Origin of the sequence: Calidifontimicrobium sp. SYSU G02091, assembly GCF_022631395.1 — a bacterium.
Lineage (GTDB): Bacteria > Pseudomonadota > Gammaproteobacteria > Burkholderiales > Burkholderiaceae_C > Calidifontimicrobium > Calidifontimicrobium sediminis.
In genome coordinates, this window is sequence record NZ_JALBGB010000008.1 from 54,213 (window position 1) to 107,944 (window position 53,732).

At 73.4% G+C, this 53,732-nt stretch carries 54 protein-coding genes (1 of these 54 only partly in view); 25 read left to right on the top strand and 29 right to left on the bottom strand.

The genetic code is table 11. From position 1 onward, the window contains the following. Positions 1 to 24 precede the first annotated feature (24 nt). The 3 genes from MOJ79_RS07415 to queA all read right to left on the bottom strand — a co-directional run bounded on the left by MOJ79_RS07415 (position 25) and on the right by queA (position 4,744). Positions 25 to 1,965, bottom strand: a complete 1,941-nt coding sequence (locus MOJ79_RS07415) for a chorismate-binding protein (protein ID WP_241923564.1) — start codon at positions 1,963 to 1,965, stop codon at positions 25 to 27. Between the two features lie 65 nt (positions 1,966 to 2,030). Beyond that, on the bottom strand, positions 2,031 to 3,173 hold the full coding sequence (gene tgt, locus MOJ79_RS07420) for a tRNA guanosine(34) transglycosylase Tgt (RefSeq protein ID WP_241923565.1): 1,143 nt from the start codon (positions 3,171 to 3,173) through the stop codon (positions 2,031 to 2,033). A gap of 530 nt (positions 3,174 to 3,703) precedes the next feature. Continuing rightward, the gene (queA, locus tag MOJ79_RS07425; RefSeq protein WP_241923566.1) at positions 3,704 to 4,744 is read right to left on the bottom strand and encodes a tRNA preQ1(34) S-adenosylmethionine ribosyltransferase-isomerase QueA; all 1,041 of its coding nucleotides are present in this window, start codon (positions 4,742 to 4,744) and stop codon (positions 3,704 to 3,706) included. 50 nt (positions 4,745 to 4,794) lie between these two features. Between queA and recG the strand changes: the two genes are divergently transcribed. Next, positions 4,795 to 6,888: an ATP-dependent DNA helicase RecG gene (gene recG / locus MOJ79_RS07430; protein WP_241923567.1), complete on the top strand. Its 2,094-nt coding sequence runs from the start codon at positions 4,795 to 4,797 to the stop codon at positions 6,886 to 6,888. A gap of 24 nt (positions 6,889 to 6,912) precedes the next feature. On the opposite strand, the gene panC is transcribed toward recG, so the two are convergent. Both panC and panB read right to left on the bottom strand, forming a co-directional pair. After that, on the bottom strand, positions 6,913 to 7,755 hold the full coding sequence (panC, locus tag MOJ79_RS07435) for a pantoate--beta-alanine ligase (protein ID WP_241923568.1): 843 nt from the start codon (positions 7,753 to 7,755) through the stop codon (positions 6,913 to 6,915). Positions 7,756 to 7,760: 5 nt separating this feature from the next. Then, on the bottom strand, positions 7,761 to 8,567 hold the full coding sequence (gene panB / locus MOJ79_RS07440) for a 3-methyl-2-oxobutanoate hydroxymethyltransferase (protein WP_241923569.1): 807 nt from the start codon (positions 8,565 to 8,567) through the stop codon (positions 7,761 to 7,763). Between the two features lie 50 nt (positions 8,568 to 8,617). On the opposite strand from panB, the gene MOJ79_RS07445 reads away from it, so the two are divergent. Beyond that, positions 8,618 to 9,538, top strand: a complete 921-nt coding sequence (locus MOJ79_RS07445) for a LysR substrate-binding domain-containing protein (RefSeq protein WP_241923570.1) — start codon at positions 8,618 to 8,620, stop codon at positions 9,536 to 9,538. Positions 9,539 to 9,751: 213 nt separating this feature from the next. Here MOJ79_RS07445 and MOJ79_RS07450 read toward each other — a convergent pair whose 3' ends face one another. Then, complete coding sequence (locus tag MOJ79_RS07450; RefSeq protein ID WP_241923571.1) at positions 9,752 to 12,223, bottom strand: PAS domain-containing protein; 2,472 nt, start codon at positions 12,221 to 12,223, stop codon at positions 9,752 to 9,754. Positions 12,224 to 12,334: 111 nt separating this feature from the next. Between MOJ79_RS07450 and MOJ79_RS07455 the strand changes: the two genes are divergently transcribed. Both MOJ79_RS07455 and MOJ79_RS07460 read left to right on the top strand, forming a co-directional pair. Further along, positions 12,335 to 12,838, top strand: a complete 504-nt coding sequence (locus tag MOJ79_RS07455) for a Dps family protein (protein WP_241923572.1) — start codon at positions 12,335 to 12,337, stop codon at positions 12,836 to 12,838. A gap of 67 nt (positions 12,839 to 12,905) precedes the next feature. After that, the gene (locus MOJ79_RS07460; protein ID WP_241923573.1) at positions 12,906 to 14,519 is read left to right on the top strand and encodes a peptide chain release factor 3; all 1,614 of its coding nucleotides are present in this window, start codon (positions 12,906 to 12,908) and stop codon (positions 14,517 to 14,519) included. A gap of 141 nt (positions 14,520 to 14,660) precedes the next feature. Here MOJ79_RS07460 and MOJ79_RS07465 read toward each other — a convergent pair whose 3' ends face one another. Beyond that, entirely contained in the window at positions 14,661 to 15,089 is a 429-nt protein-coding gene (locus MOJ79_RS07465; RefSeq protein ID WP_241923574.1) for a hypothetical protein, read from the bottom strand. A gap of 117 nt (positions 15,090 to 15,206) precedes the next feature. On the opposite strand from MOJ79_RS07465, the gene ubiA reads away from it, so the two are divergent. Then, on the top strand, positions 15,207 to 16,118 hold the full coding sequence (gene ubiA / locus MOJ79_RS07470; protein ID WP_241923575.1) for a 4-hydroxybenzoate octaprenyltransferase: 912 nt from the start codon (positions 15,207 to 15,209) through the stop codon (positions 16,116 to 16,118). Between the two features lie 113 nt (positions 16,119 to 16,231). Here the strand turns inward: ubiA and proC are convergent, their stop codons facing one another. Next, positions 16,232 to 17,044 carry a pyrroline-5-carboxylate reductase gene (gene proC, locus MOJ79_RS07475; protein WP_241923576.1) on the bottom strand — a complete coding sequence of 271 codons (813 nt, stop codon included), beginning with the start codon at positions 17,042 to 17,044 and terminating at the stop codon, positions 16,232 to 16,234. A gap of 44 nt (positions 17,045 to 17,088) precedes the next feature. Here proC and MOJ79_RS07480 point away from each other — a divergent pair, with 44 nt between their 5' ends. Then, positions 17,089 to 18,363 carry a Glu/Leu/Phe/Val family dehydrogenase gene (locus tag MOJ79_RS07480; protein ID WP_241923577.1) on the top strand — a complete coding sequence of 425 codons (1,275 nt, stop codon included), beginning with the start codon at positions 17,089 to 17,091 and terminating at the stop codon, positions 18,361 to 18,363. 13 nt (positions 18,364 to 18,376) lie between these two features. Here the strand turns inward: MOJ79_RS07480 and MOJ79_RS07485 are convergent, their stop codons facing one another. Beyond that, complete coding sequence (locus tag MOJ79_RS07485) at positions 18,377 to 18,796, bottom strand: hypothetical protein (protein WP_241923578.1); 420 nt, start codon at positions 18,794 to 18,796, stop codon at positions 18,377 to 18,379. Positions 18,797 to 18,898: 102 nt separating this feature from the next. On the opposite strand from MOJ79_RS07485, the gene MOJ79_RS07490 reads away from it, so the two are divergent. Next, positions 18,899 to 19,867, top strand: coding sequence for a Bug family tripartite tricarboxylate transporter substrate binding protein (locus tag MOJ79_RS07490; RefSeq protein ID WP_241923579.1), 969 nt, complete (start codon positions 18,899 to 18,901; stop codon positions 19,865 to 19,867). Positions 19,868 to 19,945: 78 nt separating this feature from the next. Here the strand turns inward: MOJ79_RS07490 and MOJ79_RS07495 are convergent, their stop codons facing one another. Beyond that, positions 19,946 to 20,638 (bottom strand): YggS family pyridoxal phosphate-dependent enzyme, encoded by a 693-nt coding sequence (locus tag MOJ79_RS07495; protein ID WP_241923580.1) that lies wholly within the window; start codon positions 20,636 to 20,638, stop codon positions 19,946 to 19,948. Positions 20,639 to 20,663: 25 nt separating this feature from the next. Here MOJ79_RS07495 and MOJ79_RS07500 point away from each other — a divergent pair, with 25 nt between their 5' ends. Continuing rightward, positions 20,664 to 21,707: a type IV pilus twitching motility protein PilT gene (locus MOJ79_RS07500; protein WP_119289294.1), complete on the top strand. Its 1,044-nt coding sequence runs from the start codon at positions 20,664 to 20,666 to the stop codon at positions 21,705 to 21,707. A gap of 28 nt (positions 21,708 to 21,735) precedes the next feature. Beyond that, complete coding sequence (locus MOJ79_RS07505; RefSeq protein WP_119289296.1) at positions 21,736 to 22,872, top strand: PilT/PilU family type 4a pilus ATPase; 1,137 nt, start codon at positions 21,736 to 21,738, stop codon at positions 22,870 to 22,872. Positions 22,873 to 22,888: 16 nt separating this feature from the next. Here the strand turns inward: MOJ79_RS07505 and MOJ79_RS07510 are convergent, their stop codons facing one another. From MOJ79_RS07510 to MOJ79_RS07525, 4 genes are all read right to left on the bottom strand, one after another. Further along, a complete protein-coding gene (locus MOJ79_RS07510; protein WP_241923581.1) occupies positions 22,889 to 23,530 on the bottom strand; it encodes a BON domain-containing protein in 642 nt (213 codons plus the stop codon). Beyond that, positions 23,527 to 24,120, bottom strand: coding sequence for an SIS domain-containing protein (locus tag MOJ79_RS07515; RefSeq protein WP_241923582.1), 594 nt, complete (start codon positions 24,118 to 24,120; stop codon positions 23,527 to 23,529). Before MOJ79_RS07515 ends, MOJ79_RS07510 begins: the two co-directional genes overlap by 4 nt. Before the next feature lie 87 nt (positions 24,121 to 24,207). Continuing rightward, entirely contained in the window at positions 24,208 to 25,902 is a 1,695-nt protein-coding gene (locus tag MOJ79_RS07520; RefSeq protein ID WP_241923583.1) for an MBL fold metallo-hydrolase, read from the bottom strand. Positions 25,903 to 25,974: 72 nt separating this feature from the next. Then, the gene (locus MOJ79_RS07525) at positions 25,975 to 26,337 is read right to left on the bottom strand and encodes a putative quinol monooxygenase (protein ID WP_241923584.1); all 363 of its coding nucleotides are present in this window, start codon (positions 26,335 to 26,337) and stop codon (positions 25,975 to 25,977) included. Between the two features lie 114 nt (positions 26,338 to 26,451). Here MOJ79_RS07525 and MOJ79_RS07530 point away from each other — a divergent pair, with 114 nt between their 5' ends. Together MOJ79_RS07530 and MOJ79_RS07535 are read left to right on the top strand one after the other, a co-directional pair. Further along, positions 26,452 to 27,591, top strand: coding sequence for a CaiB/BaiF CoA transferase family protein (locus tag MOJ79_RS07530; protein WP_241923585.1), 1,140 nt, complete (start codon positions 26,452 to 26,454; stop codon positions 27,589 to 27,591). A gap of 126 nt (positions 27,592 to 27,717) precedes the next feature. Beyond that, positions 27,718 to 28,593, top strand: coding sequence for a c-type cytochrome (locus MOJ79_RS07535; RefSeq protein ID WP_241923586.1), 876 nt, complete (start codon positions 27,718 to 27,720; stop codon positions 28,591 to 28,593). 57 nt (positions 28,594 to 28,650) lie between these two features. Here the strand turns inward: MOJ79_RS07535 and MOJ79_RS07540 are convergent, their stop codons facing one another. The 12 genes from MOJ79_RS07540 to alr all read right to left on the bottom strand — a co-directional run bounded on the left by MOJ79_RS07540 (position 28,651) and on the right by alr (position 37,452). After that, positions 28,651 to 29,190, bottom strand: coding sequence for a DUF2946 family protein (locus MOJ79_RS07540; RefSeq protein WP_241923587.1), 540 nt, complete (start codon positions 29,188 to 29,190; stop codon positions 28,651 to 28,653). A gap of 15 nt (positions 29,191 to 29,205) precedes the next feature. After that, a complete protein-coding gene (locus MOJ79_RS07545; protein WP_241923588.1) occupies positions 29,206 to 30,171 on the bottom strand; it encodes a YheT family hydrolase in 966 nt (321 codons plus the stop codon). A gap of 8 nt (positions 30,172 to 30,179) precedes the next feature. Further along, positions 30,180 to 30,629, bottom strand: a complete 450-nt coding sequence (locus MOJ79_RS07550; protein ID WP_241923589.1) for a YybH family protein — start codon at positions 30,627 to 30,629, stop codon at positions 30,180 to 30,182. Positions 30,630 to 30,642: 13 nt separating this feature from the next. Beyond that, entirely contained in the window at positions 30,643 to 31,527 is an 885-nt protein-coding gene (gene purU, locus MOJ79_RS07555; protein ID WP_241923590.1) for a formyltetrahydrofolate deformylase, read from the bottom strand. 28 nt (positions 31,528 to 31,555) lie between these two features. Continuing rightward, positions 31,556 to 31,762, bottom strand: a complete 207-nt coding sequence (locus tag MOJ79_RS07560) for a zinc-finger domain-containing protein (protein WP_119289317.1) — start codon at positions 31,760 to 31,762, stop codon at positions 31,556 to 31,558. Positions 31,763 to 31,772: 10 nt separating this feature from the next. After that, positions 31,773 to 32,696 (bottom strand): branched-chain amino acid transaminase, encoded by a 924-nt coding sequence (locus MOJ79_RS07565; RefSeq protein ID WP_241923591.1) that lies wholly within the window; start codon positions 32,694 to 32,696, stop codon positions 31,773 to 31,775. Positions 32,697 to 32,781: 85 nt separating this feature from the next. Beyond that, positions 32,782 to 33,222, bottom strand: a complete 441-nt coding sequence (locus tag MOJ79_RS07570; protein WP_241923592.1) for a hypothetical protein — start codon at positions 33,220 to 33,222, stop codon at positions 32,782 to 32,784. Next, positions 33,219 to 34,037, bottom strand: coding sequence for a metallophosphoesterase family protein (locus MOJ79_RS07575; RefSeq protein WP_241923628.1), 819 nt, complete (start codon positions 34,035 to 34,037; stop codon positions 33,219 to 33,221). Before MOJ79_RS07575 ends, MOJ79_RS07570 begins: the two co-directional genes overlap by 4 nt. A gap of 20 nt (positions 34,038 to 34,057) precedes the next feature. Next, positions 34,058 to 34,438 carry an antibiotic biosynthesis monooxygenase family protein gene (locus MOJ79_RS07580; RefSeq protein ID WP_241923593.1) on the bottom strand — a complete coding sequence of 127 codons (381 nt, stop codon included), beginning with the start codon at positions 34,436 to 34,438 and terminating at the stop codon, positions 34,058 to 34,060. Then, positions 34,438 to 35,799, bottom strand: coding sequence for a DNA repair protein RadA (gene radA, locus MOJ79_RS07585; RefSeq protein WP_241923594.1), 1,362 nt, complete (start codon positions 35,797 to 35,799; stop codon positions 34,438 to 34,440). Before radA ends, MOJ79_RS07580 begins: the two co-directional genes overlap by 1 nt. Positions 35,800 to 35,939: 140 nt before the next feature. Next, positions 35,940 to 36,344, bottom strand: coding sequence for an alternative ribosome rescue aminoacyl-tRNA hydrolase ArfB (arfB, locus tag MOJ79_RS07590; protein ID WP_241923595.1), 405 nt, complete (start codon positions 36,342 to 36,344; stop codon positions 35,940 to 35,942). Between the two features lie 10 nt (positions 36,345 to 36,354). Then, a complete protein-coding gene (gene alr, locus MOJ79_RS07595) occupies positions 36,355 to 37,452 on the bottom strand; it encodes an alanine racemase (protein ID WP_241923596.1) in 1,098 nt (365 codons plus the stop codon). A gap of 140 nt (positions 37,453 to 37,592) precedes the next feature. Here alr and lplT point away from each other — a divergent pair, with 140 nt between their 5' ends. Continuing rightward, positions 37,593 to 38,858: a lysophospholipid transporter LplT gene (lplT, locus tag MOJ79_RS07600; protein WP_241923597.1), complete on the top strand. Its 1,266-nt coding sequence runs from the start codon at positions 37,593 to 37,595 to the stop codon at positions 38,856 to 38,858. A 189-nt stretch (positions 38,859 to 39,047) separates the two neighbouring features. Then, a complete protein-coding gene (locus MOJ79_RS07605; protein ID WP_241923598.1) occupies positions 39,048 to 39,932 on the top strand; it encodes a DMT family transporter in 885 nt (294 codons plus the stop codon). An 11-nt stretch (positions 39,933 to 39,943) separates the two neighbouring features. Here the strand turns inward: MOJ79_RS07605 and MOJ79_RS07610 are convergent, their stop codons facing one another. Further along, the gene (locus MOJ79_RS07610; RefSeq protein ID WP_241923599.1) at positions 39,944 to 40,843 is read right to left on the bottom strand and encodes a response regulator; all 900 of its coding nucleotides are present in this window, start codon (positions 40,841 to 40,843) and stop codon (positions 39,944 to 39,946) included. 134 nt (positions 40,844 to 40,977) lie between these two features. Between MOJ79_RS07610 and MOJ79_RS07615 the strand changes: the two genes are divergently transcribed. Together MOJ79_RS07615 and MOJ79_RS07620 are read left to right on the top strand one after the other, a co-directional pair. Further along, on the top strand, positions 40,978 to 41,469 hold the full coding sequence (locus MOJ79_RS07615; protein ID WP_241923629.1) for a glutathione peroxidase: 492 nt from the start codon (positions 40,978 to 40,980) through the stop codon (positions 41,467 to 41,469). Positions 41,470 to 41,486: 17 nt separating this feature from the next. Beyond that, complete coding sequence (locus tag MOJ79_RS07620; RefSeq protein WP_241923600.1) at positions 41,487 to 42,683, top strand: amino acid aminotransferase; 1,197 nt, start codon at positions 41,487 to 41,489, stop codon at positions 42,681 to 42,683. Between the two features lie 13 nt (positions 42,684 to 42,696). Here the strand turns inward: MOJ79_RS07620 and MOJ79_RS07625 are convergent, their stop codons facing one another. Continuing rightward, positions 42,697 to 43,263, bottom strand: a complete 567-nt coding sequence (locus tag MOJ79_RS07625; RefSeq protein ID WP_241923601.1) for a YSC84-related protein — start codon at positions 43,261 to 43,263, stop codon at positions 42,697 to 42,699. A 123-nt stretch (positions 43,264 to 43,386) separates the two neighbouring features. Here MOJ79_RS07625 and MOJ79_RS07630 point away from each other — a divergent pair, with 123 nt between their 5' ends. The 9 genes from MOJ79_RS07630 (at position 43,387) to MOJ79_RS07670 (ending at position 52,297) form a co-directional block, all read left to right on the top strand. Beyond that, positions 43,387 to 44,796: an amidase gene (locus MOJ79_RS07630; RefSeq protein WP_241923602.1), complete on the top strand. Its 1,410-nt coding sequence runs from the start codon at positions 43,387 to 43,389 to the stop codon at positions 44,794 to 44,796. Between the two features lie 21 nt (positions 44,797 to 44,817). Further along, positions 44,818 to 46,206, top strand: coding sequence for a tetratricopeptide repeat protein (locus MOJ79_RS07635; RefSeq protein WP_241923603.1), 1,389 nt, complete (start codon positions 44,818 to 44,820; stop codon positions 46,204 to 46,206). A gap of 14 nt (positions 46,207 to 46,220) precedes the next feature. Then, positions 46,221 to 46,649 (top strand): J-domain-containing protein, encoded by a 429-nt coding sequence (locus MOJ79_RS07640; RefSeq protein ID WP_241923604.1) that lies wholly within the window; start codon positions 46,221 to 46,223, stop codon positions 46,647 to 46,649. A gap of 96 nt (positions 46,650 to 46,745) precedes the next feature. Continuing rightward, complete coding sequence (locus MOJ79_RS07645; RefSeq protein ID WP_241923605.1) at positions 46,746 to 48,314, top strand: cryptochrome/deoxyribodipyrimidine photo-lyase family protein; 1,569 nt, start codon at positions 46,746 to 46,748, stop codon at positions 48,312 to 48,314. Continuing rightward, a complete protein-coding gene (locus MOJ79_RS07650; RefSeq protein WP_241923606.1) occupies positions 48,311 to 48,502 on the top strand; it encodes a DUF2256 domain-containing protein in 192 nt (63 codons plus the stop codon). The genes MOJ79_RS07645 and MOJ79_RS07650 overlap by 4 nt, the downstream gene beginning before the upstream one ends. Further along, positions 48,495 to 50,048 (top strand): cryptochrome/photolyase family protein, encoded by a 1,554-nt coding sequence (locus tag MOJ79_RS07655; RefSeq protein ID WP_241923607.1) that lies wholly within the window; start codon positions 48,495 to 48,497, stop codon positions 50,046 to 50,048. The genes MOJ79_RS07650 and MOJ79_RS07655 overlap by 8 nt, the downstream gene beginning before the upstream one ends. A gap of 3 nt (positions 50,049 to 50,051) precedes the next feature. Beyond that, positions 50,052 to 51,242, top strand: coding sequence for an FAD-binding domain-containing protein (locus MOJ79_RS07660; RefSeq protein WP_241923608.1), 1,191 nt, complete (start codon positions 50,052 to 50,054; stop codon positions 51,240 to 51,242). 108 nt (positions 51,243 to 51,350) lie between these two features. Then, positions 51,351 to 51,563, top strand: a complete 213-nt coding sequence (locus MOJ79_RS07665) for a hypothetical protein (protein WP_241923609.1) — start codon at positions 51,351 to 51,353, stop codon at positions 51,561 to 51,563. Next, entirely contained in the window at positions 51,560 to 52,297 is a 738-nt protein-coding gene (locus MOJ79_RS07670) for an SDR family NAD(P)-dependent oxidoreductase (protein ID WP_241923610.1), read from the top strand. Before MOJ79_RS07665 ends, MOJ79_RS07670 begins: the two co-directional genes overlap by 4 nt. A 10-nt stretch (positions 52,298 to 52,307) precedes the next feature. Here MOJ79_RS07670 and MOJ79_RS07675 read toward each other — a convergent pair whose 3' ends face one another. Beyond that, positions 52,308 to 53,057, bottom strand: a complete 750-nt coding sequence (locus tag MOJ79_RS07675; RefSeq protein WP_241923611.1) for a ProQ/FINO family protein — start codon at positions 53,055 to 53,057, stop codon at positions 52,308 to 52,310. Positions 53,058 to 53,174: 117 nt separating this feature from the next. Between MOJ79_RS07675 and MOJ79_RS07680 the strand changes: the two genes are divergently transcribed. After that, positions 53,175 to 53,732, top strand: the start of a protein-coding gene (locus tag MOJ79_RS07680) for a M16 family metallopeptidase (protein ID WP_241923612.1). It continues 789 nt past the right edge of the window; 558 of the gene's 1,347 nt are visible here — the first part of the coding sequence; it begins with the start codon at positions 53,175 to 53,177; its stop codon lies beyond the right edge, outside the window.

Below are 53,732 nucleotides of genomic sequence, written 5' to 3' on the forward strand. Positions count from 1 at the left end.
CGCCGGCGTGCGCGGCGCGCCCGATCAGCGCCGATCGAAGGCCTGACGGACTGCGGGAAGTCCGTGCGCCGTCACCTGCGCGGGCACCACGCCGCGCAGCGCATTGCCCACCGCCCAGTCCTGGGCGTGCAGCACCTCGTCGACGGTCAGCGGGCGCTGCACCACCGGCGCACCGGCCAGGCCCTGCGCGAGCACGCGCGCGCGGCAGGTGCCGGGCAAGGCGCCATCGGCCAGCGGCGGCGTGAACCAGTGCCCGTCCCGCCGCACGAACAGCGTCGAGCGACCGCCCTCGACGACGCGGCCGGCCGCGTTGACGAACAGCAGGTCGAACAGGCCCTGCGCCTCGGCGTCTCGGACCGCGGCGTCGTAGACGGCACGGTGCGTGGTCTTGTGCGCGGCCAGCGCATTCGCGGCCGGCAGCACCGTTTCGGCCCAGCCCAGCCGCACGCGTCCCTGCGCATCGACCGCCAGCGGTGGCAGGGGCGCGCCGCGCAGCGTGAGCCGGCCATCGTGCGCCAGGTCCAGCCGCAGCCGCCAGGGGCCGGCGCTGCCGCTGGCCGCCAGCGTGGCGAGTTCGCGGTCGATCAGCGCGCGCGCGGCCGCCGCGTCGAAGGCAAAGCCCAGCGCGCGCGCGCTGTGCGCCATGCGCGCCAGATGCTGCTCGACGTGCAGCGCGACGGCCCGCCCGCCCGGGGCCGGCCCCGCCTCGGCGCGCAGCGTTTCGAACAGGCCCAGACCGGGGTCGATCCCGGTCAGGAAGCGCGCCTTGATCCGGCATTCCTCGGCCTCGTCGTCGGCCACGCTGTCGAGCACGATGCCCGCGCCGACGCCGGCGACCAGCGCGCGCGTGCCGTCGGCGGCCTCGGCCGCGAGCGTGAGCGTGCGGATCGCCACCGACAGCGCAAAGTCGCCCAGCGCCGGCCCCGGCGTCGGCGCGATCCACCCGATGGCGCCGCAGTACAGGCCGCGGGGCTGGGCTTCGAGGCGGCGGATGCGGTCCATCGCCGCCAGCTTCGGCGCGCCGGTGATCGAGCCGCACGGGAACGTCGCGCGCAGCAGGGCCGGGAAGTCGATCTGCGGCTGCAGGCGGGCGCGCACGGTCGAGGTCATCTGCCACACCGTGGCATAGCGCTCGAGGCTGAACAGTGCCGGCACCTGCACACCGCCGGTCACCGCGATGCGGCCGAGGTCGTTGCGCAGCAGGTCGACGATCATCACGTTCTCGGCGCGGTTTTTCGCGTCGCGCTGCAGCGCCTGCGCAGCGGCGGCATCGTCGGCGGGATCGGTCCGCCGCGCGGCGGTGCCCTTCATCGGCCGCGCCGTCACCTCGCCGCAGCCGCCGGCGAGGAACAGTTCGGGCGAACAGCTCAGCACGTGCGTGACGGCGCCGTGCCCCGCCGCGGGCGGCAGCGCGATGAAGGCGCCGTAGCCGACGCGCTGGCGCGCGCGCAGACGCCGGTACAGCGCCGCCGGGCTCCCGAACGCGCGTCCGTTCAGGCGGTAGGTGTAGTTGACCTGGTAGACCTCGCCGCGGCGGATCGACTCGTGGATGGCTGCGATCGCCGCGTGGAAGCCGGCGTCGTCGACGTCGGCGTGCAGGTCGAGCACGCCGGCCGGGTTCGGTGTCGGCGCGCCGCCGTCGAGCTGCTGCAGGAAGGCCTGCACGCCGGCCTCGTCGAGCCAGCGCAGCTCGCGAAACATCAGCAGCCGCAGCGCGCCGGGCGCAGCCACCGGCAGCCCGGCGCGCTGCAGCTGCGCGCCCCACTCGTAATCGGCCAGCACGACGGCATGCAGGCCGGCCGCCAGATCGCGCTGCGCGGCCGCCCAGCAATCGGCCAGCGTCGCCGGGCCGTCGCAGGTGTGGGTGCGCTCGTGGCCGAGGTACAGGCGCGAAGCCGCCACGCCGCCGTCGGCCGTGGCCTGGGCGTCGTCGAGCAGCGCGAAGACCTCCGGCGGCGCCGGCATCGCGTTCATGTCAGCGCGGGCCGCAGAGCGGGGCGGGGTGAGGCCATGGCCGACGTCGTTTTTCGTCAGTCGACGCCGCGCGTGCGCTCGGCCGCAAAGCGCGCGCGGAACGCGGCGAAGGTGCCGGCATCGAGCGCGGCGCGCACTTCGCGCATCAGGTTCAGGTAGTAGTGCAGGTTGTGGATGCTGGCCAGCATCGGCCCCAGCATCTCACCGCAGCGGTCGAGGTGGTGCAGGTACGCGCGGCTGAAGTGCGTGCAGGTGTAGCAGCGGCAGCTCTCGTCGAGCGGACGCGGGTCGGCCTTGTGCTTGGCGTTGCGGATCTTCAGGTCGCCGAAGCGCGTGAACAGGTGGCCGTTGCGGGCGTTGCGCGTGGGCATCACGCAGTCGAACAGGTCCACCCCGTTCGCGACGCCGTCGACGAGGTCTTCCGGCGTGCCCACGCCCATCAGGTAGCGCGGCTTGTGCGCCGGCAGCCGCTGCGGCGTGTGCGCGACGATGCGGCGCATGTCCTCTTTCGGCTCGCCGACGCTGACGCCACCGATCGCGTAGCCGGGCAGGTCGAGCTCGGCGAGCGCCGCGGCCGACGCTTCGCGCAGCGGCTCGTACATGCCGCCCTGCACGATGCCGAACAGGGCATTCGGGTTGCCCAGGCGCTCGAACTCGGCCTTCGATCGCTTTGCCCAGCGCAGGCTCAGCTCCATCGACGCGCGCGCCTCGCGCTCGGTGGTCACGTGGCCGGCGGTCTCGTACGGCGTGCACTCGTCGAACTGCATCACGATGTCGGAGTTCAGCACCGTCTGGATCCGCATGCTGACTTCGGGCGTCAGGAACAGCTTGTCGCCGTTGACGGGCGACGCGAAGTGCACGCCTTCCTCGCTGATCTTGCGGCCCTTGCCGTCGGCGCCGCCGAGGCTCCAGACCTGGAAGCCGCCGCTGTCGGTCAGGATCGGCCGGCTCCAGCCCTCGAAGCGGTGCAGGCCGCCGAAGGTGCGCAGCACGTCGAGCCCCGGGCGCATCCACAGGTGGAACGTGTTGCCGAGGATGATCTGCGCGCCCATCGCCTCGAGGTCGCGCGGCAGCACGCCCTTGACGGTGCCGTAGGTGCCCACCGGCATGAACTGCGGCGTCTCGACGACGCCGTGGTTGAGCGTGAGCCGCCCGCGGCGCGCGTGGCCGTCGGTGGCGAGGATCTCGAAGTGCAGCATGGGCGCCATTGTCGCCGTCGCCCCTCGTGGTGCCTTGAGCGCGGCTGGCTCATCACGTCCCTCGAACTGGCGTGTGGCGGTCGTGGCGGCAGGGCGATGGCGGCGCCTGCGTGCTTCGGCCCACGCTCGCGCTGCACCGTCACGCCGTGCGACGGTCGGCGCGGTGATTACCGCTGACGGCCTGACGAGGTTGGGGCGAGCGCGAATGGGGCCTGCGCCCGCAGGCACCGCCATCGCCCTGCGGTCACCCTGGTCGGCAGGCCTCGCGGTAGCAGGACTTGTTCATGGGCATGGCGCGTGGCCCGGGCGTGCGGGCGCAGGCCCCATTCGCGCGCGCCCCAACCGATGCAAGAGAAGACGGTGACGACGGCACGACGACAGCAGTCTGCAGCCGGTGAGGCGCGAGTCTGGGCCGGAGAACGCACGCCCGGGCCACGTGCCACGCGCAATCCGTCGCGCGCGGACGGTCGCGACCAGCCACAACGGCCCGAAACCCGAACCCGGCGGCAAGGCGCGCCACGATCAGCGCGTCAGCCGCGCGCGAGCAGCATCGCGTCGCCGTAGCTGAAGAAGCGGTAGCGCGCCTCGACGCCGTGGCGGTACAGCGCCATCACGTGCTCGTAGCCGGCGAACGCGGCCACGAGCATCAGCAGCGTGCTGCGGGGCAGGTGGAAGTTGGTGATCAGCAAGTCGACGACGCGGAACGTGAAGCCCGGCGTGATGAACAAGTCGGTCTCGCGCGCGCCGGCTTCGAGACGGCCCGACAGCGCGGCCGACTCGAGTGCGCGCAGCGTCGTCGTGCCGGCGGCGACGACGCGCCCGCCCGCAGCGCGCGTGGCCTCGACGGCAGCGACCGCCTCGGCGTCGACCTCGAACCACTCGCTGTGCATGCGGTGCTCGGCGATCGACTCGGCGCGCACCGGCTGGAACGTGCCCGCGCCCACGTGCAGCGTCACCGCGGTGCGCTTCACGCCGCGTGCGTCGAGTGCGGCGAGCACCTCGTCGTCGAAGTGCAGCGATGCGGTCGGCGCGGCGACCGCGCCGGGCCGGCGCGCGAACACGGTCTGGTAGCGCTGCGCGTCGTCGGCGGTGTCGGCGTGCGTGATGTACGGCGGCAGCGGCACGTGGCCGTGCGCCTCGAGCAGTGCGAGCGGCTCGTCGGGAAAGCGCAGGTGGAACAGCGAGCCGTCGGGCCCGCCGCGGCCGAGCACCTCGGCGTCGAACGCGCCGGCGAAGCGGATCGTCGAGCCGGGCTTGGGCGACTTGCTCGCGCGCAGCTGCGCGAGCACTTCGTGGCCCGGCAGCACCCGCTCGACGAGCGCCTCGACCGCGCCACCGGTGGGTTTCTCGCCGTACAGCCGCGCCTTGATCACGCGCGTGTCGTTGAACACGAGCAGGTCGCCGGGCGCGAGCAGTTGCGGCAGGTCGCGAAACACGCGGTCGACCGGCACGGGCCCGCGCCCGTCGAGCAGCCGCGACGCGCTGCGCTGCGGCGCCGGGTGCTGCGCGACGAGCTCGGCGGGCAGCGCGAAGTCGAAGTCGCTGAGGGTGAAGACGCGCGGCGTGCTCATGCTCGGTCGGTGTGCGGAACTCAAGACTACACCGGCGGCAGAATGGTTCCATGGCTGCTGCCGCCGGCATCCCGCCGTCTTCCGCCGTCAAGCCCGTGGCCAGGCCCGCCGCCAAGTCCGCGCCGCAGCGTGCGCTCGAGAAACTCGGCCTCGTCGGCGATGTCGAGCTCGCGCTGCACCTGCCGCTGCGCTACGAGGACGAGACGCGGCTCGCGCGCATCGCCGACCTGCGCGAGGGCGACACCGCGCAGGTCGAGGGCGTCGTGCGCGACGCGCGCGTCGAGACGCGCGCACGCCGCCAGCTCGTCGTACGCCTGGACGACGGCAGCGGCGAGCTGGTGCTGCGCTTCCTGCACTTCTACCCGTCGCACCGCAAGCTGCTCGCACCGGGCGCGCGCGTGCGCGCGATGGGCGAGGTGCGCGGTGGCTTCCTCGGCCGCGAGATGGTGCACCCCGCGTGCCGCGCCGTGGAGCCGGGCACGCCGCTGCCGGCGACGCTGACGCCGGTGTACCCGACGACGGCCGGGCTGCCGCAGGCGTACCTGCGCAAGGCCGTCGCGTCGGCGCTCGCGCGCGCGCCGCTCGACGATCCGTGGCCGCGCGAGGCGCGCGAGCGCTGGTGGCCGCCGGGGCTGCCGTCGCTGCGCGAGGCGCTCGAGTTCCTGCACCACCCGCCGCCGCGCACGCCGCTGGCCACGCTCGACGACCGCAGCCACCCGGCGTGGCAGCGGCTGAAGTTCGACGAGCTGCTCGCGCAGCAGCTGTCGCAGCGCCTCGCGCAGCGCGAACGTGCCGCGCTCGCGGCGCCGGCGCTGCGTGCCGCACCGGGCGGTCTGCCCGAGCGGCTGCTCGCGGCGCTGCCGTTCACGCTGACGGCGGCGCAGCGGCGCGTCGCGGGCGAGATCGCCGCCGACCTCGCGCGCGCGCAGCCGATGCACCGGCTGCTGCAAGGCGACGTCGGCTCGGGCAAGACGGTGGTCGCCGCACTCGCGGCGGCGGTCGCGATCGACGCCGGCTGGCAGTGCGCGCTGATGGCGCCCACCGAGATCCTCGCCGAGCAGCACTTCGCCAAGCTCGTGCAGTGGCTCGAGCCGCTGGGCGTCAGTGTCGCGTGGCTCGCCGGCAGCCGCAGGGGCAAAGTGCGCGCGCAGCAGCTCGAGCGCATCGCCGGCGGCGCCGCGCAGCTCGTGGTCGGCACGCACGCCGTGATCCAGCACGACGTCGCGTTCGCGCGGCTGGGGCTCGCGATCGTCGACGAGCAGCACCGCTTCGGCGTCGCGCAGCGGCTCGCGCTGCGCCGCAAGCTCGACGCGGCGGCGCTCGAGCCGCACCTGCTGATGATGAGCGCGACGCCGATCCCGCGCACGCTGGCGATGACGTACTACGCCGACCTCGCGGTCAGCACGATCGACGAGCTGCCGCCCGGGCGCACGCCGATCGTGACCAAGGTGTTCGCCGACACGCGGCGCGACGACGTGATCGCGCGCATCCGCGACGAGGTCGCGCACGGGCGGCAGGTCTACTGGGTGTGCCCGCTCGTCGACGAGTCGGAGCACGTCGACCTGCGCCACGCGACCGAGACGCACGCGCAGCTGTCGGCGGCGATGCCCGGTGTGGGCGTCGGCCTGCTGCACGGGCGCATGGCGCCCGCCGACAAGGCGGCCGTGATGTCGCAGTTCGCCAGCGGCCAGATGCCGGTGCTGGTGGCCACCACCGTGATCGAGGTCGGCGTCGACGTGCCCAACGCGAGCCTGATGGTCGTCGAGCACGCCGAGCGCTTCGGGCTCGCGCAGCTGCACCAGCTGCGCGGGCGCGTCGGACGCGGCGCCGCTGCCAGCGTGTGCGTGCTGCTGTACACGCCGCCGCTGTCCGAGACCGGCAAGCAGCGGCTGCGTGCGATGGCCGAGACCACCGACGGTTTCGAGATCGCGCGGCGTGATCTGGAGATCCGCGGGCCCGGCGAGTTCATGGGCGCGCGCCAGAGCGGCGACGCACTGCTGCGCTTCGCCGACCTCGCCAGCGACGAGCCGCTCGTGCAGCGTGCGCGCGCCGCGGCCGACGCGCTGCTCGACGCGCACCCGCAGGCCGCGCGCGCGCACGTGCGGCGCTGGCTCGGGCAGCGCACCGAGCTGCTCAAGGCCTGAGCCTGGCGACGGTGCGCGGCGCCGTCAGATCTCGAGGTTGTCGATCAGCCGCGTCGTGCCGAGCCTGGCCGCGGCGAGCACGACGAGCGGCTCGTCGGCTGCCGCCGGCGGCTGCAGGTCGGCGCGCCGGCGCACCGCGACGTAGTCGGGCGCCCAGCCGTGGCGCCGCAGCCCGTCGATCGCGGCGCGTTCGAGTGCATCGAAGTCGCGCTGCCCGCCGCGCACCGCCTGCGCCAGCGCCTGCAGCGTGCGGTGCAGGCGCGGCGCCTCGGCGCGTTCGGCCGGCGACAGGTAGCCGTTGCGCGACGAGCGCGCCAGCCCGTCGGCCTCGCGCGACGTCTCGCCGGCGAGGATGTCGATCGGCAGCGCGAGCTGGCGCACCATCGTGCGCACGACCATCAGCTGCTGGTAGTCCTTCTTGCCGAACACCGCCGCCTGCGGCTGCACGACGTTGAACAGCTTGAGCACGACGGTGCACACGCCGGTGAAGAAGCCGGGGCGGAACTGCCCTTCGAGCAGGCCGGCCAGCGCTGCCGGCGGCTGCACGACGACGCCCTGCGGCTCGGGGTACATCTCGCGCTCGTCGGGCGCGAAGACGAGGTCGCAGCGCTCGCGCTCGAGCAGCGCGCAGTCGGCGGCCAGCGTGCGCGGGTAGCGGTCGAAGTCCTCGTGCGGCGCGAACTGCAGCCGGTTGACGAAGATGCTCGCGACCACCGGCACGCCGCCGCTGGCCGCTGCATGCGCGCGCGCCTGGCGCACGAGCGCGAGGTGGCCCTCGTGCAGGTTGCCCATCGTCGGCACGAACACGGGCCGCGGCCCGGCGGCCAGGGCCTCGCGCAGCGCAGCGACGGTGTGGATGACGCGCATCGGGGTCAGAACGCGTGGGCCGTGTCGTCGGGGTAGCGCCCGGCCTTGACGTCGGCGACGTAGGCGGCGATCGCAGCATCGACGCTGCCGGCACCGGCGGCGAAGTCGCGCACGAAGCGCGGCTTCTTGCCGCGCGTGGCGCCGAGCATGTCGTGCAGCACGAGCACCTGGCCGCTGCAGCCGCTGCCGGCGCCGATGCCGATCGTCGGGATCGGCAGCTCGGCAGTGATCTCGCGCGCGAGTGCCGCCGGCACCAGCTCGAGAACGAGCATCGCGGCGCCGGCGTCGGCGAGTTCGCGCGCGTGGCGGCGCAGCGTCGCCGCGGCATCGGCGTCGCGCCCCTGCACGCGCCAGCCACCGAGCGCGTGCACCGACTGCGGCGTCAGCCCCAGGTGCGCACACACCGGCACGCCGCGCTCGACGAGGTGACGTACCAGCGGCGCGGTCCAGCCGCCGCCTTCGAGCTTGACCATCTGCGCGCCGGCGGCCACGAGCTTGGCCGCGCTGCGCATCGCCTGCTCGACGCCCTCGTGGTAGCTGCCGAACGGCAGGTCGCCGATCAGCCACGCGTGGCGGTTGCCGCGCGCGACGCACTGTACGTGGTAGGCCATCTCGTCGATCGTCGTCGGCAGCGGCGTCGCGTGGCCCTGCACGACCATGCCGAGCGAGTCGCCGACGAGCAGCGCGTCGACGCCGCAGTCGTCGAGCACGCGCGCCCACGTCGCGTCGTAGCACGTCAGCATCGCGATCTTCTCGCCGGCGGCGTGCATCTCGCGCAGGCGGGGCAGGGTGACGGGTCGCCGTTCTGACATCGGGCAAGCGCCTTTGGCCGACAGGCGCGAGATTTGAGCACAATCGGGCCATGACCCTGACCGAGCTGCGCTACATCGTTGCCGTCGCGCGCGAGAAGCACTTCGGGCGTGCCGCCGAGGCGTGCTTCGTCTCGCAGCCGACGCTGTCGGTGGCGATCAAGAAGCTCGAGGAGGAGCTCGACGTCAAGATCTTCGAGCGCGGCGCGAGCGAGGTCAGCGTCACGCCGCTCGGCGAGGAGATCGTGCGCCAGGCGCAGGCCGTCATCGAGCAGGCGGCGGCGATCAAGGAGATCGCCAAGCGCGGCAAGGACCCGCTGGCCGGGCCCCTCAGGCTGGGCATCATCTACACGATCGGTCCGTACCTGCTGCCCGAGCTGGTGCGCCACGCGATCGAGATGACGCCGCAGATGCCGCTGATGCTGCAGGAGAATTTCACCGTCAAGCTGCTCGAGATGCTGCGCACCGGCGAGCTCGACTGCGCGATCATGGCCGAGCCGTTTCCCGACACGGGGCTGGCGATCGCGCCGCTGTACGACGAGCCGTTCATGGTCGCGGTGCCGAAGAACCACCCGCTGGCGCAGCGCGAGGCGATCGCCAGCGAGGAGCTCAAGCGCGAGACGATGCTGCTGCTGGGTACCGGGCACTGCTTCCGCGACCATGTGCTCGAGGTGTGCCCCGAGTTCGCGCGCTTCTCGACCGATGCCGAGGGCATCCGCAAGAGCTTCGAGGGCTCGTCGCTCGAGACGATCAAGCACATGGTCGCCTCCGGGATGGGGGTGACGGTGGTGCCGCAGCTGAGCGTGCCGAAGGAGCCGCAGCCGCACGTCGCCTACGTGCCGTTCGCGCCGCCGGTGCCCACGCGCCGCGTCGTGCTCGCGTGGCGGCGCACGTTCACGCGCTACGAGGCGATCGCCGCGCTGCGCAACGCCGTCTACGCGTGCGAGCTGCCGGGCGTCAAGCGGCTGTCGTGAACGCGCCGCGCTATCGCGCCGTTCGACACATCCGATTGGACCGCGGCGGCGCGCGGCCCTAGATTGGCGCCGTGCCCGCGGGGTGCGGGCGGTGGGAGATCCGCATGCGCAGTTGGCGTACCGTCTTCGGCGCCGCGCTGTTCGGCGCCGGCGCACTGGCCGGCCTCGGCGAGGCCGCGCGTCTGATGGCCGCGGCCTGAGCCGCACGGCGCGTCATGCGCGCCCGGCGCGCGCGAGCAGGCGGCCGACGACGGCGTCGAACACCGACACGTCGATCGGCTTGGTCAGGTACTCGTCGAAGCCGGCCTCGATCGCGCGCCGCGCGTCGGCGGGCATCGCGTGCGCGGTCAGCGCGACGACGGGGATCGTGGCCGTGGCCGGGTCGGCGCGCAGGCGGGCGAGCGCCTCGTAGCCATCCATCTCGGGCAGGTGGATGTCGAGCAGCACCAGCGCCGGGCGGTGCGCGCGCGCGAGCTCGAGCCCGAGCCGCGCCGACGGCGCACCGATCACGCGCACGCCGGCGTGGCGCGCGAGGATCTGCTCGACCAGCGCCAGGTTGGCCGGGTTGTCCTCGACGCACAGCACGCCGAGCTCGTGCGCCGGCAGCGGGGCCGGCGCCGCGGCGTCGGCCGCCGGCCGCGGCGGGGGCGGCTCGGCCAGCCGGTCGCGCGGCAGCTCGATCCAGAACGTGCTGCCGCGGCCCGGCTCGCTGTCGACGCCGATGCGCCCGGCCATCAGCTCGACCAGGCGCTTGCTCAGGCTCAGTCCGATGCCGGTCCCCTCGACCGGCCCGAACTCGGCGCCGAGCCGGCTGAACGGCTGGAACAGCTGCGGCAGACGCTCCGGCGCGATGCCGGCGCCGGTGTCGCGCACCTCGATGCGCAGCCGGAACTCGTCGAGCGGGCGCGCGACGATCGATGCGCTGCCACGCTGGCGGTTGTACTTGACGGCGTTCGAGACGAGGTTGAGCAGCACCTGCTTCAGGCGCAGGCGGTCGGCGCGCACGACGAGGTCGCCCGGCACCTCGGCGTGCAGCGCGACGTCGCGCTGGCGCGCCAGCGGCTCGGTCAGCGTCAGCGCCTCCTGCACCAGGTCGGCCAGCACGAGCGGCTCGGGCGACAGCGCCAGCCGGCCCGACTCGACGTGCGCGAGGTCGAGCACTTCGTTGATCAGCCGCAGCAGGTGGCGTCCGGCACGCAGCACCTCGGTCACGTAGCCGCGCGAGCGCAGTGTCAGCGTGCGGTCGAGCTCGAGCAGCTGCGCGAAGCCGAGGATCGCATTGAGCGGCGTGCGCAGCTCGTGGCTCATGCTCGACAGGAACTCGGTCTTCGCACGGCTGGCTTGCTGTGCGGCATCGCGCGCGGCCACCAGCTCGTGCGTGCGCGCCTCGACGAGCTGCTCGAGCTCGTCGCGGTGGCGCTCGAGCGCGCGCTCGGCTTCGCGGCGTGCCGTGATGTCGACGACGATTGCGAACACACGCACGGCGCGACCCTGCTCGTCGCGCTCGGCGCGCACGACGAGCGACGCGTCCATCACGCTGCCGTCCTTGCGCAGGTAGCGCTTGTCGAGCGTGTAGGCGTCGATGTCGCCGCGCAGCAGCCGCTCGTACTGCGCCATGTCGGCGTCGACGTCGTCGGGGTGCGTCAGGTCGGTCCAGTGGTGCTGGGCGTATTCCTCGGGCGTGTAGCCGAGCATCTCGGCCATGCGGCGGTTGACGCGCTCCCAGCCCTGGTACGGTGCCTCGATCGTCATGCCGACCAGGCCGGTGTCGAAGAACTGGCGGAACGCCTGTTCGCTGCGGTGCAACGCGAGTTCGGCTTCGCGGTGCTCGGTGATGTCGAGCACGGTACCGACCGCGGCGACGAAGCGTCCGTCGTCGTCGAGCACCGGCTCGGCGCGGCCGAGCAGGTGCTTGACGACGCCCGCAGGCGTGACGATGCGGAACTCGGCCTCGTACGGCCGGCGTGCGGTCATCGCCTCGTCGTGCACACGTTGCAGCCGTTCACGGTCGTCGGGATGGATCAGGTACAGGAAGTCGCTCTCGGCGGGCGGGCCGGCAGTCGGGTCGAGGCCGAAGATGCGAAACGTCTCGTCGCTCCACTCGAGGCGCGCGCTGTCGCGGCTCCACCGCCAGCTGCCCAGGCGCGCGAGCCGCTGCGCCTGGCGCAGGCTCGCCTCGCGCTCGCGCAGCGCGTACTCGGCGCGCTTTCGTGCGTCGATGCGTGTGATGACGCCGTGCCACAGCGTGCTGCCATCGGGCAGCCGCTCGGGCGTCGCGCGCCCGTGCAGCCACTGCACGGTGCCGTCGGCAAAGCGCACGCGGTACTCGCAGTCCCACGGCGTGAGGTCGCGCTGCGACGCGGCGATCGACGCGACGACCCGCTCGACGTCGTCGGGGTGGCCGATCGCGAACAGGGCGCTCGCGTCGTCGCGCACCTGCTCGGGCGTCACGCGGTAGACGTCGCGGATGCCCTCGCTGGCGAACGGGAAGCACGAGCGACCGTCGGGCCATACCCGGTACTGGTACAGCACGCCGGGGACCTGCGCGGCCAGCCGCGTCAGGTGCTGCTCGCGCTCGCGCAGCGCAGCGACCTCGCGCCGCAGCCGTTCGATCTCGGTGGCGGGGCCCTCCTGCGGGGGCGACGCAGGAGGGTCGGTCTCGGGAGGCGGAGCGGGAATCGACATCGGGCAGCCGCGGTCGGGCGCACGCGCGTGCGACATCCCCAGTATGCCGCCCCGCAATGGGACTGGGCTAGACTGGTTCGCACCCGTTTGATCGACGCGAAGGAGCACTCCATGGGCAAGAAGACCTCATCCGCCGGCGCGCCGCGCATCGACATTGGCATCGGCGAGAAGGACCGCAAGGCGATCGCCGAGGGCCTGTCGAAGCTGCTGGCCGACACCTACACGCTGTACCTGACGACGCACAACTTCCACTGGAACGTCACCGGCCCGATGTTCAACACGCTGCACACCATGTTCATGCAGCAGTACACCGAACTGTGGAACGCCGTCGACCCGATCGCCGAGCGCATCCGCGCGCTCGGTCATGCCGCGCCGGGCAGCTACGCGCAGTACGGCAGGCTCAGCAGCATCCCCGACGCCCCGGCCGAGCCGCCGAAGGCGATGGACATGGTGCGCATCCTCGTCGACGGCCACGAGGCGGTGGCGCGCACCGCGCGCAGCGTGTTCCCGCTCGCCGAGAAGGCCGACGACCAGCCGACCGCCGACCTGCTGACCCAGCGTCTCGACGTGCACGAGAAGACGGCGTGGATGCTGCGCTCGCTGCTCGAGGAGTGACGCGCGGGCGATAATCGCGCCTCCCCCCACCGGCGGCCCGCCCAGCGCGGGCCGTCGCATTTGTGCCATGACCGACCTCGCCACCGAAGTGAGCCGCCGGCGCACCTTCGCGATCATCAGCCACCCCGACGCCGGCAAGACGACGCTGACCGAGAAGCTGCTGCTGTTCTCGGGCGCGATCCAGATCGCCGGCTCGGTCAAGGCGCGCAAGGCGTCGCGCCATGCGACGTCGGACTGGATGGAGATCGAGAAGCAGCGCGGCATCTCGGTGGCGAGCTCGGTGATGCAGATGGAGTACCGCGACTGCGTCATCAACCTGCTCGACACGCCGGGCCACCAGGACTTCAGCGAGGACACCTACCGCGTGCTGACCGCGGTCGACGCGGCGCTGATGGTCATCGACGCGGCCAACGGCGTCGAGCCGCAGACGCGGCGGCTGCTGCAGGTGTGCCGCGCGCGCAACACGCCGATCCTGACCTTCGTCAACAAGATGGACCGCGAGGTCCAGGAGCCGCTGGCGCTGATGGACGAGATCGAGCGCGAGCTCGGCATGAGCGTCGTGCCGTTCACGTGGCCGGTGGGCATGGCCAAGTTCTTCGGTGGCGTGCTCGACCTGCGGCGCGACCAGATGCGCGTCTTCGCGCCGGGCGCCGACCGCGCCGGCGGCGACGACGAGATCGTCGAGGGCCTGGCCAACCCCGTGCTCGCGCAGCGCTTCGGCGCCGCCTACGAGCAGGCCGCCGGCGAGATCGAGCTCGTGCGCGAGGCCGCGCCGGCGTTCGACGAGGCGGCGTTCCTCGCCGGCCACCAGACGCCGATGTTCTTCGGCAGCGCGATCAACAACTTCGGCGTCAAGGAGGTGCTCGACGCGCTGGTGGACCTCGCGCCGCCGCCGGGGCCGAAGGCGGCGATCCAGCGCACCGTCGAGCCGACCGAGCCCAAGTTCAGCGGCGTCGTGTTCAAGATCCAGGCCAACATGGACCCGGCGCACCGCGACCGCATCGCGTTCGTGCGCGTGGCCAGCGGCCACTTCACGCGCGGCATGCGGCTGAAGGTCACGCGCAGCGGCAAGGAGCTGCGCCCGAACACGGTCGTGTCGTTCCTCAGCCAGCGGCGCGAGCTGCTCGACGAAGCCTTCGCCGGCGACATCATCGGCATCCCGAACCACGGCGTGCTGCAGCTCGGCGACACGCTGACCGAGGGTGAGGCGCTGCAGTTCACCGGGCTGCCGTTCTTCGCACCCGAGATGTTCCGCTCGGTCGAGGTCGCCGACCCGCTGAAGACCAAGCAGCTGCGCGCCGGGCTGCAGCAGCTCGGCGAGGAAGGTGCGATCCAGGTCTTCCGCCCGGTGGCGGGCAGCGTGCTGCTGCTCGGCGCCGTGGGCCAGCTGCAGTTCGAGGTCGTCGCGCACCGCCTCGAGCACGAATACGGCTGCAAGGCGCGCATCCTGCCGGCGCGCTACAGCGTCGCGCGCTGGGTGACCTGCGACGACGCGAAGGAACTCGCGCGCTTCATCGACCACAACGCGCACCGCGTCGCCTACGACGCCGTCGACGCGCCCTGCGTGCTGCTCGAATACGCCGGCGAACTGCGTGCGATGCAGGACAACTGGCCGAAGATCCAGTTCCATGCGCTGCGCGAGCACGCCGGCCTCGTCTTCCAGAAACAGATCGAGGCTTGAGCGCCGCGGCTCACGGCGTGCCTGCGCACGCCGGGACGGCGCTCAAGGGGCCGAGCTCTGCGAGGCCGCGGCCTGCAAGGCTGAGCGCCGCGGCTCACGGCGATCCCCGCCGGCCGCGGCCTGCGCATGCCGCGATGGCGCTCAGGCCGTCGCCGGCCACCGGTCGGCCAGGATCGCACGCGAGACCATCGAGCGCGTCAGCCCCCAGCGGCACAGCATGTGGTCGAACACGAGCCGCTCGACGTCGTGCACGCGACCGTCGGCCGTGATCACGCTGGCTGCGAGCCGGCACACGAGCAGGCGCTTGGCCGGGTCGCGCACCACCTCGAGCGCCGCGTCGATCTGCGCGATGTCCGACATGCGCAGGTAGCCGCGCTCGCCCAGCCGCGTGCCCTGGGCGTGCGCGAGCGCCTGGCGCAGGAACGCTTCGCGCGTCGTGCCGAGGCGGACGTAGGCGTCGAGCTCGTCGAGGATCGCGAGCTCGCGTGCATCGAACTCGGTATCGGCGACGACGGCCAGGATCAGGACTTGGGCCAGGGCTTCGGGCGAGTCGATCGCGTGCTCGGACATCGGTGTCTCCTCGGCGGGTGGGTGTGCGCGGCGCGTGCGGTACTGGCGCCTCGATCGGAACGCTTTTCGAGCCGGCGCACCGGCCCGGGTTCCGTGCCGGGCTCCGATAATCGGTGCGTGAGCACCGCCGTCACCTCGCCGCCATCGCGGCTGGCGCTGTACCTCGACCTGATCCGCTGGGACCGCCCGGCCGGCTGGCTGCTGCTGCTGTGGCCGACGCTGTCGGCGCTGTGGATCGCCGCCGACGGCTTCCCCGGCTGGCATCTCGTCGCCGTGTTCGTGCTCGGCACGATCCTGATGCGAAGCGCCGGCTGCGCCGTCAACGACGTCGCCGACCGCGAGTTCGACCGCCACGTCGAGCGCACCGCGCACCGCCCCGTCACGCGCGGTGCGCTGCCGGTGCCCGAAGCGCTGGCGGTGGGCGCGGCGCTCGCGCTGGTCGCGTTCGCGCTCGTGCTGTCGACCAACCCGCCGACGGTGCTGCTGTCGTTCGCCGCACTCGCGATCGCGATCGCGTACCCCTACGCGAAGCGCGTCGTCTCGATGCCGCAGGCGGTGCTCGGCGTCGCGTTCAGCTTCGGCATCCCGATGGCGTTCGCCGCCGTGCTCGGTGGCAGCGACCGCTCGCTGGCCGCGGTGGCCGACGCCGTGCCGCCGCACGCGTGGGCGCTGCTGCTGTCGAACCTGTTCTGGGTGCTCGCCTACGACACCGAGTACGCGATGGTCGACCGCGACGACGACCTGAAGATCGGCATCCAGACCTCGGCGATCACGCTCGGTCGCCACGACGTCGCCGCCGTGATGGCGTTCTACGCGATCCACCTCGTGAGCTGGGCCGCGATCGGTCTGTCGCTCGGTCTGGGGGCGTGGTTCCTCGCGGGGGCGGCGGTCGCGGCGGCGCAGGTGCCGTGGCACTGGACGCTGATCCGCGCGCGCCGGCGCGACGGCTGCTTCAAGGCGTTCCGGCTGAACCACTGGATCGGCTTCGCGCTGTTCGCCGGCACCGCGCTCGACCTGGCGCTGCGCTGAGCCGCCGGCCTCGGCCTGCGCACGCCGGGACGGCGCGAAGGGACCGAGCTCTGCGGGGCCGCGGCCGGCAAGGCGGAGCGCCGCGGCGTCGGCCGGCTGCGGCGGCGCGTCGCTCAGCCGAACTCGTCGCCCAGCTCCTTCGCGCGCCGCTGTGCGGCGACGATCGCGCGCACGACGGCGGCCTTGACGCCGTCGGCCTCCATCGACGTGATCGCCGCGTGCGTCGTACCGCCCTTGGACGTCACACGCTCGCGCAGCACCGCCGGGGGCTCGCCCGACTGCAGCGCCAGCGCCGCGGCGCCGGCCACCGTGGCCAGCGCGAGCTCGCGCCCCTGCGCGGCGCTCAGCCCCATCTCGACGGCGGCGGCTTCCATCGCCTCGACGAGGTAGAACACGTAGGCGGGCCCCGAGCCCGACAGCGCGGTCACGGCGTCGAGGTCGCTCTCGGCGCCGACCCACAGCACGCGGCCGGTCGGCGCGAGCACCTGCTCGACCGCGGCGCACTGCGCCGGCGTCACCGCCGGACGCGCGTACAGGCCACTGATGCCCTGGCCGATCAGCGCCGGCGTGTTCGGCATCGCGCGCACGACGGCGTCACTGCCGGTCGCGCGTGCGATCGCGTCGCTGCGGATGCCGGCCATCACGCTGAGCTGCAGCGCGCCGCGCACGTGCGCCGCGCACGGCGCGGCCGCCGCGGCGAAGACCTGCGGCTTGACGGCCCAGACGACGAGCGCAGCCTGCGCGAGCGTCGCGTCGGCGCCGGCCAGCGTGCGCACGCCGTGCCGTGCGGCCAGCCGCTCGCGCTGCGCGGCGTCGGGCTCGACGACGACGATCGAACCCGGCGCGCGGCCCGCGCGCACGAGGCCGCCGACGATGGCGGCGGCCATGTTGCCGCCGCCGATGAACGCGATGGTGGTGTCGGTCATGGATGCAGTGTAGGCTCGCACGTTCCCGCCGCGAGGAGCATGCGATGAACGAGCCGCTGTCGTACGTCGACCCGGGCCCCGACAGCCCGTGGCGCACCTACCTCGCGCAGGTCGACCGCGTGCTGCCCTACCTCGGTCCGCTGGCGCGCTGGGCCGAGACGCTGCGCCGGCCGAAGCGCGCGCTCGTCGTCGACGTGCCGATCGAGCTCGACGACGGGCGCGTCGCACACTTCGAGGGCTTTCGCGTACAGCACAACCTCAGCCGCGGGCCCGGCAAGGGCGGCGTGCGCTACCACCCGCAGGTCACGCTCGAGGAGGTGATGGCGCTGGCGGCGTGGATGAGCATCAAGAACGCCGCGGTGAACCTGCCGTTCGGCGGCGCCAAGGGGGGCATCCGTGTCGACCCGAAGGCGCTGTCGCGCAAGGAGCTCGAGCGGCTGACGCGCCGCTACACGAGCGAGATCGGCCTCGTGATCGGCCCGCAGCAGGACATCCCGGCGCCCGACGTCAACACCGACGCGCAGGTGATGGCGTGGATGATGGACACCTACAGCATGAACGTCGGCGCCACCGTGACCGGCGTCGTCACCGGCAAGCCGATCCACCTCGGCGGTTCGCTCGGGCGCGTCAAGGCCACCGGCCGCGGCGTGTTCGTCACCGGGCGCGAGGCGGCGCGGCGCATCGGGCTGCCCCTCGACGGCGCGCGCGTCGCGGTGCAGGGCTTCGGCAACGTCGGCTCGGCGGCGGCCGAGCTGTTCGTGCAGGCCGGCGCGAAGGTCGTCGCGATCCAGGACCACACGGGCACCGTCGTGAACCCGGCCGGTTTCGACTTCGCGGCGCTGATGCCGCACGTGCGTGCGCACGGCGGCGTCGCGGGCTTTCCCGGTGGTGACGCCATCGACGGCGAGTCGTTCTGGGACGTGCCGTGCGACGTGCTGATCCCGGCCGCGCTCGAGGGGCAGATCACCGCCGAGCGCGCGCGGCGCATTCGCGCGCGCATGGTCCTCGAAGGCGCTAACGGCCCGACGCTGCCGGCCGCCGACGACGTGCTCGCCGAGCGAGGCATCCTCGTCGTGCCCGACGTGATCTGCAACGCCGGCGGCGTGACGGTCAGCTACTTCGAGTGGGTGCAGGACTTCAGCTCGTTCTTCTGGACCGAGGACGAGATCAACGTGCGGCTCGACAAGATCCTCGTCGGCGCGCTGAAGACGATCTGGGACACCGCCGAGCGCCACAAGATCAGCCTGCGCACGGCGACGTTCGCCGTCGCGTGCGAGCGCATCCTGACGGCACGCGAAGTGCGCGGGCTGTACCCCTGACGCGAGCGTGCGCTCAGCGCGCGGGCGACGCCGCCGGCTCGGGGGGGCTCGGGATCGTGACGCCCGGCGCCAGCGGGATGTCGCTCGACAGCGTGACGCCGGTGACGAAGTGACGCGTCTCGCCGAAGCAGCTCGTCGGCAGGCCGACCTTCTCCTCGTAGTGCAGCGTCACGCGCTTGCCCATGACCTGCATGATCTGCGCCGCCACCGCGTCGTCGCGCACCGTGAACGGGAACTTCTCGACCGTGCTGCCCGGCAGCGAGACGAGGGCCAGCTCGCCTTCCCAGGTCTTGCAGATCCAGCCCTTCTTCGACAGCTTCTGCACCCAGCCGGCACGCTCGCCCTCGGAATAGTTCCAGTGGAGCATCGCGAACAGGTAGCCGACGAACAGCACGACGGCCAGCGCGAGGCCGAGCAGCAGGCGGACGATCATCACCGGGCGGGCGCAGTGGGTACGGGCGCGATGGTGACACGAAGCGGCCGCGGCCGCGCGTAACATCGCATCCCATCCTTGCATTTCCCGCGCGGTCCAGCCATGCAACGTCGCCACCTGCTCGCCCTCGCCCTGACCGCCACGCTGCCCGCCGCCGGCTTCGCGCAGCCCGCGTGGCCGACGCAGCCGGTCAAGATCGTCGTGCCGGCACCGGCGGGCAGTTCGCTCGACATCGTCGTGCGGCTGATGAGCGACAAGCTCAAGGAGCGCTGGGGCCAGCCGGTCGTCGTCGAGAACCGGGTCGGCGCCGGCGGTCTGCTCGGCACCGACGCGGCGGCCAAGGCCGCGCCCGACGGCCACACGATGGTGCTGTCGTTCAACGGCCCGATCTCGTTCGCGCCGTTCATGTATGCGAAGCTGCCATACGACCCGGCGAAGGATCTCGTGCCCGTCGTGATGACGACGTCGCAGCCCAACGTGCTGGCCGTCCACGCCGCCGTGCCGGCGACCAACGTCAAGGAGTTCGTCGCGTGGGCCAAGGCCAAGCCGGGCGGGCTGAACTACTCGTCGCTGGGCAAGGGCAGCTCGTCGCACCTGACGATGGAGCTGTTCCTCGCCGACGCCGGCATCGCCGGCACGCACGTGCCGTACAACGGCTCGCCGCCGAGCGCGATGGCGGTCGCGCAGGGCGAGGTCGACGCGACGATGATGGTCGCGCCCGCGATGCTGCCGCACGTGCAGGCCGGGCGCGTCAAGCTGCTCGCCGTCACCAGTGCGCAGCGCCCCGAGTCGCTGAAGAACCTGCCGACGATGGCCGAGGCCGGCTACCCGAACGTCGAGGCGCTGGCGTGGAACGGGCTGTTCGTGCCCGCCGGCACCCCGGCCGCCGTCGTGGCGCGGATCAACACCGACGTCAACGCCGTGCTGCGCGACCCCGACGTGCGCGCCAAGCTCGACACCGCCGGCTTGACGCCGGTGGGCGGCAGCGCCGCCGACTTCGCCGCCGCGGTGGCTGCCGACACGCAGCGCTGGGGCCCGATCATCCGCCGCATCGGGCTCAAGCTCGACTGAGCTGCGGGACGCGCCGACGACACGGACGAAGCGGGCGGGCGCCGGCCGCGAGCGCCGTGCGGGCGTGCCGGTGGCGGCTCAGCGCGTGCCGAAGATCGCGGTGCCGACGCGCACGATCGTCGCCCCTTCGGCGATCGCGGCCTCGAGGTCGGCGCTCATCCCCATCGACAGCGTGTCCAGCGCCAGCCGCTGGTCGCACAGCGCGAGCAGCAGCTCGCGCAGGGCGCGGTGCGGGCGGCGCTGCGCCTCGAACTCGGCCGCCGGCTCGGGAATCGCCATCAGCCCGCGCAGCACCAGCCGCTCGCGCGGCAGCGCGGCCACCGCGTGCGCGAGCGCCGGCACCTCGGCGGGCGCCACGCCGCTCTTGCTCGCCTCGCCGCTGACGTTGACCTGCAGGCACACCTGCAGCGGCGGCAGGCCGGGCGGGCGCTGCTCGGCCAGCCGCTGCGCGATCTTGAGGCGGTCCACCGCATGCACCCAGTCGAACGCTTCGGCGACCGGGCGCGTCTTGTTGCTCTGCAGCGGGCCGATCAGGTGCCACTCGAGCTCGGGGCGCAGGTCGGCCAGCGCGTCGATCTTGGCCAGCGCTTCCTGCACGTAGTTCTCGCCGAATGCGCGCTGGCCGGCGGCGTGCGCGGCGCGCACCGCCTCGGGGCCGAAGGTCTTGCTCACGGCCAGCAGCGTGACGCTTTCCACGGGCCGGCCGGCACGCGCACACGCCGCCGCGATGCGCCCTCTGACTTGCTGGAGATTGGCCGATATGGTCGCCATAATGAACCGAGCTTAGTCTGTCTTCATGGACATCACCCAGCTGCTGGCCTTCTCGGTCAAGAACAAGGCCTCGGACCTGCACCTGTCGGCGGGGCTGCCGCCGATGATCCGCGTGCACGGCGACGTGCGCCGCATCAATGTCGACCCGCTCGAGCACAAGCAGGTGCACGACATGGTGTACGACATCATGAACGACAGCCAGCGCAAGCACTACGAGGACACGCTCGAGTGCGACTTCTCGTTCGAGATCCAGGGGCTGGCGCGCTTTCGCGTCAACGCGTTCAACCAGAACCGCGGCGCCGGCGCCGTGTTCCGCACGATCCCGAGCAAGATCCTGACGCTCGAGCAGCTCAACGCGCCGAAGGTCTTCGGCGAGCTCGCGCTCAAGCCGCGCGGCCTCGTGCTCGTCACCGGCCCCACCGGCAGCGGCAAGAGCACGACGCTGGCGGCGATGATCAACCACCTCAACGAGAACGAGTACGGCCACATCCTGACGGTCGAGGACCCGATCGAGTTCGTCCACGAGTCGAAGAAGTGCCTGATCAACCAGCGCGAGGTCGGTCCGCACACGCTGAGTTTCTCGAACGCGCTGCGTTCGGCACTGCGCGAGGACCCCGACGCGATCCTGGTCGGCGAGATGCGCGACCTCGAGACGATCCGCCTGGCGCTGACCGCCGCCGAGACGGGCCACCTCGTGTTCGGCACGCTGCACACCTCGAGCGCGGCCAAGACGATCGACCGCATCGTCGACGTGTTCCCCGCCGCCGAGAAGGAGATGGTGCGCGCGATGCTGTCGGAGTCGCTGGTGGCGGTGATCTCGCAGACGCTGTGCAAGCTCAAGGACGGCTCGGGCCGCGTGGCCGCGCACGAGATCATGCTCGGCACCTCGGCGATCAAGAACCTGATCCGCGAGAACAAGATCGCGCAGATGTACTCGGCGATCCAGACCGGCCAGAGCCTGGGCATGCAGACGCTCGACCAGAACCTGGCCGACCTGGTGCGGCGCAACGTGATCTCGCCGGCCGAGGCGCGCAGCAAGGCCAAGACGCCCGAGAACTTCCCCGGCTGACCGACGCCGCCCGACGAGGAACCCCGCGATGGAACGTGACCAGGCTTCCAAGTTCGTTCACGACCTGCTGCGGCTGATGGTGTCGCGTAACGGCTCGGACCTGTTCCTGACCGCCGACTTCCCGCCGGCGATCAAGGTCGACGGCAAGGTCACGAAGGTCAGCCCGCAGCCGCTGACGGGCCAGCACACGCTGGCCCTGGCGCGCGCGGTGATGAACGACAAGCAGGCCGCCGAGTTCGAGCGCACGAAGGAGTGCAACTTCGCGATCTCGCCGCAGGGCATCGGGCGCTTCCGCGTCAACGCCTTCATGCAGCAGGGCAACGTCGGCCTCGTGATGCGCACGATCCCGCAGCAGATCCCGACGATCGACGGCCTCGGTCTGCCGAAGATCCTGAAGGACGTCGCGATGACCAAGCGCGGGCTGGTCATCTTCGTCGGCGCCACCGGCTCGGGCAAGAGCACGTCGCTGGCGGCGATGGTCGACTGGCGCAACGAGAACTCGTTCGGCCACATCATCACCGTCGAGGACCCGGTCGAGTTCGTGCACCCGCACAAAAACTGCATCGTCACGCAGCGCGAAGTCGGCATCGACACCGACAGCTGGGAGCAGGCGCTGAAGAACACGCTGCGCCAGGCGCCCGACGTGATCCTGATGGGCGAGATCCGCGACCGCGAGACGATGGAGCACGCGGTCGCCTTCGCCGAGACCGGTCACCTGTGCCTGGCCACGCTGCACGCCAACAGCGCCAACCAGGCGCTGGACCGCATCATCAACTTCTTCCCCGAGGAGCGCCGGCCGCAGCTGCTGATGGACCTGTCGCTGAACCTCAAGGCCATCGTCTCGCAGCGGCTGCTGCCGCGGCAGGAGACCAAGGGGCGCATCGCGGCGGTCGAGATCCTGCTCAACACGCCGCTGGTGTCGGACCTGATCTTCAAGGGCGAGGTCGGCGAGATCAAGGAGCTGATGAAGCGCAGCCGCGAGCTCGGGATGCAGACCTTCGACCAGGCGCTGTTCGACCTCTACGAGGCACGGCTGATCACCTACGAGGATGCGCTGCGCAACGCCGACTCGCTCAACGACCTGCGGCTGAACATCAAGCTCAACAGCCAGCGCGCGCGCAACCCCGACCTCGCGGCCGGCACCGAACACCTGACGATCGTCTGACGCCGCGACGCGGCGTTCAGCCGCCCGAGCGGCGCATCGCCGCCAGTTCCTCCGGCGTGATCAGCTCGAACACGCGCACGACCTTCTGCACGCCGCGCACGCCGCGCGCCAGCTCGGTCGCGCGCTGCGCCTCGGCCTCGGTGACCCGGCCCATCAGGTGCACGACGCCGCGTTCGGTGACGACCTTGACGGCGGTCGCGTCGAGGTCCTTGACATCGATGAACGAGGCCTTGACGCGGCTGGTCAGCAGGCCGTCGTTGGCGCGTTCGGTCAGCGAGCTGGCCGGCATCACGGCCAGCTCGTTGACGACGGAGCGCACGTTGTCGACCCCCTTGACCGCCTCCTCGACGCGCGCGCGGTCGGCGTCGGTGGGCACCTCGCCGGTCAGCAGCACGATGCGGTTGTAGCTCGTGACGTTGACGTGGCCGCGGTCGCCGACGACGTCGCGCGCGCGGTTGCGGCCCTTCAGTTCGATGGCCTGGTCCTCGAGCTGGATGCCTGCCGTGCGGCGGTCGTTGGCCACCAGCACGGTGCCGACCGCCGCGCCGCCGAGCACCAGCGGCGCGCAGCCGGCGAGCAGCGTGCTGCCGGCGATCGCGGCGACGAGCAGCCATGCCGCGCGCGGGCGGCGGACGGTGGGGCGCGATGAAGTCGTCATGCGGAATCCTGTTCACCCATCAGTTGCAGGTCCAGCGCGTCGCACAGCGCGTGCGCGACGAGCAGCTGCACCTCCTGCACGCGTGCCGAACGGTCGTGCGGCACGCCGATCCAGACGTCGGTCTCGCCGAGCAGCGCGCCGAGGGCGCTGCCGCGCGGCGTGATCGCGACGACCGTCATGTCGCGGGCCTGCGCGGCGGCCACCGCCTCGGCGAGTGCCGCGTCGTGCGGCGCCGATGCGAAGACGACGAGCACGTCACCCGGCGTGCCCAGCGCCTGCACCTGCATCGCCAGCGGCGAGCCCGGCGGCGCGACCTTCAGCAGCGCCGCGGTGACGGTGGCATCGGCACCGAGCACCAGTGCGGCGAGGCCGGGGCGGTCGCGCTCGAAGCGGCCCACGAGCTGCGCGGCCATCGCCTGCGCCACCGCGAGCGCGGCGCCGGTGCCGGTGAGCAGCAGCTTGCCGCCCGCGGTCAGGCTGCCGAGCAGGGCCTGCGTCGCGCTGGCGACCGGCTTGGCGAGCACTTCGGCCGACTGGTACAGCAGGTCGGCGGCGTCGAAGAAGTGCTGCTGGATGCGCTGCTCGAGCATGACCATGCATCATATGACAGCACCTCTGGACGCCGGTTCCGCCGCGTGCGCCGCCCAGCGGTCAGCCGCTCGCCGCCGCGGCCCGCGTCAGGAGGCCGGTGCCAGCGCCCAGTGCCCGTCGCGCTCGATCGCCGTGCCGTCGTGCGCCAGCTTGAGCAGGTGCGCCTTCAGCGAGCGCAGCGCGACGCCGTGCAGCCGGGGCGGCACGTCGTCGTAGACGCGCGGCAGCAGCGCGTCGGCGGCCGCGGGGCCGAGCGCGCGCAGCGCGTCGACGACCTTGGCCTCGCGGCGCAGCCGGTGCGCGACGATGGCCTCGATCGCGCGCTTCGGCCGGTCCATCAGGAAGCCGTGGCCGGGCGCGAGCCACTCGAGGTCTTCGGCCAGCAGCGCACGCAGCGACGCGAGGTACGCCGCCATGTCGCCGTCGGGCGGGTTGATGACCACCGTCGACTGCTGCATCACGTGGTCGCCGGTGAACAGCAGCTTCTCTTCCTCGAGCAGATAGCACAGGTGGTTCGACGCGTGGCCGGGCGTGTGGATCGCGCGCAGCGTGCAGTCGGCGTGCAGCGCGAAGCGCTCGCCGCCGGCGAGCTCGACGTCGGGCGCAAACGCAGCGTCCTGCCACTCGCGGTGGGCCGCTCGGCGGCCGTGCACCGTCGCGCCGGTGGCGGCCTTCAGCGCCGCGGTGGCCGGTGAGTGGTCCAGGTGCGTGTGCGTCACGAAGATCCAGCGGATCGGCCCCGGCGCTGCGGCGAGCACGGCCTGCACGTGCGCGGGGTCGTCGGGGCCGGGGTCGATCACGGCCCACGCGTTGTCGGGGCCGCCGCCGACGAGGTAGGTGTTGGTGCCCGGGCCCGTCATCACGCTGCCGTTGTCGGCCGTCACGCGCACGATGCGCGCCGACAGCCGCACCGCGCGGCCGGGCTCGATCTCGTAGCTGTAGTGGCCGCGGCACTGCGGGTCCACGCGGGCAAGCTCGGCGTAGGCCGGCTCGTCGGGCGTCACCGGGCGCACGCCGTCGCGGCCGCGGCCGATCATCGGCATCGTCAGCGCGATCTCGCGCGGCTGCCGCGCCCACGCGAGCAGCGCCTCGACGCGGTCGAACCGCGCCAGCGCCTCGAGCGTCTTGCGCTGCGGCGTGATCAGCTTGAGCGTGTCGGCCTGCGCCAGCGCGTCGGCCGGGCGCAGCCAGCGCTGCTCGACGACTTCGGTCTCGTCGTGGGCAGCCACCTGCACCGGCGGCGCCGCGGCGACGAAGAAGCGTGTGTCGAAGCGCTTGCGCTGCGCCGGCGGCGTCAGCCAGTGGCTGAAGTAGACGAGCTCGTCGAGCGCGAGCTCCCAGCCGGTGGCCGCGCACAGCTGCGCCAGCGTGCGCTCGCCGCGGTGCATCGGCGTGCGCCACGCCGCGACGCGCCGTGCCTCGTCGCCGCGCAGCGTGACCAGCCCGCGCTGCCCCGGCACGCGCGCATACAGCAGCCCGGCTTCCTCGAAGCACTCGCGCACCGCGGCGATCCAGTAATCGAGCCCGCCGCGCGGCAGCCCGAGGCGGGTGCTGGCCTGCGCGTCGTCGAGGCCGGCGGCGTGGCGGTGCGCGTCGCGGTCGCTGTCGTCGAGCAGCCCGCCGGGGAACACCCAGGCACCGCTGTTGAAGTCGCCGCGCTCGGCGCGGCGCAGCAGCAGCACCTCGATGCCGACGGCGGCATCACGCACGACGACGAGCGAGGCCGCGGCGCGCGGCGTCGCGGGCGGCGTGTCGGTGGCGGCAGGCGGGGGCGTGGTCATGAGGGCGGTGCGCGGCGTGTGCGATGCCGCGCAGTCTGTCACGAGCGGCCGCGTGGCGCGCGGCGGCCCACCTCAGCGGCGGAAGCCGTACTCGACGCTGAAGAACTGCGGCTTGAGTGCGGCCAGCGGTGCACGCAGCTTGTCGAGCTCGGCCGGTGGCGCGTGCACCTCGAGCCGCGTGAGCTGCGCGATCTTCAGCGCCTCCTGCAGCAAGGCGCCGACGTTGTCCAGGTGCGCGAGCACCGCTGCAGCGTTGTCGTAGCCCTCGCGGCAGTGCACCGCGTCGCCGTCGAACGAGAACGCGTAGTGCACGCAGCCGCTCTCGCCGCGCGTCTTCGCGACGAACTGCTCGCACAGCGCGCGAAACGCTTCCATCTGGCCCGGCTGGACTTTGAAGTACGGCACCAGCGTGCACACGGTATCGGTCGAAGCCATCGTCGTCTCCTCGTTCGTGGGTGGGGCGCCGATCGTAGGCGCCCGCGGCCGCCGTGGAAAGGGCGTCGGCGCGCCCGACAATCGGCGCTTCGTCGACTTCGGGGAGACACGCCGATGCCCGGTGCGCTGGCAGGACTCAAGGTGATCGAGATGGTGGGGCTCGGGCCCGCTCCGCTGTGCGCGATGCTGCTCGCCGACCACGGCGCCGAGGTGATCCGCATCGACCGCCCCGGGGCGGCCGGCGCGCTCGGCCTGCCGCCGCAGTACGACGTCGCCGCGCGCGGGCGGCGGTCGCTGGCGATCGACCTGCGCAAGCCGGGAGCCGTCGACGCCGTGCTCGACCTCGTCGCGCGCGCCGACGTGCTGATCGAGGGCTTCCGCCCCGGCGTGATGGAGCGCCTGGGGCTGGGCCCCGACGTGTGCCTGGCGCGCCAGCCGCGCCTGGTCTATGGCCGCATGACGGGCTGGGGGCAGAGCGGGCCGCTCGCGCACGCGGCGGGGCACGACATCAACTACATCGCGCTGTCGGGCGCGCTGCAGGCGATCGGCCGCGCCGGCGAGGCGCCGGTGCCGCCGCTGAACTACGTCGGCGACTACGGCGGCGGTGCGATGCTGCTCGCGTTCGGTGTGCTTGCGGCCCTGTACGAGGCGCAGAGGAGCGGCCGCGGGCAGGTCGTCGATGCCGCGATGACCGACGGCGCGGCGCTGCTGTCGGCGATGTTCTACGGCCTGAAGGCCGCCGGCGCGTGGCGCAACGAGCGCGGCACGAACCTGCTCGACTCGGGCGCGCACTTCTACGACACCTACCGCTGCGCCGACGGCAAGTACGTCGCGGTCGGCGCGATCGAGCCGCAGTTCCACGCCGAGCTGCTCGCGCGCCTCGGGCTCGACGCGGCCGAGTTCAAACGCCCGCTCGATCCGGCGCAGTGGCCGCAGTACAAGGCGCGGCTGGCCGCGGTGTTCGCGACGCGCAGCCGCGACGCGTGGTGCGCCGTGCTCGAGGGCAGCGACGCCTGCTTCGCACCGGTGCTCGACTGGGACGAGGCGCCGCGCCACCCGCACAACGTCGCGCGCGGCACGTTCGTCGAGATCGGCGGCGTCGTGCAGCCGGCACCGGCGCCGCGCTTCAGCCGCAGCGAGGCGCCCACGCCGGCGGCGCCGGTGGCTGCCGGCCACGACAGCGAGGCCGTGCTGCGCGGCTGGGGCATCGACGCGCAGCGCATCGCCGCGCTGCGCGACGCCGGCGCGATCTAGCGTCGCCGCGGCCCGCCGAGGCCGCGGGCGCAGGGGCTCGGCTCCTATAATTCATGGGTTTGTCCGTCGCGGGCAGCCTCGATGGCATGCCCGCGGCGGCAGTGCACCGTCGACCACCGAGGCCCCATGAGCAGCGATCCCGCCCACGCCCCCGCCCACGACGAAAGCCACGAAGGCCCGATCAAGACCCCGCGGCAGCTGGTCTGGGCGGTCGTGCTCGCCTTCGTGGTGCCGATCTTCCTGATCGTCCTGCTGGTCAACTTCGTTGCCAGCAACGAAAAGCCCTCTGCAGGCACCGACGCACTCGGCGCCGAAGCGGTCGCGCGCCGGCTGCAGCCGGTGGGCACCGTCGAGCTGCGTCTGGGCGGGGGTGCCGCCGTCGTGCGCACCGGCGAGCAGGTCTACCAGGCTGCCTGCACCGCCTGCCACGCTGCCGGCGTCGCGGGGGCGCCGAAGTCGGGCGACGCGGCCGCGTGGGCGCCGCGCATCGCCACCGGTTACGACGCGCTGCTCAATTCGGCGCTCAAGGGCAAGGGCGCGATGCCGCCCCAAGGCGGCGGCCAGTTCAGCGACTACGAGATCGGACGCGCCGTCGTCTACATGGCCAACCAGGCCGGCGCCAAGTTCCCCGAGCCGAAGGCCCCGGGCGGCGAAGCCGCTGCGGCCCCGGCAGCGGCGCCTGCGCCCGCGGTTGCTGCGGCGCCCGCGCCGGCGGCGGTCGCAGCCGCGCCCGCACCCGCCCCGGCAGCGGCCGCTGCGGCGACGGCGACGCCGGCGCTGTACACCCAAGCTTGCCAGGTCTGTCACGCCGCCGGCGTCGCCGGTGCGCCCAAGCTCGGCGACAAGGCCGCATGGGCGCCGCGCCTGGCGGCCGGCGTCGACGGCCTGACGGCCAGCGCGATCAAGGGCAAGGGCGCGATGCCGCCGCGCGGCGGCGCGATGACGGCGTCGGACGCCGACATCAAGGCCGTCGTCGCATACATGGTCGACAGCGTCAAGTAACGCGGCTGCGGCCGCACCCCCGTTGCACGGGCCTGCGCGAGCAGGCCCGTGTCGTTTTCAGCCGGCGTCGCGCTGCGGGCTCAGCCGGTAGCCGAAGCGCTGCGGCATCGCGGCGAACGGCAGCGTCTGCGGCGCGGGCCACGCGCCGCGCTCGAGCGCGAGCGCGGCGGCATCGGTGTCGAGCGAATGCACGAGCCCGAAGCCGAGGTCGGTGTCGAGGAAGACGCGCCCGTGCTCGTCGAGCCACACCGAGCGCATCGCGGCTGCGGCGCCGGTGTGCGCGGTGACCGCCACGCCGCCGTCGGCGCCGACGTGCACGCGCCACACCCACGGAGCGGCCTCGAGTTCGACGTAGACGCGCTGCGGTCCGTTCTGGAAGTACCACGCCCCGTGCGCGTCGGCCGCGTAGTTGCGGCCGATGAAGGCCACCAGCGCCGGATGTTCGATGCGGCTGCCGCGCGAGGCCGGCCAGGGCCCCGCGGCCTGCGCCGCTTCGTCGCGCAGCCACCAGTGCCCGCGTGCGTCGAGCCCGAGCCAGCCGCGCACGTGCGGCACGTGCGGCCACTTGCGCAGCGCGGCTTCGACGATCGCGTCCATGCCCGTGAGTGTCGGTCAGCGCTGCGCCTGCAGCCAGCCCATCACGGCTTCGGGCAGGGTCAGCACGTGGCCGGGCGGCGGGCCGCTGGCGAAGCCGACGTGGCCGCCGTGCGGCGGCTGCCACAGCGTCACGAAGCGCCCGACCTCGTGCGCTGCGGGCAGGCTGCGCGCGGGGATGAACGGGTCGTTGCGCGCGTTGAGTACCAGCGTCGGGATGCGGATGCGCTGCAGGTGCGGCTTGGCCGACGCGCGGGTCCAATAGTCGAGCGCGTCGCGAAAGCCGTGCACCGGCGCGGTGAACGCGTCGTCGAATTCGAGCAGCGTGCGCGCGCGCGCGACGCGCTCGCGGTCGAACAGCCCCGGGTGCTGCGCCCACTTCGCGAGCGCCTTCGGCTTCATCGTGCGCAGGAAGTACGGCGTGTAGGCCAGCCGGTTGAAGCCGCGCCCGATCGCGAGAGCGCCGGCCGTGAGGTCGACCGGCGACGACACCGCCGCCACCGCCACCGCGGTGGCGGCGGCGCGCTCGCCGGCCTCCTCGGCCCAGCGCAGCAGCGCGTTGCCGCCGAGCGAGATGCCCACTGCGTACAGCGGCCGCCCGTGGCGCTCGCGCAGCCGCGCGAGCATCCAGCCGACCTCCTCGAAGTCGCCCGAGTGGTACGCGCGCGGCGCGAGGTTCAGCTCGCCCGAGCAGCCGCGAAAGTGCGGCACCGCGTAATGCCAGCCGGCGTCGCGCGCCCAGTCGGCAAACGCGAGCGCGTAGGCGCCGCGCGAGGACCCTTCGAGACCGTGGAACAGCACGAGCAGCGGCGCGGCGGCATCGGTCGCGTCGACGAAGTCGACGTCGACGAAGTCGCCGTCGGGCGTCGTCCAGCGCTCGCGCCGGTACGCTGGCGCCGGCCCGCGGTGGCGGCGCGAGAACAACGCCGGCCAGATCGTCTGCAGGTGGCCGCCGGGCAGCCACAGCGGCGCGCGGTACTGCATCGCCGGCGTCAGTGCAGCACCGACGGCGACTCGGCCACCTCGAGCGGCGCGCGCGGCGAGCCCGGGCTCGCGTGGTGCGCGACGATGCGCCAGCCTTGCGCGGTGCGCACGTAGACATTGGTCGCAAGCACCCACGCGACCTGCGGCCCCTCGTCACCGGGCACCTCGACGCGCTCGACGACGCCGTGCACCGCGGCGCCGGCCACCTGCACGCGCCGCACCTGCTCGGCGTGCACCGCGACGGCGCCGTTGGCGAAGATCGCCTCGAAGGTCGCGCGCACCGCGTGCGGCCCGACGACGCGCGGGCCGCCCGGGTGCACGCAGTAGACCTCGTCGTCGTCGGCCCACAGCGCCATCATGCGCTCGACGTCGCCTTCGCGCATCGCCTCGTAGAACTGCGCCTCGAGGTCGTCGGGCGACGCCATCAGCGCGGCGGTCTCGGCCTTCGAGCGCGGCATCGCGGTGGCTGCGCTAGCGGAACACCACCGTCTTGTGGCCGTTGAGCAGCACGCGGTGCTCGACGTGCCAGCGCACGGCGCGCGCGAGCACGACGCATTCGACGTCGCGGCCGACGGCCGTCAGGTCCTCGGCCGACAGCGAGTGGTCGACGCGGGCGACGTCCTGCTCGATGATCGGCCCCTCGTCGAGGTCGGCGGTCACGTAGTGCGCCGTCGCGCCGATCAGCTTCACGCCGCGCGCGTGCGCCTGGTAGTACGGCTTCGCGCCCTTGAAGCTCGGCAGGAAGCTGTGGTGGATGTTGATCGCGCGGCCCCGGAGCGCGTCGCACATCGCGGGGCTGAGGATCTGCATGTAGCGCGCGAGCACGACGAGGTCGATGCGCTCGGCCTCGACGAGCGCCATCAGCTGCGCTTCCTGCGCCTGCTTGGCCTCGGGCGGGCTGCCGGCGGGCAGCGGCAGGTGGTGGAACGGGATGCCGTAGCTGTCGGCGAGCGCCGCGAACGTCGGGTGGTTGCTGACGATCGCCGGGATGTCGACCACGAGCTGCCCGCTCTTCCAGCGGAACAGCAGGTCGTTGAGGCAGTGGCCGTGCTGGCTGACCATCAGCAGCACGCGCGGGCGCCGCGCGACGGCGTGGAAGCGCGCGTCCATCGCGTACTGCTGCCGCACGTGCGCGAACAGGCGCTCGAGCGTCGGCACGTCGGCCAGCTGCGGCGGCGCCTCGAAGTGCACGCGCATGAAGAACAGCCCGGTGGCGTCGTCGCCCTCGAGGTCGCCGAACTGCTGCGAGTCGAGGATATTGCAGCCGGCCTGGTACAGCAGCCCCGAGACGGCGTAGACGACGCCCTTGGTGTCGGGGCACGACAGCGTCAGGATGAACTCGTGCTCGCGCGCCATCGTCGTGGGGCCGGCCCGGCGGGCCGGCTCAGTGGTGCTGCGCGACCTTCTCGCCGGCCTTGAGCCGGTAGACGGTGCCGCAGTACGGGCAGCGCCCCTCGCCGGTCGTCGCGACGTCGATGAACACCTTCGGATGGCCGTTCCACAGCGGCATCTTCGGGTGGGGGCAGTGCGTGACGCCCGGGCCCATCAGCTCGCGGGCGGTCAGCTCGACGACGGCCTTCGGTTCGCTCATCGCCGCCTCCTCACACGCGCGTCAGCCACTCGGCGTACTTCGCGTTGCGGCCGTTGACGATGTCGAAGAACGCGTTCTGGATCTTCTCGGTGATCGGCCCGCGCGCGCCGGCGCCGATCGTCACGCGGTCGAGCTCGCGGATCGGCGTGACCTCGGCGGCGGTGCCGGTGAAGAACGCCTCGTCGGCGATGTAGACCTCGTCGCGCGTGATGCGCTTCTCGACGATCTTCAGCCCCAGGTCGTGGCAGATCGCGAAGATGGTGTCGCGCGTGATGCCGTTGAGCGCGCCGGCCGACAGGTCGGGCGTGTAGACGACGCCTTTGCGGATCACGAACAGGTTCTCGCCGGCACCCTCGCTGACGAAGCCGGCGCTGTCGAGCAGCAGCGCCTCGTCGTAGCCCTCGTCGGTGGCTTCCATGTTGGCCAGGATCGAGTTGGTGTAGTTGCTCACCGCCTTGGCCTGCGTCATCGTGATGTTGACGTGGTGGCGCGTGTAGCTGCTCGTCTTGACGCGGATGCCGCGCTTGAGGCCTTCCTCGCCGAGGTACGCGCCCCAGGCCCACGCGGCGACCATCAGATGGATCTTGTTGCCCTTCGGGCTGACGCCGAGCTTCTCGGAGCCGATCCAGGTCAGCGGGCGGATGTAGCAGCTGTCGAGCTTGTTCGCGCGCACGACCTCGCGCTGCGCGTCCATCACCTGCTCGATGCTGAACGGGATCTTCATGCGCAGGATCTTGGCGCTGTTGAACAGGCGCTCGGTGTGCTCGCGCAGGCGGAAGATCGCCGTGCCGTGGACGGTGTTGTACGCCCGCACGCCCTCGAAGGCGCCGCAGCCGTAGTGCAGCGTGTGAGTCAGGACGTGGATCTTGGCGTCGCGCCAGTCGACGAGCTCGCCGTCCATCCAGATCTTGCCGTCGCGGTCGGCCAGGGACATGGGATCTCCTTTCGCGGGCGTCGCGGCACGCGGCGCCGAAAGACAAATTCTACGGGCGCGGCCCTGCGCGACGCGGCGCGGGCGCTCAGGCGCCGGGCGGGGTGGCGCCGGGGGCACCGTCCGCAGCGCGCCCGCCGCCGTCGTCGGGCACGTCGTCGGGTCGACTCAGCGTCCAGCGCACGCAGCGCCCGCGCTCGAACTCGACGCGCACGCGCGCGCCCGAAGCGTCGCGCCACTCGAACGTCTCGGGCGCGTCGGCGACCTTGCGCCCGAGCGCGCCGGCCAGCGGCAAGATGTCGAGCAGCCGCATGCCGGCGTGCAGCTTCGCGTGCAGCATCACCGCGCTGCCGACCTCGCCGACCGGCGCCGCGCCGGCGCGGCGCATCACGCGCATCGCGCGGCTGAACTGCAGCAGCAGCCAGAACACGACCATCGTGATGCCGAGCAGCGCGCCGGGCCCGCCGTACTGCACGTAGCCGATCGCGATCGCCAGCACCGCCAGCGTCCAGCCGAGCCACGGGTTCATGCCGCGCCCCTGCCGACGACGTCGCGCTCGAGCCGCCCGACGCGCCCGGTGCGCAGCGCGTCGGCCCAGTCGCCGCGGCCGTTGGCCTCGGCCCGGCGCGCGGCGGCTTCCCAGTCGTACGCGGTGGCCACCAGCGTCGCGCTCCAGCCGCCGGCGTCGCGCTCGATCAGCGCCCAGCGCGCGTGCGGGCTGCCGGTCTCGACGCGGTGCTCGTGCGGGTGGTCGTCGTCGTACGCCGGCACGCCGACGCTGCCCGGGTTGACGACGAGCGTCGCGCCAGCGCCGTCGCGGCCCCCGTCGTGCACGACGCGCGCGATGCGCGGCGTGTGCGTGTGGCCGCACAGCACGACGGCGTCGCGGCGCGCGCCGAGCCGCCGGCGCACCTCGGCGTCGGTGGCGGCGCGGATGCCCGGCGAGCCGTCGCGGCCGAGGTCGGGTGTCACGGTCTCGAGGAAATACGCGAGGTCGTCGTCGGGCGTGCCGTGGCAGCACCAGACGCCGCCGCCGAGGTCCAGCGTGGCCGGCAGTGCCGCGAGCCACGCGCGCTCGGCCGCGCCGAGCGCGTCGGCCGCGAACGCGTCGGCCGGCCCCATGCGCGCGCGCGGCAGCGTGAGCACCTGGCGCTCGTGGTTGCCGCGGATCGTCGGCCAGCCGAGCGCCATCAGCCGCTGCACCGTCTCGCGCGGCCACAGCGGGCCGCTCGCGATGTCGCCGAGGTTGACGATGCGCTCGGCGCCGGCGCGGCCGATCGCGGCGATCACCGCCTCGAGCGCCGGCAGGTTGCCGTGGATGTCGGAGACGACGGCGATGCGCATCCCTGTCTCGCGCTGGCCGCTCATGCCAGGTCCCAGCCGGTGCCGGCCGGCGGCGCCGCGCCGTCGGCCGCGTCCCAGCCGTAGGCGCGCTCGACGCGCGCGACGCGCAGCTCGTAGTGGCGGTACCAGCGCGCGCGCCCGTCGTCGCGCGCCGCGGCGTGCTCGACGTGCCGCCGCCACGCGTGGATGTCGGCCTCGCTGCGCCAGTAGCTCACCGTGATGCCCAGCCCGTCGGCGTCTCGCGTGCTCTCGGCGCCGATGTAGCCTGGCTGGCGCTCGGCCAGCGCCGCCATCAGTGCGGCCATCGCCGCGTAGCCGTCGCCGTCGGCGTCGGTGCGCTGGCTCGTGAAGATCACGGCCCAGTACGGCGGTGCCGGACGCGGTGCGAAGCGGCTGGCCATCACAGGCTCCTGACGACGTCGATCGCGTCCTCGATGCGCTCGACCGGGTGCAGCGTGAGCCCCTCGATCGGCTTCTTCGGCGCGTTGGCCTTGGGCACCAGCGCGACCGCGAAGCCGAGCTTGGCCGCCTCGCGCAGCCGCTCCTGGCCGCGCGGCGCCGGGCGCACCTCGCCGGCCAGCCCCACCTCGCCGAACGCGACGAAGCCGCGCGGCAGCGCCTTGCCGCGCAGCGAGCCGTGGATCGCGAGCAGCACCGCGAGGTCGGCGGCCGGCTCGCCGATGCGCACACCGCCCACCGCGTTGACGAACACGTCCTGGTCGGTGCACGCGATGCCGGCGTGGCGGTGCAGCACCGCGAGCAGCATCGCCAGCCGCTCGCGGTCGAGGCCGACCGACAGCCGCCGCGGGCTCGGGCCGCCGCTGTCGACCAGTGCCTGGATCTCGACCAGCAGCGGGCGGCTGCCCTCGAGCGTGACCATCACGCACGAGCCGGGCACCGGCTCGCCGTGCGTCGACAGGAAGATCGCGCTCGGGTTGGAGACGCCCTTGAGGCCGCGCTCCGTCATCGCGAACACGCCGATCTCGTTGACGGCGCCGAAGCGGTTCTTGATCGCGCGCACGAGGCGGAAGCTCGAGTGCGTGTCGCCCTCGAAGTACAGCACCGTGTCGACGATGTGCTCGAGCACGCGCGGCCCGGCGAGCGCGCCTTCCTTCGTCACGTGGCCCACCAGCACGACGGCGCAGCCGCGGGTCTTCGCGATGCGCGTCAGTTGCGCCGCGCACTCGCGCACCTGCGCGACCGAGCCCGGCGCCGACGTCAGCTGGTCCGAATAGAGCGTCTGGATCGAATCGATCACGACCAGCGCCGGCGCCTCGGCCTCGATCGCGGCGGCGATGCGCTCGAGCTGGATCTCGGCCAGCACGCGCACCTTCGCGCCCGACAGGCCGAGCCGCCGCGCGCGCAGCGCGACCTGCGCGCCGCTTTCCTCGCCGGTCACGTACAGCACCGGGATGCGCGCCGACATCGCGTCGAGCGCCTGCAGCAGCAGCGTGCTCTTGCCGATGCCGGGGTCGCCGCCGATCAGCACGACGCCACCGGCGACGACGCCGCCGCCGAGCACGCGGTCGAGTTCCTCCTGCCCGGTGGGCATGCGCTCGACCTCGGTGGCGGCGATCTCCGCGAGCGTCGCCACCGGCTGCGTCGCCGCGATCGCCTGGAAGCGGTGCCGGCCGGCGAGCGCCGGCTCGGCCACCGTCTCGTCGAGCGAGTTCCACGCCTTGCAGTGCGGGCACTGGCCGAGCCACTTCGGGCTCGTGCCGCCGCACTCGCGGCAGGTGTAGACCGTCTTGTCGCGCGCCATGCGCGGCATTGTGGCCGCTGGCGCGGCATCGACGCGAATCGGTCGGCCCCGCGACCCCGGCATCGGCTGGCCGTGGCCGCGACCCGTGGCCGTCGCGCAGGGGCTGCCGGCGCCCTGCGTCGCGGTCGACGAACGAATCGTCAGTCCCGCGGGACCGCGCTGCGCAGCGCCTTGACCTGCGCGCGCCGCGCCTTGGCCTGCAGCCGCCGCTGCTGGGCCGCAAAGGTCGGCTGCGTGGCCTTGCGCTGCACCGGTGGCAGCGCGACGGCGTCGACCATCGCCTGCAGCCGTGCGAGCGCCTCGGCGCGGTTGCGCGGCAGGCTGCGGTGGTCCTGCGCCTTGATGACGACGATGCCGTCTTCGGTGATGCGGTGGTCGGGCAGCGCGAGCAGCCGCGCCTTGATGTCGTCGGGCAGCGACGACGCGCGGATGTCGAAGCGCAGGTGCGCCGCGTTCGAGACCTTGTTGACGTTCTGCCCGCCGGCACCCTGCGCACGCACCGCGGTGAACTCGACCTCGCGCTCGTCGATGCGCGGCGGCCTCACGCGACGCCCCTCATGCGGCCACGGCCACCGGCACGCGCGGCGCGAGCGCGCACATCAGCTCGTAGCCGATCGTGCCCGCCGCATGCGCGACCTCGTCGATCGCCAGCCGCGCGCCGCCCGGGCCTTCGCCCCACAGCGTGACCTCGCTGCCGGGGCCGGCACCGGGCAGCGGCGTCAGGTCGACCGCGAGCATGTCCATCGAGACGCGCCCGACGGTGCGCGTGCGCCGCCCGTCGACGAGCACCGGCGTGCCGGTGGGCGCGTGGCGCGGGTAGCCGTCGGCGTAGCCGCACGCGGCGATGCCGATCGTCATCGGCGCGTCGGCCGTGAACGTGCTGCCGTAGCCCACCGTGTCGCCGGGCTGCAGCCGCTGCACCGCGATCAGCTTCGTGCGCAGCGTCATCGTCGGGCGCAGCCCCCAGTGCGCGATGTCGTGCGCCGGGAAGTCGGGCGCACTGCCGTAGCACAGGATGCCGGCGCGCACCCAGTCGGCCGCGACGCCGGCCTCGCGCGCGTGGCGCAGCACCGCGGCGCTGTTGGCGAGGCACCGCTCGCCGGGCAGGTCGCGCGTCGCGGCGTCGAAAGCCGCCATCTGGTGCGCGATGCCGCGCGCGCCGTCGGCATCCGAGAAGTGCGTCATCAGCGACACCTCGCCGACCTGCGGCAGCGCGTTGAGCCGCGTCCACGCGGCGCGCAGCGCCGGCGCGGTGAACCCGAGGCGGTTCATGCCGCTGTTCATCTTCAGGAACACGCGGTGCGGCTGGTGCGTCTTGTGCGCGGCGAGCCAGTCGATCTGCTCGGCGCAGTGCACGACGTGCCACAGGTGCAGCCGCGAGCACAGCTCGAGGTCGCGCGGCTCGAACACGCCTTCGAGCAGCAGGATCGGCCCGCGCCAGTCGAGCGCGCGCAGCCGCTGCGCCTCCTCGAGGTCGAGCAGCGCGAAGCCGTCGGCCGCGCGCAGCCCGGCGAACGCGCGCTCGATGCCGTGGCCGTAGGCGTTGGCCTTGACGACGGCCCACACGCGGCTGTCGGGCGCATGGGCGCGCGCGCGCGCGAGGTTGTGCGCGAGCGCGTCGGGGTGGATCAGGGCTTCGATCGGGCGCGGCATCGTGCGCGATTGTGCGCCGTCGCGAGGCGCGCGACGGCAGGCGGCGGGCCGTCACGGGGCGCGTGCTATAACGCGCCGCCTGCTGGAGGAGACACCACGCCGCGCCGGGCCCTGCACCCGGGCGCGCGCCGACGCCGCGCATGAAGCGAGGGTTCTACACCATCATGTCGGCGCAGTTCTTCAGCTCGCTGGCCGACAACGCACTGTTCGTCGCCGCGGTCGAACTGCTGCGCACCGGTGGCGCCGACGAGTGGCAGCGCGCCGCCCTGGTGCCGATGTTCGCGCTGTTCTACGTGCTGCTGGCCCCCTTCGTCGGCGCGTTCGCCGACGCGCTGCCCAAGGGGCGGGTGATGTTCGTCTCCAACAGCATCAAGGTGGTGGGCTGCCTGATGATGCTGGCCGGCGCGCACCCGCTCGTCGCCTACGCGGTGGTCGGGCTCGGCGCGGCGGCGTATTCGCCGGCCAAGTACGGCATCCTCACCGAGCTGCTGCCGCCGTCGCAGCTGGTCAAGGCCAACGGCTGGATCGAGGGACTGACGATCGCGTCGATCATCCTCGGCGTCGTGCTCGGCGGCCAGCTCGTCGGGCCGCACGTCGCGCCGTGGCTGGTGCCGGCGATGCCGTGGCACGTCGGCAGCCCGGCCGAGGCGGCGATCGCGGCGATCGTGCTGCTGTACGCGGTCGCCGCGGCGTTCAACCTGTACATCCCGCGCACCGGCACGCCGCTGCGCCCGTTCGGCAACCACCCGCTGGCGCTGGTGCGCGACTTCGCGAGCTGCAACGCGCGGCTGTGGAACGACAAGCTCGGCCAGATCACGCTGGCGACGACGACGCTGTTCTGGGGCGTGTCGGGCAACCTGCGCTACATCGTGCTCGCGTGGGCCGCGGCGGCGCTGGGCTACGGCACGACGCAGGCGTCGTCGCTGGTCGGCGTGGTGGCCATCGGCACCGCGGTGGGCGCCGTCGTCGCGTCGGTCACGATGCGCCTCGAGCACGCGACGCGCGTGATCCCGCTGGGCATCGCGATGGGCGTGCTGGTGATCGCGATGAACTTCATCGGCAACGTGTGGATCGCGGCACCGTTCCTGATGGCACTCGGCGCGCTCGGCGGCTACCTCGTCGTGCCGATGAACGCGCTGCTGCAGCACCGCGGCCACAACCTGATGGGCGCCGGGCGCTCGATCGCGGTGCAGAACTTCAACGAGCAGGCGTGCATCCTCGCGCTCGGGGCGTTCTACACCGGCATGACGAAGTGGGGCCTGTCGGCGTTCGGCGCGATCACGATCTTCGGCCTCGTCGTCGCCGGCACGATGGAGGCGATCCGCCGCTGGCACCGGCGCAACTGCCGCGTGCACCGCGACGAAGTCGAGCGGCTGCTGGCGATCGCGCGCAGCGACAAGCACTGACCACCGCCGCAGCGCCTTCGGCGGCTGCCGCCCAGGGGGAGCCGAGGGCGCACCGGCAGACCCGCATCCGCAGCGGCTGCTCGAAGGGTCGTGGGTGCGCGCCGGTGCGGGCGCGGTCCGGCCGTGACGTTGCGCTGCGGCGGGGCCAGGCCGCGTGCCTCGACAATGGCGGACTTTGCCCTGGCCCGCATGGATCCCCGTTTCGCCCTCTGGCCCGCCGCCGCGCTGACGTTCAACGCCTTCGTCTGGGGCGTGTCATGGTGGCCGTTTCGCCGGCTCGACGCGCTCGGGCTGCACCCGCTGTGGGCCACCGTCGTGATCTATGCGCTCGCGGTGGTCGTGCTCGTCGTGGCGCGGCCGGGCGTGTGGCGCGAAGTCCTGCGTCACCGCGGGCTGTGGGTGCTCGTGCTCGCGTCGGGCACGACCAACGCCGCGTTCAACTGGGCGGTGACGATCGGCGACGTCGTGCGCGTGGTCCTGCTGTTCTACCTGATGCCGCTGTGGGCGGTGCTGCTGGCGCGCCCGCTGCTGGGCGAGCGGCTGCACCGCGGCGCGGCCGCGCGCGTCGGCCTGTCGCTGGCCGGTGCGGTCGTCGTGCTGTGGCCCGCCGACGGCGGCTGGCCGCTGCCGCGCACGCTCGCCGAGGCGCTGGGCCTGCTCGGCGGCGTCACGTTCGCGCTGAACAACGTGATGCTGCGGCGCGAGGCGCAGCGCAGCGAGGCCGCGCGCGCCGCCGCGATGTTCACCGGCGGCGTGCTCGTGGCCGGCGTGCTCGCGCTGGTGCTGACGTCGACGGGTCGGGTCGGCGCGCCACCGCCGCCCGCGCCCGGCTGGGCGCTCGGGGTGTTGGCGATGGGGGTGGCGTTCCTCGCGTCGAATCTCGCGCTGCAGTACGGTGCGGCACGGCTGGCGGCGCATGCGACGGCCGTCATCATGCTGACGGAAGTCGTGTTCGCGTCGGTGTCGGCGGTGGCGCTCGGTGCCGGCGCGCCGACGCTGCAGGCGCTGGCCGGCGGGGCGCTGATCGTCGCCGCGGCGGCGATGGCCGCGCTGGCGCGCACGCCGGCGCGCTGAACCGCCGCCGTTCAGCGGCGACGGCGCGAGCCCGAGGCCGGCGCGACGCGCGCACCGTGGCGCTGCAGCGTGTCGTGCAGCAGCGCGGCGTCGAGGGGTTTGGCCAGGCAGGCGTCGGCGCCGGCCAGCGTCGCGCGCACGCGGTCGCTGCCGCTCGCGCGCGCCGACAGCATCACCACCACCGGCGCGCGCCCGCTGGCGCTGCGGTGCGCGCGCTTGATGTGGCGGCACAGCGCGAGCGCGTCGAGGCCGCCCGCGTCGTCGAGGTCGATGTCGACGAACACGAAGTCGTAGCTGTCGTGCGCGAGCCATTCCAGCGCACGTGCAGCGCCCCGCGCACGCTGCGTCGTCAGCCCGAGCGCGTGCAGGTGGTGTTCGAGGTGGCGCAGCGCGACGTCGCTGTCGTCGACGAGCAGCGCGTCGGCACGCCGCCGCGGCGGCAGCGCGAGCGGTGGCGGCTCGAACGCCGGTGCGTCGTCGAGGTCGCCGGGCTGCGAGTCGTGGGCGCGCCGCTGGGGCCGGTCGACCCCGCCGGTGTCGGACGACGTGGTCCGCCACGACATCAGTGCCGACGGCACGGTGGGCAGTTCGTCGTCGTCGGCGCGGTGCGCCGCCAGCGTGTCGAGTTCGCGCTGCACCTGTAGCGGATCGATCGGACGCATCGTCCACGCCCCCGCGCCGCGCGGCGCCGCGCTGCCGACGAACACCGTGTCGTGCAGGCGGCCGGCCTGCGTGATCTCGTCGACGATGGCCGGCTGGTCGGCGTCGGCGACGGCGAAGTCGGCCAGCGCCAGCGTCGCGACCAGCCCGTAGGCGGGGCGGCGCTCGGCGCTGAGGCGGAAATAGGCGCCGAGCGCGTCGCGCTCGAAGCCACTGAACCCGCGGAGAACGACCTTGTACCGTGCGCCCATGCGACACCGAACGCTCAAGCTGCCGATGGTCGGCGGCCGAGGCCGCGGTGTCAACGCCGGGTTGCAGGGGTCGTGCCGGCCGCTGCCGGTGTCGCGGGTACCATCGCCGCTTCGCCGCCGTGACCTTCGCTGCCATGCCCGAGACCACCGTCTACGACTTCGAGGCCGTCTCGATCGACGGCCAGCGCGCCGACTTCGCGAGCCAGCGCGGCAAGGTGCTGCTGATCGTCAACACCGCGAGCCAGTGCGGCTTCACGCCGCAGTTCGCCGGTCTGGAGGCGCTGTGGCAGCGCTACCGCGACCGCGGGCTGGTCGTCGTCGGCTTCCCGTGCAACCAGTTCGGCGGCCAGGACCCGGGCAGCAACGCCGAGATCGGCGCGTTCTGCCAAAAGAACTACGGCGTCAGCTTCCCGATGATGGCCAAGGTCGACGTCAACGGCGCGAACGCGCACCCGCTGTGGAAGTGGCTGAAGGCCGAGGCGCCCGGGCTGCTCGGCAGCGAGGCGATCAAGTGGAACTTCACGAAATTCCTCGTCGGTCGCGACGGGCGCGTGATCAAGCGCTACGCGCCCACCGACAGCCCCGAGTCGATCGCCAAGGACATCGAGGCCGCCCTCGCGGCCTGAACGCCGAGACACGCACCATGTTCGAACACGTCGAGCCGTACCCCGGCGACCCCATCCTCGCGCTGGTCGAGACCTTCCACGCCGATCCGCGGCCGCACAAGGTCAACCTGAGCATCGGCATCTACTTCGACGAGGCCGGGCGCATCCCGGTGCTCGAGTCGGTGAAGCGCGCCGAGGCGGCCGTCGTCGCGCGCGGCGGCCCCAAGCCGTACCTGCCGATCGAGGGCGCGGCCAACTTCCGCCGCGCGGTGCAGGAGCTGCTCTTCGGCGCCGACCACGCCGTGCTGCGCGACGGGCGTGTCGCGACGATCCAGTCGGTGGGCTCGAGCGGCGGGCTGAAGGTCGGTGCCGACTTCCTCAGGCGCTGGTTCCCCGACAGCGGCGTGTGGGTCAGCGACCCGACCTGGGACAACCACCGTTCGATGTTCGAGGGCGCCGGCATCGCGGTGCACACGTACCCGTACTACGACGCGGCCACCGGCGGCGTGCGCTTCGACGCGATGTGCGACACCCTGCGCACGCTGCCGCCTTGCAGCGTCGTGCTGCTGCACGCGTGCTGCCACAACCCGACCGGCGTCGACCTCACGCGCGCGCAGTGGGACGCGCTGATCCCGCTGCTGGCCGAGCGGCGGCTGATCGCGTACCTCGACCTCGCGTACCAGGGCTTCGGCGACGGCATCGACGACGACGCCTACGCGGTGCGCGCGCTGGCTGCCGCGGGGCTGAGCTTCTTCGTCGCGAACTCGTTCTCGAAGAGCATGAGCGTGTACGGCGAGCGCGTCGGCGCGCTCAGCGTCGTGTGCCCCGACGCGACGCAGGCCGAGCGCGTGCTCGGGCAGCTGAAGTTCACCGTGCGGCGCAACTACTCGAGCCCGCCGATCCACGGCGGACAGATCGTCGCCGAGGTGCTGACGAACGCCGAGCTGCGCGCACTGTGGACGCGCGAGCTCGGCGCGATGCGCGAGCGCATCGCCGCGATGCGCCGCGCGCTGCACGGCGTCGTCAGCGCCAAGGTGCCGGGGCGCGACTTCGGCTACTTCCTGACGCAGCGCGGCATGTTCAGCTACACCGGGCTGAGCGCCGCGCAGGTCGACCGCCTGCGCGACGAGTTCGCGGTCTACCTCGTGCGCTCGGGGCGCCTGTGCGTGGCCGGGCTCAACGAGGGCAACGTCGAGCGCACGGCGCAGGCGATGGCGACGGTGCTCGCCGGATGAGCGGTGCCGCCGCTCACTTGAGCTTTTCGTAGCTGAACTTCTGGCCGGCGACGACGGCCTCGTACATCAGGCCGCCCTTCGCGACGGTGAAGACCGCCATGCCGCGGTGGTACTTGCCGGCCGTCGTCGCGTCGCGCTGGCCCGCGCTCGCACCGGCCGAGGTCCCGGTGCTGGTGGCCTTCGCGCTGGCGCCGAGCGTGATCGCCACCGCCGACGCCTCGGCGCCGAATTCGAAGTTGCCGCTCGTGAAGCGGCGGAACGCCTCCTCGTCCTCGAAGAAGATGATCTGCCGGTAGGCCTGGCCGCCGAGCTGCAGGCCGAGCGAGACCTGCGTCATCGACGTGTTGCTGACGTGGCGGCCGCGCTCGTAGACGCGCCCGGTGCCGTAGGCCGCACCGACGCCGACGCCGCCCTTGGCGATCGTCGGGAACACGGCGTAGCCATACGCCGTCTTGAAGAACTCCGCGCTCTGGCCGGCGTTGCGGAAGATCTTGATCGTGTCGGCGTACTCGTCGGCCCACGCTGGCGCGGCGGGCAGCCACAGCACGAGCGACAGCAGCAGGAACAGGCGCTTGGACATGGCGGTCTCCTGGCAAGGGCGGGGCATCGTGCGCACCGCGGCTCGACGCGCTGGCGACGCACCCATCGTAGCGCAGCGTCGGGTCGCGCCGACGCCCGCCGGCACTGTGGCAGAGTCGCTGCCGTGCCTGCTGCCTCGACCTTCCCGCTGCACGCGCTGAGCGCACACACGCTCGCCGCGCTGTACCGCCGCGGCGAACTGTCGCCGCTCGACGTCGCGCACGACCTCGTCGCCCATGTCGCGCGCTGCGAGCCGCATCTGCACGCGCTGTGGGCGTTCGACGCCGACGCCGTGCTCGCCGCCGCGCGCGCGAGCGAAGCGCGCTGGGTGCGCGGCGAGCCGCTGTCGGCGCTCGACGGCGTGCCTTGCACGATCAAGGAGAACATCGCCACGCGCGGCACGCCGGTGCCGCTGGGCACTGCCGCCACCGAGCTCGTGCCCGCCGCGGCCGACGCGCCGCCGGCGGCGCGGCTGCGCGAAGCCGGCTGCGTGCTGGTGGCCAAGACGACGATGCCCGACTACGGGATGCTGTCGTCGGGGCTGTCGAGCTTCCACGCGCTCACGCGCAACCCGTGGCACCTCGCGAAGAACCCCGGCGGCTCGTCGGCCGGCGCCGCGGCGGCCGCCGCCGCCGGCTACGGGCCGCTGCACGTGGGCACCGACATCGGCGGCTCGATCCGGCTGCCGGCCGGCTGGTGCGGCGTCGTCGGCTTCAAGCCCAGTCTCGGGCGCGTGCCGATCCACCCGCCGTACTACGGCCGCGTCGCCGGCCCGATCACGCGCCGCGTCGACGACGCCGCGGCGATGATGGCCGTGCTCGCGCGCCCCGATGCGCGCGACAGCACGAGCCTGCCTTTCCAGGCGCTGGACTGGGACGCGCCCGCACGCGAGCCCCGCGGCCTGCGCATCGGGCTGTGGATCGACGCCGGCTGGGGCCTGCCGGTCGCGCCCGAGGTGGCCGCGGTCGTCGAAGCCGCCGCGCGCGCGTTCGAGCGCGCGGGCGCCTTCGTCGAGCCGCTCGCGCCGTTCGCGACGCGCGAGATGGCCGACGGCATCGACCGCTTCTGGCGCATGCGCTTCCACGTCGAGTTCGTGCGGCTGCCGCCCGAGCGGCGCGAGCGCATCCTGCCGTTCATCCGCGAGTGGGTCGCGCCGGCGGCCGGCTTCAGCGCCGAGCAGGTGTTCCACGGCTTCAGCCAGATGGGCGCGCTGCGCGACGCGTGCGTCGCGGCGTGCCATCCGTTCGACGTCGTGCTGTCGCCGGTGAGCCCCGTCGCGTCGTTCGCGGCCGAGGCCGCCGGCCCGACGAACGACCCGCAGCGCCCGTTCGAGCACATCGCGTTCACGCTGCCGTTCAACATGGGCGAGCAGCCGGCCATCGCGCTGCCGGCCGGCGTCACGCCTGACGGGCTGCCGGTGGGCATCCAGATCGCCGGGCGGCGCCACGACGACGTCGGCGTGCTGCGCGTTGCGCGGCTGTGGGAGCAGCTGCGCGGTGCCCTGCCGCCGTGGCCGACGCCCAACGCGTGGTGACGACCCGTTAGAGTCGGGCCCATGCGCGGCACGAGCCCCAGCGACCTGCGCGACCTGCGCGGCCACCCCGTCTCGACGGCGAGCGTCGCCGCGCGCGACGCTGCCGAGCAGGCGCTGTGGCGCATGATGTCGTACTACGACCCGCCGCTGGCGGACCTCGACGCCGCGATCGCCGCCGACCCCGCGTGGGCGCTGCCGCACGCGATGAAGGCCGGCTTCCTGCTCGGCCTGACCGATCCGGCGCGGGTGGCCGAGGCGGCGCAGCACCTGGCGCACGCGCGCGCGCACGAGGCGCACGCGACGCCGCGCGAGCGCGCGCACCTGGCCGCGCTCGCGCATGGCATCGACGGGCGCTGGCACCAGGCCTGCCGCGTGTGGGACGACCTGCTGCTCGAGCATCCGCGCGACGCGCTCGCGCTGCAGTGGGCGCACCTGTGGGACTTCTACCGCGGCGACGCGCTGCACCTGCGCGCGCGCCCGGCGCGTGCGCTGCCCGCATGGGACGAGGCCGACCCGCTGTACCCGCACGTGCTCGCGCTGCACGCGTTCGGCCTCGAGGAGAACCACCTGTACCCGCAGGCCGAGGAGGCCGCGCGGCGCGCACTCGCGCTCGACGCGCGCACGCCGTGGGCCGTGCACGCGGTCGCGCACGTGATGGAGATGCAGGGCCGGCTCGAGGACGGCGCCGCGTGGCTGCGCCAGCACCAGCCCGCGTGGGCCGAGGGCAACGGCTTCGCGGTGCACCTGTGGTGGCACCTCGCGCTGCTGCGGCTCGAGGCGCTCGACACCGCCGGCGTGCTGCGCGTCGTCGACACGCACCTGTCGCGCGACGCGCTGCACACGACGCTGCAGCGCGTCGACGCGGCGGCACTGCTGTGGCGGCTGCACCTGCTCGGCGTCGAGGTCGACGCGCTGTTTCGCGACCTCGTCGACGGCTGGCCGCTCGACGAAGCGCACGCCGGGCACTACGCATTCAACGACTGGCACGTCGTGATCGCGCTCGTCGGCGCCGGCGACCTCGCGCGCGCCGAGCGCTGGCTCGCCGCCTGCGCGGCGCGCGTGCTCGCCGGCGACGAGCCGGCGCGCGCGAACCACGCGATCGCGCGCGACGTCGGCCTGCCGCTGATGCGCGGCGTGCTCGCGTTCGCGCGCGGCGAGCACGACGCCGCCGCGCACGCGATGTGGCCCGCGCGCGCGCTCGCGCAGGGCCTGGATGGCAGCCACGCGCAGCGCGACCTGATCGACCTCACGCTGTTGGCCAACGGCGCTGCGGCGGCGGCCGGAGCGGCACGCACGATCGGCCGCGCGCTGCTGCACGAGCGTGCGCTGGCCAAGCCGCCGACGCCGCTGACGCGCCACTGGGCGCAGCGCCTGGGTGTGGCCGAGCGCGCCCTCGCGCGCAGCGCGTGACGGCGGGCAGCCGCATGAACCGCCACGCCGCGTCCAGCCCCTGGTGGCACGCCGCGCGCGACGCACAGCGCCGCGCCGACGACGCCAGACGCCGCGAGCGCGACGAGCGCGTGCGCTCGCTCGACGAGCGCATCGCCGAGTGCGTGTCGCAGGCGGTGGCTTCGGGCGAGCTGCAGAAGAGCGCCGCGTGGGGCCGCCCGCTGCCCGACGACGGCTACTTCGACGCGCCGCCCGAGCTGCGGCTGGCGTTCAAGGTGCTGCGCAACGCGGGTCAGGTGCCGCCCGAGGTCGAGCTGATGCAGGAACTGCAGCGCTGGCGCGACCAGCTCGCCACGCTGGACACTGCGAGCGCCGACGCGCAGGCGCTGCGTGCACGCATCGCCGAGCGCGAGCTGCTGATCCGCCTGCGCGTCGAGCGGCTGGCGCGCACGCTGACGTTGTGAGAGCGCGCCGCGCTCGCAAGCAGCCGCAGCCCCACGCCGGCAAGGTCATGGGCCTTCGCGCATGCTCGCACCCATGGTCGCGAGCGGGGGGCGGGCTTGAAGGCATTGGTGTGGCTCAAGCGCGACCTGCGCGTGCGCGACCATGCGCCGCTCGCCGCTGCCGCGGCGGCCGACGAGGCACTCGCGCTATACGTGATCGAGCCGGCCTGGCTCGCGAGCCCCGAGTGCCACCCGCGCCACGTCGCATGGACGCTCGCCGCACTGAGCGAACTGCGCGACGCGCTGGCCGTGCGCGGGCTGCCGCTGGTGGTTCGCGCGGGTCCGATCCCCGACGTGTTCGATGCGCTGCGCCGCGAGTTCGCGTTCACGCACCTGTTCAGCCACGAGGAGACCGGCCCCGGCTGGACCTGGGGCCGCGACCGCGCGGTGGCCGCGTGGTGCCGTGCGCGCGGCGTCGCGTGGCAGGAGTTCGCGCAGACCGGTGTGATCCGCCGTCTGCGCAGCCGCGACGGCTGGGCGCAGCGCTGGCAGCAGCGCATGGACGCGCCCGAGGTCGCGATGCCCGCGCGCTGGCGCGGCGCACCGGTCGAGCCCTCGCCGCTGCCCATGCCCGCCGACCTCGGGCTGCCGGCCGTCGATGCGCCGACGGCGGCCGGCGAACGCGCCGCGTGGGCGACGCTCGCGAGCTTCCTCGCCGGCCGCGGCCGCGGCTACCGCCGCCACCTGTCGAGTCCGCTCGCCGCCGCCGACGGCTGCAGCCGGCTGAGCGAGCACCTCGCGTTCGGCACGATCTCGATGCGCTGCGTGCACCAGGCCACCGCGGCGCGCATCGACGCGCTGGCCGCCGGCGACGCCGACGAGAGGCGCTTCGCGCACGACCTGCGCGGCTTCACCGGCCGGCTGCGCTGGCACTGCCACTTCATGCAGAAGCTCGAGGACGAGCCGGCGATCGAGTTCCGCAATTTCGCCCGCGCCTGCGACGGGCTGCGCCCGGGCGACGGCGTGGCGTGGGACGCCGAGGCGCAGCGCCGCTTCGACGCGTGGCGCGAGGGCGCGACCGGCTATCCGATGGTCGACGCCTGCATGCGCTCGCTGAACGCGACCGGATGGCTCAATTTCCGCATGCGCGCGATGCTGGTGTCGTTCGCGTCGTACCACCTGTGGCTGCACTGGCGGCCCACCGGGCTGCACCTGGCGCGCCAGTTCCTCGACTTCGAGGCCGGCATCCACTGGAGCCAGATGCAGATGCAAAGCGGCACCACCGGCATCAACACGCTGCGCATCTACTCGCCGACGAAGCAGGCGCTCGACCACGACGCCGAGGGCACCTTCATCCGCCGCTGGGTGCCCGAACTGCAAGGCGTGCCGACGGCGTGGCTCGCCGAGCCGTGGCGCATGCCCGACGACGTGCAGCGGCGCGCCGGCTGCGTGATCGGGCGCGACTATCCGCCACCGATCGTCGACGACCGCGCGGCCGTCGAGCACGCGAAGCGCCGGCTGTATGCACTGCGTGCCACGCCCGAGGCGCGCGCCGAGGCCGACGCGATCCAGGAGCGCCACGGCAGCCGCAAGAGCGGGCTGCCGCCGACGGTGCGCCCGCGCGGACGCGCCGCGACGCCGCGTGCCGCGGCCCAGCGCGACCTTTTCGACGAGGCCGCGCCGTGACGGCCGCGCGCGGCTTCAAGGGCAACAAGCAGTCGCTGCCGCGCAAGGTCTGCGCGGTGTGCGGGCGCGAGATGGTGTGGCGCAAGGCCTGGGCGAAGAACTGGGACGACGTGACCGTCTGCAGCGACGCGTGCCGGCGGCGCAAAGGCAAGGGCCGCGCCGCGGCGACGGAGGCGGGCGGTGGCTGACGCGACGCGGCTGCGCCACCTCGTGCTCGTGCTCGGCGACCAGCTCGACCGGGGCGCGTCGGCGTTCGACGGCTTCGACGCCGCGCGCGACGCGGTGTGGATGGCCGAGGTCGACGAGGAGTCGACGCACGTGCCGTCGTCGAAGCCGCGCACGGCGATGTTCCTCAGTGCGATGCGCCACTTCGCGCACGAATTGCGCGACGAGGGCCTCGCGCTGCACTACCGCCATCTCGACGACCCGGCGAACCGCCACACGCTGGCCGGCGAGCTCGAGGCCGCAGTGCAGACGCTCAAGCCGCAGCGGCTCGTGATGACCGAGCCTGGCGAGTGGCGCGTGCGCGAGGCGCTCGCCGACGCGGCACAGCGGCTCGGCGTGCCGCTGGAGATCCGCGCCGACCGCCACTTCCTCGCCAGCGTCGACGAGTTCGCCGCGCACGCGAAGGCGCGCAAGGGCCTGCGCATGGAGTTCTTCTACCGCGAGATGCGGCGGCGCCACCGCGTGTTGATGGACGGCGGCGAACCCTGCGGTGGCCAGTGGAACTACGACGCCGACAACCGCGAGGCCTTCGACGCGCGCGGCCCCGGCTTCGTGCCGCCACGCCCAACGTTCGCGCCCGACGCGATCACGCGCGACGTGATCGACCTCGTGAACCGTCGCTTCGCCGACCACCCGGGCTCGCTCGATTCGTTCGCGTGGCCCGTCACGCGCGCGCAGGCGCTGCGTGCACTCGACACGTTCGTCGACGAGCGCCTCGAGTCGTTCGGCCGCTTCCAGGACGCGATGTGGCCCGGCCAGCCGTGGCTGTACCACTCCCATCTTTCGGCGGCGCTGAACCTCAAGCTGCTGCACCCGAGGGAAGTCATCGACCGCGCCGAGGCCGCGTACCGCGACGGCCGCGTGCCGCTCGCGAGCGCCGAGGGCTTCATCCGCCAGATCCTCGGCTGGCGCGAGTACGTGCGCGGCATCTACTGGACGCGCATGCCCGGCTACCTCGCGCTCAACGCGCTCGACGCGCACCAGCCGCTGCCGGCGTTCTACTGGCGCGGCGACGCGCCGATGGCGTGCCTCGCCGACGCGATCGGCTCCACGCTCGCGCACGGCTACGCGCACCACATCCAGCGGCTGATGGTCACCGGGCTGTACGCACTGCTGCTCGGCGTCGCGCCGCAGGACGTGCACGCGTGGTACCTCGCCGTCTACGTCGACGCCGTCGAGTGGGTCGAGCTGCCGAACACGCTGGGCATGAGCCAGTACGGCGACGGCGGCCTGATGGCGAGCAAGCCGTATGCGGCCAGTGGCAAGTACCTCGACCGCATGAGCCCGTACTGCAAGGGCTGCCGCTTCGACCCGGCGAAGGCCATCGGCGACGACGCGTGTCCGTTCACGACGCTGTACTGGGACTTTCTCGCGCGCCACGAGCGGCGCTTCGCGGCCCACCCGCGCATGGCGCTGCAGGTGAAGAACCTCGCGCGCCTGAGCGCCACCGAGCGCGCCGCGATCGCGGCGCGCGCCGAGCACCTGCGGGCGCGCGACGGCACGCCCTGACCGATGGTCCCCGACGACTTCCCGCCCACCCTCGACGCCGCGCGCGCGCGGCTCGCCGCGATCCGCCCCGACGCCTACGCGCGCACGCGCAACCGCCTCGACGGCGCCGTCACGCGGCTGTCGCCGTACCTGACGCACGGCTTCCTGACGCTGCGCGACGTCGCCGCCGTGCTCGCCGAGCGCCACGCGCTGCCCGTGCAGCACAAGCTGGTCTATGAGCTCGGCTGGCGCGCGTACTTCCGCCACGCGTGGCGCCACCTCGGCGACGGCATCTTCGCGTCGCTGCACCCGGGCCCGCTGCCCGACGCGGCCTACGCGCGCGAGCTGCCGGCCGACGTGCGCGAGGCGCGCACCGGCGTGCCGGTCGTCGACGAGGCGGTGCGCACGCTGTACGCCACCGGCTGGCTGCACAACCACGCGCGGCTGTGGCTTGCGTCGTACCTCGTGCACCTGCGCAAGGTGCACTGGAAGGCCGGCGCCGACTGGCTCTACGCGCACCTGCTCGACGGCGACCTCGCGAGCAACCACCTGAGCTGGCAGTGGGTCGCCGGCACCGGCAGCCACAAGCCGTACCTGTTCAACGCCGACAACGTCGCGAAGTACGCGCCGCCGGCCTGGCACTCGCCCGGCAGCGTGCTCGACGCCGGCTACGACGCGCTCGAGCGGCTCGCGGGCTCGCCGCAGCCGGTGCCAGCCACGCCGCGCGCCGATGGCGTGGCCGAGCCGCGCGTGTGGCACGAGCCGCCCGACGACCTCGACCTGTACACCACGCCGAACCGCGCGAGCGTCGCCGGCCGCGACGTCTGGCTCGTGCAGCCGTGGGCGCTGCGCGCGCCGCCGCCCGACCTGCCGGCCGGCACGGTGCGCGTCGCGGTGTGCGAGCAGGGCTTCCACCGCCGCTGGGGCTGGAGCGAGCGCCGCTGGCGCTTCGTCGCCACACGCATGGCGGCCCTCGCCGACCACCTGTGGTGGGTCGGGGCCGACGACTTGCGCGCGACGCTGGCTGCCGCGCGCTCGGTGCGCAGCGCCGCCGACCCGCACCTCGGCGCACTGCTCGACGGCGTCGCCGCACTCGACGCCGAGCCGGCGCTGTTTGCCGAGCCGCCGCGCCGATGTGCGTCGTTCTCGCAGTACTGGGCGCGCGTCAGCCGCGGCGTGAGCCGCCTCGACGAACTGCTGAGCGACGCGGGCTGAGCCGCGCGCTTCGTGCGGCCGGGCTGCGCGGCCGATAAACCCCGTCGGTCCGCATACCCATTGGTTCAAGCAAAAACCACGGGGTCATCTGCGTGCCAAGATCGGCGCATGCACGCGCTGCGCAACCCGAGCCCACCCGCGCCGATGCCCGGCGCCGGGGCGCCTGCGCTGACCGTGCTCCACGACGGCGCGCGCCTGCTGTGCCTGCGCGAGATCGGCGTCTGCCGCGGCCTGCGCGCGACGCGCCCGCTGTGCTTCGCCGACGTCGGCGCCACCGCGCGGCCGCGCCGGTCTTCGGCCGCGTCGGACGCCGCGCGATGACCCCGGTTGCCCTCGTCACCGGCGCGCGCGGCGGCATCGGCCGCGCGCTGCTGCCGCGGCTGTGCGCGCAGGGCTTCGCCGTCGCGGCCGTCGGCCGCGCGGCCGAACCGCTGCACACGCTCGGCGCCGACGCCTGCATCGCCGCCGACACGACGACGCCCGAAGGCGCCGCCGCCGCGATCGAGCAGTGCCGCGCGCAACTCGGCGCGGTGCCGACGCACCTCGCGCACTGTGTCGGCAGCACGCTGATCGCGCCACTGCACCGCACGAAGGCCGAGCAGTACCGCGAGGTGCTGCGCGTCAACCTCGACAGTGCGTTCTTCGTGCTGCAGGCCTGGGCCGACGCGCTGCGCGAGGCCGCGAGGCCGGGTGCGGCGGTGCTGGTGTCGTCGGTCGTCGCGCGCATCGGCGTGGCCAATCACGAGGCGATTGCGGCCGCCAAGGGCGGCGTCGAGGCGCTCGCCCGCAGCGCGGCGGCCACGTACTCGACGCTGGGGCTGCGCGTCAACGTCGTCGCGCCGGGCATGACCGACACGCCGATGACGGCGGGCCTGCTCAAGGTCGCTGCGATGCGCGAAGCCGCCGGCCGCCAGTACCCGCTGGGCGGCGTGCAGACCGCCGATCAGGTGGCCGACGTGATCGCGTGGCTGCTGTCCGACGCGGCCGCGCGCGTGACCGGGCAGGTGATCGCCGTCGACGGCGGGTTCACGCAGGTGCGGCCGCTCGTCAAGTAGCGCCTGCGGTTCAGCGCGCCGCGCGCGGGCGGCCGCGCCCGTCGCGACGCCCGGGGTGCCGGCCGCCGTGCGCGGGGTGGCCCGGGCCGCCGGGGCCTCGGGCGTGGGGCAGCGCCGCCCGCTCGGCGGCCTCGCGCCGCGCGAGCTCGAGCTGCGCCTGCAGCGCGTCGGGCGCGAGGCCCTTCAGCGCAGCGAAGTTGGCGGCCGTCAGCGTCGTGCGCTCGAAGTCGCGCAGCAGCTGTGCACGCGCGCGCCGCGCCTGCGCCTGCTGCGCACGCGCCTCGTGCTCGGCACGTTCGGCCGCGCGGGCGGCCTCGCGTTCGGCGGCACGCTGCGCGGCGTGGCGCTCGCGCCGGCGCGCGAGCTCGTCGAGCGCGGCCTGCCGGTGCTCGGGCGCGATCTCGCCGGCCGGCTCGCCGTCGAGGCCGATGCGCTGCGTGCCGCGCGCCACCGCGTTGAGGTACGCCGTGCTGTTCGTGTAGCGCCGCATGAAGGCCGACAGCACGGCTTTCGAGAACACGCCCGGCGCGCGCGCCTGGATGTCGGCGTGCACGCGCAGCTTCAGCGGCTTCGGCGCACCGGCGAACAGCGCCGGGAACAGCTCGGCGAGCCGCTGGCCGCACTGCGCCGGTGTCATCGACGCGGCGGGCGGCGCTGCGCCGTCGGCCGCCGTCGCGACGGATGTCGTGGCCTCGTGCGGCTCGGGGCTCGCCGCCGGCGGCGTGGACTCGTTCGGCAGGGCGTCGTCGGGGTCGGACATGCGGGGGAGCGGTCGGTCGGGGTGCGCCATGGTACCGACGCCACCGCGCGCCGGCGCCGTGCACGGCGCCGCGGTGCGGCGCGTTATCGTGGCGTCCGTCGCCCCGTGTCCGCCGCCATGCCCGTCACCCGCCGTCGCCTGCTGCTCGCCGCACCGGCCGCGCTCGCGCTGCCGACGCGCGCACCGGCGGCAGCGCTGCGCGTGCCGCCGCTGGCGCTGCAGTCGTGGCGGCTGCCCAACGGGTTGCAGGTGTATGCGCTGCCCGACCCGGCGGCGGCCACCGTCAGCGTGCAGGTCTGGTACCGCGTCGGCGCCAAGGACGACCCGCCGGGGCGCTCGGGCTTCGCGCACCTGTTCGAGCACCTGATGTTCAAGGGCACGCGGCACATGCCCGCCGAGACGATCGACCGCCTGACCGAGGACGTCGGCGGGCAGAACAACGCGTTCACCGTCGACGATGTCACGGTCTATCACAGCGAGGTGCCGGCCAACCACCTCGAGCCGCTGCTGTGGGCCGAGGCCGAGCGCATGGCGCACCTCGAGGTCGACCAGGCCAGCCTCGACAGCGAGCGCCACGTCGTCATCGAGGAGTACCGCGAGCGCGTGCTCGCCGACCCCTACGGCCGCTTCTTCGAGGCGTTGCCTGCGCTCGCGTTCGACGTCCACCCGTACCGC

What these genes read in the sequence shown, in the direction of transcription:
- MOJ79_RS07515 (WP_241923582.1), bottom strand. Translation starts at nt 24,120, where the DNA reads ATGCTCGAGCAGCGCATCCAGCAGCACTTCTTCGACGCCGCCGACCTG.
- MOJ79_RS07465 (WP_241923574.1), bottom strand. Translation starts at nt 15,089, where the DNA reads ATGTCCGAGCACGCGATCGACTCGCCCGAAGCCCTGGCCCAAGTCCTG.
- MOJ79_RS07565 (WP_241923591.1), bottom strand. Translation starts at nt 32,696, where the DNA reads ATGTCCCTGGCCGACCGCGACGGCAAGATCTGGATGGACGGCGAGCTC.
- MOJ79_RS07580 (WP_241923593.1), bottom strand. Translation starts at nt 34,438, where the DNA reads ATGGCCAGCCGCTTCGCACCGCGTCCGGCACCGCCGTACTGGGCCGTG.
- recG (WP_241923567.1), top strand. Translation starts at nt 4,795, where the DNA reads ATGGCTGCTGCCGCCGGCATCCCGCCGTCTTCCGCCGTCAAGCCCGTG.
- MOJ79_RS07615 (WP_241923629.1), top strand. Translation starts at nt 40,978, where the DNA reads ATGCCCGAGACCACCGTCTACGACTTCGAGGCCGTCTCGATCGACGGC.
- lplT (WP_241923597.1), top strand. Translation starts at nt 37,593, where the DNA reads ATGAAGCGAGGGTTCTACACCATCATGTCGGCGCAGTTCTTCAGCTCG.
- panB (WP_241923569.1), bottom strand. Translation starts at nt 8,567, where the DNA reads ATGTCAGAACGGCGACCCGTCACCCTGCCCCGCCTGCGCGAGATGCAC.
- MOJ79_RS07525 (WP_241923584.1), bottom strand. Translation starts at nt 26,337, where the DNA reads ATGGCTTCGACCGATACCGTGTGCACGCTGGTGCCGTACTTCAAAGTC.
- purU (WP_241923590.1), bottom strand. Translation starts at nt 31,527, where the DNA reads ATGGCGCGCGAGCACGAGTTCATCCTGACGCTGTCGTGCCCCGACACC.
- MOJ79_RS07460 (WP_241923573.1), top strand. Translation starts at nt 12,906, where the DNA reads ATGACCGACCTCGCCACCGAAGTGAGCCGCCGGCGCACCTTCGCGATC.
- tgt (WP_241923565.1), bottom strand. Translation starts at nt 3,173, where the DNA reads ATGCTGCACTTCGAGATCCTCGCCACCGACGGCCACGCGCGCCGCGGG.
- MOJ79_RS07620 (WP_241923600.1), top strand. Translation starts at nt 41,487, where the DNA reads ATGTTCGAACACGTCGAGCCGTACCCCGGCGACCCCATCCTCGCGCTG.
- MOJ79_RS07670 (WP_241923610.1), top strand. Translation starts at nt 51,560, where the DNA reads ATGACCCCGGTTGCCCTCGTCACCGGCGCGCGCGGCGGCATCGGCCGC.
- MOJ79_RS07665 (WP_241923609.1), top strand. Translation starts at nt 51,351, where the DNA reads ATGCACGCGCTGCGCAACCCGAGCCCACCCGCGCCGATGCCCGGCGCC.
- MOJ79_RS07485 (WP_241923578.1), bottom strand. Translation starts at nt 18,796, where the DNA reads ATGATCGTCCGCCTGCTGCTCGGCCTCGCGCTGGCCGTCGTGCTGTTC.
- MOJ79_RS07560 (WP_119289317.1), bottom strand. Translation starts at nt 31,762, where the DNA reads ATGAGCGAACCGAAGGCCGTCGTCGAGCTGACCGCCCGCGAGCTGATG.
- MOJ79_RS07625 (WP_241923601.1), bottom strand. Translation starts at nt 43,263, where the DNA reads ATGTCCAAGCGCCTGTTCCTGCTGCTGTCGCTCGTGCTGTGGCTGCCC.
- MOJ79_RS07510 (WP_241923581.1), bottom strand. Translation starts at nt 23,530, where the DNA reads ATGACGACTTCATCGCGCCCCACCGTCCGCCGCCCGCGCGCGGCATGG.
- radA (WP_241923594.1), bottom strand. Translation starts at nt 35,799, where the DNA reads ATGGCGCGCGACAAGACGGTCTACACCTGCCGCGAGTGCGGCGGCACG.
- MOJ79_RS07445 (WP_241923570.1), top strand. Translation starts at nt 8,618, where the DNA reads ATGACCCTGACCGAGCTGCGCTACATCGTTGCCGTCGCGCGCGAGAAG.
- MOJ79_RS07605 (WP_241923598.1), top strand. Translation starts at nt 39,048, where the DNA reads ATGGATCCCCGTTTCGCCCTCTGGCCCGCCGCCGCGCTGACGTTCAAC.
- MOJ79_RS07530 (WP_241923585.1), top strand. Translation starts at nt 26,452, where the DNA reads ATGCCCGGTGCGCTGGCAGGACTCAAGGTGATCGAGATGGTGGGGCTC.
- MOJ79_RS07575 (WP_241923628.1), bottom strand. Translation starts at nt 34,037, where the DNA reads ATGCGCATCGCCGTCGTCTCCGACATCCACGGCAACCTGCCGGCGCTC.
- MOJ79_RS07610 (WP_241923599.1), bottom strand. Translation starts at nt 40,843, where the DNA reads ATGGGCGCACGGTACAAGGTCGTTCTCCGCGGGTTCAGTGGCTTCGAG.
- proC (WP_241923576.1), bottom strand. Translation starts at nt 17,044, where the DNA reads ATGACCGACACCACCATCGCGTTCATCGGCGGCGGCAACATGGCCGCC.
- MOJ79_RS07520 (WP_241923583.1), bottom strand. Translation starts at nt 25,902, where the DNA reads ATGACCACGCCCCCGCCTGCCGCCACCGACACGCCGCCCGCGACGCCG.
- MOJ79_RS07535 (WP_241923586.1), top strand. Translation starts at nt 27,718, where the DNA reads ATGAGCAGCGATCCCGCCCACGCCCCCGCCCACGACGAAAGCCACGAA.
- MOJ79_RS07450 (WP_241923571.1), bottom strand. Translation starts at nt 12,223, where the DNA reads ATGTCGATTCCCGCTCCGCCTCCCGAGACCGACCCTCCTGCGTCGCCC.
- MOJ79_RS07455 (WP_241923572.1), top strand. Translation starts at nt 12,335, where the DNA reads ATGGGCAAGAAGACCTCATCCGCCGGCGCGCCGCGCATCGACATTGGC.
- MOJ79_RS07550 (WP_241923589.1), bottom strand. Translation starts at nt 30,629, where the DNA reads ATGCCGCGCTCGAAGGCCGAGACCGCCGCGCTGATGGCGTCGCCCGAC.
- MOJ79_RS07490 (WP_241923579.1), top strand. Translation starts at nt 18,899, where the DNA reads ATGCAACGTCGCCACCTGCTCGCCCTCGCCCTGACCGCCACGCTGCCC.
- MOJ79_RS07505 (WP_119289296.1), top strand. Translation starts at nt 21,736, where the DNA reads ATGGAACGTGACCAGGCTTCCAAGTTCGTTCACGACCTGCTGCGGCTG.
- MOJ79_RS07675 (WP_241923611.1), bottom strand. Translation starts at nt 53,057, where the DNA reads ATGTCCGACCCCGACGACGCCCTGCCGAACGAGTCCACGCCGCCGGCG.
- MOJ79_RS07540 (WP_241923587.1), bottom strand. Translation starts at nt 29,190, where the DNA reads ATGGACGCGATCGTCGAAGCCGCGCTGCGCAAGTGGCCGCACGTGCCG.
- queA (WP_241923566.1), bottom strand. Translation starts at nt 4,744, where the DNA reads ATGAGCACGCCGCGCGTCTTCACCCTCAGCGACTTCGACTTCGCGCTG.
- MOJ79_RS07545 (WP_241923588.1), bottom strand. Translation starts at nt 30,171, where the DNA reads ATGCAGTACCGCGCGCCGCTGTGGCTGCCCGGCGGCCACCTGCAGACG.
- MOJ79_RS07480 (WP_241923577.1), top strand. Translation starts at nt 17,089, where the DNA reads ATGAACGAGCCGCTGTCGTACGTCGACCCGGGCCCCGACAGCCCGTGG.
- MOJ79_RS07570 (WP_241923592.1), bottom strand. Translation starts at nt 33,222, where the DNA reads ATGAACCCGTGGCTCGGCTGGACGCTGGCGGTGCTGGCGATCGCGATC.
- alr (WP_241923596.1), bottom strand. Translation starts at nt 37,452, where the DNA reads ATGCCGCGCCCGATCGAAGCCCTGATCCACCCCGACGCGCTCGCGCAC.
- MOJ79_RS07415 (WP_241923564.1), bottom strand. Translation starts at nt 1,965, where the DNA reads ATGCCGGCGCCGCCGGAGGTCTTCGCGCTGCTCGACGACGCCCAGGCC.
- MOJ79_RS07635 (WP_241923603.1), top strand. Translation starts at nt 44,818, where the DNA reads ATGCGCGGCACGAGCCCCAGCGACCTGCGCGACCTGCGCGGCCACCCC.
- MOJ79_RS07660 (WP_241923608.1), top strand. Translation starts at nt 50,052, where the DNA reads ATGGTCCCCGACGACTTCCCGCCCACCCTCGACGCCGCGCGCGCGCGG.
- MOJ79_RS07640 (WP_241923604.1), top strand. Translation starts at nt 46,221, where the DNA reads ATGAACCGCCACGCCGCGTCCAGCCCCTGGTGGCACGCCGCGCGCGAC.
- MOJ79_RS07500 (WP_119289294.1), top strand. Translation starts at nt 20,664, where the DNA reads ATGGACATCACCCAGCTGCTGGCCTTCTCGGTCAAGAACAAGGCCTCG.
- MOJ79_RS07495 (WP_241923580.1), bottom strand. Translation starts at nt 20,638, where the DNA reads ATGGCGACCATATCGGCCAATCTCCAGCAAGTCAGAGGGCGCATCGCG.
- panC (WP_241923568.1), bottom strand. Translation starts at nt 7,755, where the DNA reads ATGCGCGTCATCCACACCGTCGCTGCGCTGCGCGAGGCCCTGGCCGCC.